Annotated in this window: 48 protein-coding genes (1 of these 48 cut by a window edge); 7 read left to right on the forward strand and 41 right to left on the reverse strand. The window is 75.2% G+C overall.

What is annotated here, in order from left to right; genetic code table 11:
• The 3 genes from ACI783_RS09240 to ACI783_RS09250 form a co-directional block, all read right to left on the reverse strand.
• Positions 1–102, reverse strand: partial view of an NUDIX domain-containing protein gene (locus ACI783_RS09240; RefSeq protein ID WP_457140172.1) — the 5' end (the start) only. It extends 552 nt beyond the left edge of the window; 102 of the gene's 654 nt are visible here — the first part of the coding sequence; the start codon lies at positions 100–102; its stop codon lies off the left edge, out of view.
• A gap of 152 nt (positions 103–254) precedes the next feature.
• A complete protein-coding gene (locus ACI783_RS09245; RefSeq protein ID WP_457140173.1) occupies positions 255–1,712 on the reverse strand; it encodes a uracil-xanthine permease family protein in 1,458 nt (485 codons plus the stop codon).
• Between the two features lie 189 nt (positions 1,713–1,901).
• Positions 1,902–3,842 carry a PucR family transcriptional regulator gene (locus ACI783_RS09250; protein ID WP_457140174.1) on the reverse strand — a complete coding sequence of 647 codons (1,941 nt, stop codon included), beginning with the start codon at positions 3,840–3,842 and terminating at the stop codon, positions 1,902–1,904.
• 440 nt (positions 3,843–4,282) lie between these two features.
• On the opposite strand from ACI783_RS09250, the gene ACI783_RS09255 reads away from it, so the two are divergent.
• A complete protein-coding gene (locus ACI783_RS09255) occupies positions 4,283–5,191 on the forward strand; it encodes a DUF2877 domain-containing protein (RefSeq protein ID WP_457140175.1) in 909 nt (302 codons plus the stop codon).
• A gap of 41 nt (positions 5,192–5,232) precedes the next feature.
• Here ACI783_RS09255 and ACI783_RS09260 read toward each other — a convergent pair whose 3' ends face one another.
• From ACI783_RS09260 to rpe, 8 genes are all read right to left on the reverse strand, one after another.
• Positions 5,233–5,694, reverse strand: coding sequence for an SSI family serine proteinase inhibitor (locus tag ACI783_RS09260; RefSeq protein WP_457140176.1), 462 nt, complete (start codon positions 5,692–5,694; stop codon positions 5,233–5,235).
• 19 nt (positions 5,695–5,713) lie between these two features.
• A complete protein-coding gene (gene hisG / locus ACI783_RS09265) occupies positions 5,714–6,580 on the reverse strand; it encodes an ATP phosphoribosyltransferase (RefSeq protein WP_457085221.1) in 867 nt (288 codons plus the stop codon).
• Positions 6,581–6,672: 92 nt separating this feature from the next.
• Entirely contained in the window at positions 6,673–6,936 is a 264-nt protein-coding gene (locus ACI783_RS09270; protein WP_457140177.1) for a phosphoribosyl-ATP diphosphatase, read from the reverse strand.
• Positions 6,933–7,457 carry a 6,7-dimethyl-8-ribityllumazine synthase gene (gene ribH, locus ACI783_RS09275; RefSeq protein WP_457085222.1) on the reverse strand — a complete coding sequence of 175 codons (525 nt, stop codon included), beginning with the start codon at positions 7,455–7,457 and terminating at the stop codon, positions 6,933–6,935. The genes ACI783_RS09270 and ribH overlap by 4 nt, the downstream gene beginning before the upstream one ends.
• 91 nt (positions 7,458–7,548) lie before the next feature.
• Positions 7,549–8,829 (reverse strand): bifunctional 3,4-dihydroxy-2-butanone-4-phosphate synthase/GTP cyclohydrolase II, encoded by a 1,281-nt coding sequence (locus ACI783_RS09280; RefSeq protein WP_457140178.1) that lies wholly within the window; start codon positions 8,827–8,829, stop codon positions 7,549–7,551.
• Positions 8,826–9,461, reverse strand: coding sequence for a riboflavin synthase (locus ACI783_RS09285; protein WP_457140179.1), 636 nt, complete (start codon positions 9,459–9,461; stop codon positions 8,826–8,828). The genes ACI783_RS09280 and ACI783_RS09285 overlap by 4 nt, the downstream gene beginning before the upstream one ends.
• Before the next feature lies 1 nt (position 9,462).
• Positions 9,463–10,527, reverse strand: coding sequence for a bifunctional diaminohydroxyphosphoribosylaminopyrimidine deaminase/5-amino-6-(5-phosphoribosylamino)uracil reductase RibD (ribD, locus tag ACI783_RS09290; RefSeq protein ID WP_457140180.1), 1,065 nt, complete (start codon positions 10,525–10,527; stop codon positions 9,463–9,465).
• Positions 10,524–11,189 carry a ribulose-phosphate 3-epimerase gene (rpe, locus tag ACI783_RS09295; RefSeq protein ID WP_457140181.1) on the reverse strand — a complete coding sequence of 222 codons (666 nt, stop codon included), beginning with the start codon at positions 11,187–11,189 and terminating at the stop codon, positions 10,524–10,526. The genes ribD and rpe overlap by 4 nt, the downstream gene beginning before the upstream one ends.
• A 133-nt stretch (positions 11,190–11,322) precedes the next feature.
• Here rpe and ACI783_RS09300 point away from each other — a divergent pair, with 133 nt between their 5' ends.
• The 3 genes from ACI783_RS09300 (at position 11,323) to ACI783_RS09310 (ending at position 13,877) form a co-directional block, all read left to right on the forward strand.
• On the forward strand, positions 11,323–11,619 hold the full coding sequence (locus tag ACI783_RS09300; protein WP_457140182.1) for a hypothetical protein: 297 nt from the start codon (positions 11,323–11,325) through the stop codon (positions 11,617–11,619).
• 141 nt (positions 11,620–11,760) lie between these two features.
• Positions 11,761–12,348: a GPP34 family phosphoprotein gene (locus ACI783_RS09305; RefSeq protein ID WP_457140183.1), complete on the forward strand. Its 588-nt coding sequence runs from the start codon at positions 11,761–11,763 to the stop codon at positions 12,346–12,348.
• Between the two features lie 50 nt (positions 12,349–12,398).
• A complete protein-coding gene (locus ACI783_RS09310) occupies positions 12,399–13,877 on the forward strand; it encodes an aldehyde dehydrogenase family protein (protein WP_457140184.1) in 1,479 nt (492 codons plus the stop codon).
• 20 nt (positions 13,878–13,897) lie between these two features.
• Here the strand turns inward: ACI783_RS09310 and ACI783_RS09315 are convergent, their stop codons facing one another.
• On the reverse strand, positions 13,898–14,371 hold the full coding sequence (locus ACI783_RS09315; RefSeq protein ID WP_457140185.1) for a hypothetical protein: 474 nt from the start codon (positions 14,369–14,371) through the stop codon (positions 13,898–13,900).
• A gap of 105 nt (positions 14,372–14,476) precedes the next feature.
• On the reverse strand, positions 14,477–15,001 hold the full coding sequence (locus ACI783_RS09320; protein WP_457140186.1) for a hypothetical protein: 525 nt from the start codon (positions 14,999–15,001) through the stop codon (positions 14,477–14,479).
• A gap of 69 nt (positions 15,002–15,070) precedes the next feature.
• Between ACI783_RS09320 and ACI783_RS09325 the strand changes: the two genes are divergently transcribed.
• Positions 15,071–15,613, forward strand: coding sequence for a hypothetical protein (locus ACI783_RS09325; protein WP_457140187.1), 543 nt, complete (start codon positions 15,071–15,073; stop codon positions 15,611–15,613).
• Positions 15,614–15,616: 3 nt separating this feature from the next.
• Here ACI783_RS09325 and ACI783_RS09330 read toward each other — a convergent pair whose 3' ends face one another.
• From ACI783_RS09330 to def, 3 genes are read right to left on the reverse strand one after another with little or no spacing between them, the layout of a single operon-like run.
• On the reverse strand, positions 15,617–17,032 hold the full coding sequence (locus ACI783_RS09330; protein ID WP_457140188.1) for an RsmB/NOP family class I SAM-dependent RNA methyltransferase: 1,416 nt from the start codon (positions 17,030–17,032) through the stop codon (positions 15,617–15,619).
• Entirely contained in the window at positions 17,029–17,970 is a 942-nt protein-coding gene (gene fmt, locus ACI783_RS09335) for a methionyl-tRNA formyltransferase (protein WP_457140212.1), read from the reverse strand. The genes ACI783_RS09330 and fmt overlap by 4 nt, the downstream gene beginning before the upstream one ends.
• On the reverse strand, positions 17,967–18,524 hold the full coding sequence (def, locus tag ACI783_RS09340) for a peptide deformylase (RefSeq protein WP_457140189.1): 558 nt from the start codon (positions 18,522–18,524) through the stop codon (positions 17,967–17,969). Before def ends, fmt begins: the two co-directional genes overlap by 4 nt.
• 61 nt (positions 18,525–18,585) lie before the next feature.
• Here def and ACI783_RS09345 point away from each other — a divergent pair, with 61 nt between their 5' ends.
• Complete coding sequence (locus ACI783_RS09345) at positions 18,586–19,080, forward strand: hypothetical protein (protein WP_457140190.1); 495 nt, start codon at positions 18,586–18,588, stop codon at positions 19,078–19,080.
• Positions 19,081–19,096: 16 nt separating this feature from the next.
• On the opposite strand, the gene ACI783_RS09350 is transcribed toward ACI783_RS09345, so the two are convergent.
• The 14 genes from ACI783_RS09350 to pyrR form a co-directional block, all read right to left on the reverse strand.
• Positions 19,097–21,049 (reverse strand): primosomal protein N', encoded by a 1,953-nt coding sequence (locus ACI783_RS09350; protein WP_457140191.1) that lies wholly within the window; start codon positions 21,047–21,049, stop codon positions 19,097–19,099.
• A 143-nt stretch (positions 21,050–21,192) separates the two neighbouring features.
• The gene (gene metK, locus ACI783_RS09355; RefSeq protein ID WP_457084319.1) at positions 21,193–22,413 is read right to left on the reverse strand and encodes a methionine adenosyltransferase; all 1,221 of its coding nucleotides are present in this window, start codon (positions 22,411–22,413) and stop codon (positions 21,193–21,195) included.
• Positions 22,414–22,561: 148 nt separating this feature from the next.
• On the reverse strand, positions 22,562–23,779 hold the full coding sequence (gene coaBC / locus ACI783_RS09360) for a bifunctional phosphopantothenoylcysteine decarboxylase/phosphopantothenate--cysteine ligase CoaBC (RefSeq protein ID WP_457140192.1): 1,218 nt from the start codon (positions 23,777–23,779) through the stop codon (positions 22,562–22,564).
• A 148-nt stretch (positions 23,780–23,927) separates the two neighbouring features.
• On the reverse strand, positions 23,928–24,191 hold the full coding sequence (rpoZ, locus tag ACI783_RS09365; protein ID WP_153360746.1) for a DNA-directed RNA polymerase subunit omega: 264 nt from the start codon (positions 24,189–24,191) through the stop codon (positions 23,928–23,930).
• Positions 24,192–24,274: 83 nt separating this feature from the next.
• Entirely contained in the window at positions 24,275–24,853 is a 579-nt protein-coding gene (gene gmk / locus ACI783_RS09370; RefSeq protein WP_457084323.1) for a guanylate kinase, read from the reverse strand.
• Positions 24,854–24,899: 46 nt separating this feature from the next.
• Positions 24,900–25,256 (reverse strand): integration host factor, actinobacterial type, encoded by a 357-nt coding sequence (gene mihF / locus ACI783_RS09375; RefSeq protein WP_457084325.1) that lies wholly within the window; start codon positions 25,254–25,256, stop codon positions 24,900–24,902.
• A gap of 350 nt (positions 25,257–25,606) precedes the next feature.
• The gene (gene pyrF / locus ACI783_RS09380) at positions 25,607–26,506 is read right to left on the reverse strand and encodes an orotidine-5'-phosphate decarboxylase (RefSeq protein ID WP_457140193.1); all 900 of its coding nucleotides are present in this window, start codon (positions 26,504–26,506) and stop codon (positions 25,607–25,609) included.
• Positions 26,503–27,459, reverse strand: coding sequence for a dihydroorotate dehydrogenase (locus ACI783_RS09385; RefSeq protein WP_457140194.1), 957 nt, complete (start codon positions 27,457–27,459; stop codon positions 26,503–26,505). The genes pyrF and ACI783_RS09385 overlap by 4 nt, the downstream gene beginning before the upstream one ends.
• On the reverse strand, positions 27,456–28,421 hold the full coding sequence (locus ACI783_RS09390; RefSeq protein ID WP_457140195.1) for an iron-sulfur cluster-binding protein: 966 nt from the start codon (positions 28,419–28,421) through the stop codon (positions 27,456–27,458). The genes ACI783_RS09385 and ACI783_RS09390 overlap by 4 nt, the downstream gene beginning before the upstream one ends.
• Positions 28,418–31,729 (reverse strand): carbamoyl-phosphate synthase large subunit, encoded by a 3,312-nt coding sequence (gene carB / locus ACI783_RS09395; RefSeq protein ID WP_457140196.1) that lies wholly within the window; start codon positions 31,727–31,729, stop codon positions 28,418–28,420. The genes ACI783_RS09390 and carB overlap by 4 nt, the downstream gene beginning before the upstream one ends.
• The gene (gene carA, locus ACI783_RS09400) at positions 31,729–32,892 is read right to left on the reverse strand and encodes a glutamine-hydrolyzing carbamoyl-phosphate synthase small subunit (RefSeq protein WP_457140197.1); all 1,164 of its coding nucleotides are present in this window, start codon (positions 32,890–32,892) and stop codon (positions 31,729–31,731) included. The genes carB and carA overlap by 1 nt, the downstream gene beginning before the upstream one ends.
• Positions 32,889–34,172: a dihydroorotase gene (locus ACI783_RS09405; RefSeq protein ID WP_457140198.1), complete on the reverse strand. Its 1,284-nt coding sequence runs from the start codon at positions 34,170–34,172 to the stop codon at positions 32,889–32,891. Before ACI783_RS09405 ends, carA begins: the two co-directional genes overlap by 4 nt.
• Positions 34,169–35,089, reverse strand: coding sequence for an aspartate carbamoyltransferase catalytic subunit (locus ACI783_RS09410; RefSeq protein WP_457140199.1), 921 nt, complete (start codon positions 35,087–35,089; stop codon positions 34,169–34,171). The genes ACI783_RS09405 and ACI783_RS09410 overlap by 4 nt, the downstream gene beginning before the upstream one ends.
• On the reverse strand, positions 35,086–35,661 hold the full coding sequence (gene pyrR, locus ACI783_RS09415) for a bifunctional pyr operon transcriptional regulator/uracil phosphoribosyltransferase PyrR (RefSeq protein WP_457140200.1): 576 nt from the start codon (positions 35,659–35,661) through the stop codon (positions 35,086–35,088). Before pyrR ends, ACI783_RS09410 begins: the two co-directional genes overlap by 4 nt.
• A 209-nt stretch (positions 35,662–35,870) precedes the next feature.
• Between pyrR and bldD the strand changes: the two genes are divergently transcribed.
• Positions 35,871–36,416 carry a transcriptional regulator BldD gene (gene bldD / locus ACI783_RS09420; RefSeq protein WP_457140201.1) on the forward strand — a complete coding sequence of 182 codons (546 nt, stop codon included), beginning with the start codon at positions 35,871–35,873 and terminating at the stop codon, positions 36,414–36,416.
• A gap of 146 nt (positions 36,417–36,562) precedes the next feature.
• Here bldD and nusB read toward each other — a convergent pair whose 3' ends face one another.
• The 11 genes from nusB to ruvX are packed head-to-tail and all read right to left on the reverse strand — an operon-like array spanning position 36,563 to position 45,846.
• On the reverse strand, positions 36,563–36,967 hold the full coding sequence (gene nusB, locus ACI783_RS09425; RefSeq protein ID WP_457140202.1) for a transcription antitermination factor NusB: 405 nt from the start codon (positions 36,965–36,967) through the stop codon (positions 36,563–36,565).
• 4 nt (positions 36,968–36,971) lie between these two features.
• Positions 36,972–37,532: an elongation factor P gene (efp, locus tag ACI783_RS09430; RefSeq protein ID WP_457084351.1), complete on the reverse strand. Its 561-nt coding sequence runs from the start codon at positions 37,530–37,532 to the stop codon at positions 36,972–36,974.
• Positions 37,533–38,627, reverse strand: coding sequence for a M24 family metallopeptidase (locus ACI783_RS09435; RefSeq protein ID WP_457140203.1), 1,095 nt, complete (start codon positions 38,625–38,627; stop codon positions 37,533–37,535).
• On the reverse strand, positions 38,624–39,070 hold the full coding sequence (aroQ, locus tag ACI783_RS09440) for a type II 3-dehydroquinate dehydratase (RefSeq protein ID WP_457140204.1): 447 nt from the start codon (positions 39,068–39,070) through the stop codon (positions 38,624–38,626). Before aroQ ends, ACI783_RS09435 begins: the two co-directional genes overlap by 4 nt.
• On the reverse strand, positions 39,067–40,131 hold the full coding sequence (gene aroB, locus ACI783_RS09445; RefSeq protein ID WP_457140205.1) for a 3-dehydroquinate synthase: 1,065 nt from the start codon (positions 40,129–40,131) through the stop codon (positions 39,067–39,069). Before aroB ends, aroQ begins: the two co-directional genes overlap by 4 nt.
• Positions 40,128–40,658, reverse strand: coding sequence for a shikimate kinase (locus tag ACI783_RS09450; RefSeq protein ID WP_457140206.1), 531 nt, complete (start codon positions 40,656–40,658; stop codon positions 40,128–40,130). Before ACI783_RS09450 ends, aroB begins: the two co-directional genes overlap by 4 nt.
• Positions 40,655–41,833, reverse strand: a complete 1,179-nt coding sequence (gene aroC, locus ACI783_RS09455) for a chorismate synthase (protein ID WP_457140207.1) — start codon at positions 41,831–41,833, stop codon at positions 40,655–40,657. Before aroC ends, ACI783_RS09450 begins: the two co-directional genes overlap by 4 nt.
• Positions 41,834–41,869: 36 nt before the next feature.
• Entirely contained in the window at positions 41,870–42,526 is a 657-nt protein-coding gene (locus tag ACI783_RS09460) for a prepilin peptidase (RefSeq protein WP_457140208.1), read from the reverse strand.
• 10 nt (positions 42,527–42,536) lie between these two features.
• Positions 42,537–43,376: a shikimate dehydrogenase gene (locus ACI783_RS09465; RefSeq protein WP_457140209.1), complete on the reverse strand. Its 840-nt coding sequence runs from the start codon at positions 43,374–43,376 to the stop codon at positions 42,537–42,539.
• Positions 43,349–45,412 carry an endolytic transglycosylase MltG gene (gene mltG, locus ACI783_RS09470; protein ID WP_457140210.1) on the reverse strand — a complete coding sequence of 688 codons (2,064 nt, stop codon included), beginning with the start codon at positions 45,410–45,412 and terminating at the stop codon, positions 43,349–43,351. Before mltG ends, ACI783_RS09465 begins: the two co-directional genes overlap by 28 nt.
• A complete protein-coding gene (ruvX, locus tag ACI783_RS09475) occupies positions 45,409–45,846 on the reverse strand; it encodes a Holliday junction resolvase RuvX (RefSeq protein ID WP_457140211.1) in 438 nt (145 codons plus the stop codon). Before ruvX ends, mltG begins: the two co-directional genes overlap by 4 nt.
• Between the last annotated feature and the right edge of the window lie 335 nt (positions 45,847–46,181).

A 46,181-nucleotide genomic window follows, 5' to 3' on the forward strand; every position in this document is an offset into this window, starting at 1 on the left:
CACCTCGCGCACGCGGATGCCGTCGTTGCCGGTCAGGTCGCGGCCGACCCGGTCCAGACCGGTCCGGCCGCGCCGGTCCGGGGTGTCGATCCCTGCGGTCATCGGTCTCCTCCCACAGCGGTCGGACGTGCCACCGGCGGCGCCTCCTGGCTCACCGTGCGTGCCCCTGGCTCACCGTGGGGGCTGAGCCAGGAGCACGCACGATCAGGTCACCTGATCCCGCGGCGGTACCGCGGGGCCGGTGGGCGACCGGGTCAGCGGGACCGGTTGGCCCGGTCGACGTCGGAGGGGTCGGCGCCGCCGGGGTCGGTGGTCCGGCCATCGGTGGAGTGGCTGCCGGTGGCGCCCAGCGCCGGGCCGGTGCCGGCGGCGAAGCCGCCCTCCTGGTAGAGCGCGTCCTTCATCTCCGCCGGTGCGAGCGCCCGCGCGACGTGCCAGCCGACCACCGCGACGATCGTGCCCAGGGCGATGCCGCCGATGGAGTACTCCTCGCTGAACCGCATCTGGACGTCGCCGATGCCGATGATGATCCCGGCGGCCAGCGGCACCAGGTTGATCGGGTTCGCGAAGTCGACCCGGTTCTCCTTCCAGATCTTGGCGCCGAGCAGGCCGATCATCCCGTAGAGGACGACGGTGATCCCGCCGAGCACCGCGGCCGGGGTCGCGTTGACGAGGGCCCCGAACTTGGGCACCAGGCCCAGCAGGATCGCGACCAGGGCCGCGACGTAGTAGGCCGCGGTCGAGTAGACCCGGGTGGCGGCCATGACGCCGATGTTCTCCGCATAGGTCGTCGTCGGCGAGCCGCCGACCGAGGTGGCCACCACGGTGGCGGCGCCGTCGGCGAAGACCGCCCGGCCGAGCACCGGGTCCAGGTCGCGCTTGGTCATCTCGCCGACCGCCTTGACGTGGCCGGCGTTCTCCGCGACGAGCGCGATCACCGCGGGGAGCACCAGCAGCGAGAAGTTGACCGAGAACGACGGCGCGGTGAGGTCGGGGAGACCGAACCAGGAGGCGTCGCCGATGCCGCTGAGGTCGACCCGGTCGTGCGCCGTGCCGACGCCCGCCTCGTCGTAGGTGACCGCCTGGGAGAAGGTGTCCAGCAGCAGCGAGAGCAGGTACCCGAAGACCAGGCCCAGCAGGATGGAGATCCGGGCCCAGAAGCCGCGCAGCGCCAGCGACACCACGATGACGAACGCCATCGTGGCCAGCGCCACCCACTGGTCCTGCGGCCAGTACAGGCCCGCCGCGACGGGCGCCAGGTTGAAGCCGATCAGCAGCACGACGGCGCCGGTGACCGCCGGGGGCAGCACCTTGTTCACCGTGGCGACGCCGGCGCGCTGGATGAGCAGGCCGACCAGCGCGAGCACGACGCCGGAGACCAGGATCGCGCCGACGACGTCGGAGCTGTCCCCGCCCTGGGCGCGGACCGCGGCGACCCCACCGACGAACGCGGCGCTGGTGCCCAGGTAGGAGGGCACCTTCCCCTGCACGATGAGCAGGAAGATGATCGTCGCGATCCCGCTCATCATGATCGCCAGGTTGGCGTCCAGCCCCATGATCAGCGGGAAGACGAAGGTGGCACCGAACATCGCCACCACGTGCTGTGCGCCGATCCCGACCGTGAGGGGCCAGGACAGCCGCTCCTCGGGCGCCACCGCCTCACCCAGTGCCGGGGCCTTGCCGTCCCCGTGCAGCTTCCAGCCCAACGCCATCGGTCCTCCTCGATCCACCCGCCGAGCGAAGTAGCTCAGCGCTGAGGGATCGCACAGTGGCAGACGCCGGGGGCGTTGCACCAGCCCCCGATGGTCACGTTCCCGTTGCGGCGTGCCGGATGGGACACGCCGCGACGAGACGTAACGCCGGCGACCCGGGGCCGCAACGTCGAGGACGGTCCGGCGACCTCAGGCGAGCAGGTCGAGCCCGTCGTCGAGCACCGCGGCCGCCAGGCCCTCCATCGGCGGCCGGTGCGGCTGGTCGAGGCCGCGGATGCGCGCGGCGTGCAGCGCCAGCAGCAGGTTCAGCCGCAGCGTCGGGTCGGTGGTGAAGGGCCCCAGCAGCCGCTCCAGCTTGCCGATCCGGTACCGCATTGTGTTGTAGTGGAAGTGCAGCCGGCGCGCGGACTCGGCGACGTTGAGGTTGGTCTCCAGCAGCACCCGCAGGGTCTCGCGCAGGTCGCTGGAGTCGACGTCGGCGGAGTCGGCCAGCGGGCCGAGCACCTCGTCGACGTAGGAGCGCAGCTCGCTGCTGTCCGGGATCAGCGACAGCAGCCGGAACACGCCGAGCTGGTCGAAGTGGGTGACGGCGTGCCCACCGTGGATCTCCTGGCCGACGACGAGCGCGCGCTGCGACTGCTGGTAGGCCTCGCCCAACGCCGACAGCGACTCCGCCGGCCGGCCGATCCCGGTGCCCAGCACCCGGCCGACCCGGCGCAGCCGGGCGTTCACCCGGGCGGTGACCGCGGTGACGAGCGCGGAGAGCTCCTCCGGCGTCCGGCCGTCCAGCGGCAGGACGGTGACGATCTCGGTGGCCAGCCCGGCGACGGCGGCTCCGGCCACCTCGCTGTCGATCGCGGCCCGCCAGCCGTCGGCGAGCCGGTCGAGCACGTCCAGCGCCCGGGTGGGGTCGGCACCGGCGTCGGCGACCGTCTCCGTCGCCGTCACCAGCACGATGACCGGGCCGTCGAGCCGCCAGCCGAAGGACCGGGTGTAGGCCAGCGCCCGCTCGGTGTGCCCGAACGAGCCGCCGACCAGCCGGCGCACCAGGTCGCCCTGGAAGCGCAGCTCCACCGAGTGCACGGCCTGGGAGCGGATCTCCGACAACGCGGCGATGACCGCCGCCTGCTCGAGGACCGCCCCGGCGCCGAGCAGCATCGGCCCGTGCCGGTTGACCGCGACCAGCCAGCCGTGCCGCTGCTCGCCGGCCATGATCGGGGCGACGGCGTACTCCCCCACCCCGCCGGGGAGCTCGTGGTGGCCGGGCACCAGCAGGATGCCGTCGGCCGGGGACATGTCGGCGTCGGCGAACACGTCGGCCGGGGTGACCGCGCCCTGGTCGGCACGGTTGCCCGACAGGCGGCGCGACGGCGTGAGGTCGGCGAAGGCGTCGTCGGCGGCGGCGTCGAGCAGCCACAGCCAGTCGCGGATCTCGGCGACCTCGGCCGGTGGGCCGGCGCTTGTGGCCACCTCGCGGTCCGGGCCGAGCCCGAGCACGGCCGCCCCGGCGAGGAAGGTGGAGACCTGGACGGTCACCTCGGCCAGCCCACCACCGGACAGCGCCACGTCGATGAACTGGTTGTGCATCCGGTTGGCCAGGCTCAGCGCCTGCGTCTGCTTGTCGATGATCGCCCCGAGCACCTCGGCGACGACCTCGTCACGCCGGGTGGACTCCGGCAGCGCCACGACCGGGAAGCCGCGCCGGTCGGCCTCGGCCAGCAGCTCGGCGGGCAGCTCACCCTGCGGGGACCCGGGCCCCCCTTCGGACCGGAAGGCGAGCGCGCCGCTGCCGCCGCGGTGCAGCCCCTCGATCAGGGCGCGGCACTGCGCGGCGTCGATCTGCGGGAGCCGGGCGGAGAGGACGACGAGCACGTCCGGGCCGGCCGCGGTCTCCAGGTCACCGGGGTCGCGCACCTCGACGTGCCGGACGATCCGTCGGGTGCCGGTGGCGCCACCCACGACGAGCGCCCCGGCCAGTCCCGGCAGCTGCAGCAGCTGGTCGACGGTGAGGCCCATGCTGTCCTGCAGGGCGGTGCGATCGGAGGGCGGCAGCTGCGAGAGCACCGGCTCGATGGACGCCGAAGCGGCACTGAAGGTAGCCGTCCGCTCGCTGTTCGCAGCGTAAGTCACGGACGCCTCACGTTCAGTCACTCTGTGTACCCCCAATGCGCCCCGTCTTTCTCGATCCGACGAGAATCTTGTCAGACGTCCCTGGACGCCAGAAGCCGAGCTTGGCGAGAATCGCCATACAGAGCCGGACGGCGCGCCCACCTGGGTTCGTGGCCCGGTCCTGTGTCCCGGGTCGGATGGTAGGCCGTCCCCGCATCCCAGCGGGGCCAGCGCTCCTCTCCGGCCCTCGATGAGCACACCGGGACGGGGCCGGCGATGCCAGCCACCTCCCGGCGACCGCACGGGTGGAGGGCCACATGCGCACCATCGACGAGAGCACCGGCGGGCAGGGCGACGCCGGGACTCCGGACACCAGGGGACCGGACGGCAGGACGGCACACGGCGCGACCGCGACCGCACCGTCCACCCGGTCGGGACGGGCGGCCCGCGCCGGGGTCCCCATGATCCACCTGCCATCCGGCTCCCGGACCACCGCGCTCCCCCTCCCCCGGTCCGGGGGCACCGCGGTGCCCGCGCAGGCCAGCACCGGGGTGGCCGACCTGCTGCGCGGCCCGGTCCGCTCCGCCCGGGTGCTGCTGTCGGTGCCCGCCGCCGTGTACCTGACGGTGCCCACGCCCTCGGGGCCGGACGTCGTCGGGGTGCTGACCGCCGATGCCGCCCGGCTGCCCCTGGGGTGCGTGCTCTTCCGGCCGGCCAACGGCCGCCCCCTGGTCTCCGTGCCGACCGGAGCGCCCGCGCGGGTCGGCGGCGGCCGGCTGGTGGTGGGCGACCTGACCGTCAGCGCGGCCGCCTGGTGGGATCCCCGCCCGAAGCTGCCCAGCGCACGTCCGGCGCTGCTGCCCGAAGGCGTCCGCCAGCTGCGCACCGCCCTCTACGGCGAGGGGGTGCCGCACAGCGCGTTCTCCCTGCCGGGCCTGCCGACCGGCCCCAGCGGCCCGCTCGCCGCGCTCCGCGGGGCGGTCCGCCGGGCCGACCTCGACGCCGCGCTGCGCACCGCGACCCGGCTGGTCGGGCTCGGCCCCGGGCTCACCCCGGCCGGCGACGACGTGCTGGCCGGGCTGACCGCCGGCCTGGTCCTGCTCGGGCACCCGGCGGCCGAGCGGTTCGGCGCCGGGGTCACCTCGCTGGCCGCGGGCCGGACCACCGAGCTGTCCCGGGCCCTGCTGCGGCACGCCGCAGCAGGTCAGGTCAGCGGCGAGTACGCCGCGGTGCTGCGGGGCCTGGTCGGCGACGGCGCCCTCGCCCCGGCGATCGCGGCGCTGCTGGCGACCGGCTCGACCAGTGGCCGGGCGATGTCCCTCGGGTTGTGCACCGCCATCGACCTGGTCGACCGCACCACCCGGCGCTGACCGCCGGCCGGCCGGGCCCATCTCGGCCCGGCCGGCGGGGTTCAGCCGACGGCGACGGGCAGCAGCGGCGCGAGCCGGTCCCACTGGGCGATCCGGCAGCCATCGGTGCGGGACAGCTCCAGGTCGACCGGGTCGCCGCCCCACAGGCCGGTGATCCGCGCGGTCTGCGGGCCGCCGTACTGCTGGGTGCACACGGCGTCCGCGGGCACCGGTGCGAACGGGTCCGCGAGGCCCTCCAGGTGTGCGCAGGCCGTCTCGGCGTCGGGGAGGTCCCCCTCCACGAAGCCGACGCAGGTCAAGGTGTAGCGGGTCGGCTCGGCGCCCTCACCGGGGTCCACCTCGATCACCAGGTCGTTGTCGGCCCGGCTGATCCCGCCCCCGGCGGCGGCGTCGTCCGTGGGCGCTGCCGAGGTCGGCGCCGGGGACCGGGTGGCCCCGCCGTCCGACCCGGTGGCGCAGGCGGCGAGCAGGAGCAACGGCAGCATGAGCAGGGCACGGCGCATGCCGCCCAGCATGCCGGTGCTAGATGCGGGAGGCGGCGATGCTGGTGACCAGGATCGCCCGCGCGCCGACCTCCCAGAGCTCGTCCATCACCCGGTTGGTCTCCTCGCGGCGGATCATCGCCCGCACGGCGGACCACCCCTCGGTCTGCAACGGGCTGACCGTCGGACCCTCGAGCCCGGGGGTGACCTCGGTGGCCCGGGCGAGCAGGTCGTTGGGGCAGTCGTAGTCGAGCATCACGTACTGCCGGGCGACCAGCACACCGCGCAGCCGGCGCATCAGCTGCGCCACCTGGGGGATCTCCTCCGCGCCCGCCCGGCGGACCAGCACCGCCTCGCTGGCCAGCACCGGCTCGCCGATGATCCGCAGCCCGGCGGCGCGCAGCGTCGTGCCGGTCTCGACCACGTCGCAGACGGCGTCGGCCACGCCCAGCCGGCAGGCGGTCTCCACCGCGCCGTCGAGCTTGACCACCCCGGCCTTCAGCCCGTTGTCGTCGAGGAACCGCTGCAGCAGGCCGGGGTAGGCGGTGGCGATCCGCTTCCCCTCCAGCTGGGCGACCTGCTCGATGTCGGACTCCGCCGGGCTGGCGAACCGGAAGGAGGACCGCCCGAACCCCAGCGGCATCACCTCGACGGCGGCCAGCCCCGCCCCCTCGGCCGGTGCGGTCTCCAGCAGCATGTCCCGCCCGGTGATCCCGACGTCGAGCGTGCCGGCGGCGACGTAGACGGCGATGTCCCGCGGGCGGAGGTAGAAGAACTCCGCGTCGTTCTCCGGGTCGTACACCGCGAGGTCCTTGGTGCTGCGCCGCTGCCGGTAGCCGCTCTCGACCAGCATCTCGGCCGCGGGTTCGCTGAGGACGCCCTTGTTGGGCACGGCGACGCGCAGCACTGGAGGACTCCTCGGTGACGTGATGGAACGGTCAGGCCCCGTCCCGAGGCTCGCCCCGAGCGTGCGAGGGGTGAGGAGGACGGGGTCCTTCTTCAGAGGTGAGCGTAGACGTCCTGCAGGGAGAGCCCGCGCGCCAGCATCAGCACCTGCACCCGGTACAGCAGCTGGCTGATCTCCTCCGCGGTCCGGTCGGCGCCCTCGTGCTCGGCCGCCATCCAGGACTCCGCGGCCTCCTCGACCACCTTCTTGCCCGCGGCGTGGATGCCGTCGCGGACGGCGGTGACCGTGCCGGAGGCCTCGTCGCCGGCCGCGACCTTGGCGCTCAGCTCGGCGAACAGCTCGTCGAAGGACTTCACGCGCCGGTCGCCCCCGCCGGGTCGATGCCGAAGCCGGTGCTGTGCTTGGGCGCGCGCAGGTCGCGGAGCACCAGCGCGGTCTGCAGGGCGGCGGCGGTGGCCTCCCAGCCCTTGTCCTCACCGGAGTCGTCCATGCCGGCCCGGTCGCGGGCCTGCTGCTCGCCCTCGGTGGTGAGCACGCCGTTGCCCACGGGCTTCCCGGCGTCCAGCGACACCCGGGTCAGCCCGGCGGTGAAGGAGTCGCAGACGTAGTCGAAGTGCGGCGTGCCGCCCCGGACGACGACGCCCAGGGCGACCACGGCGTCGTGGGTGGCGGCCAGCGCCTGGGCCACCACCGGCAGCTCGATGGCGCCGGGCACCCGCACCACGGTCGGCGCGGGGATGCCCGAGGCCTCCGCGCAGGCGACCGCCCGCTTCAGCAGGGAGTCGGCGATGTCGCCGTGCCAGGTGGCGGCGACGATGCCCAGGGTCAGGCCGCTGGCGTCGATGGGCTGCTGCTGGGGGGATCCGGACCCGCTCATGAGCTCTCCTCGGACGTGCTGGTGCGCGAGCGTGTGGCGCTGCTGCGCGGTGACGACGGTGCAGTGTGCCGGTCGACCGGGGGGCAGCCGGTCACATCGGCTGCTCGTCGGCGCGCCGCGCCGGTTGGGCCGGCACGTCGCCCTCCGGCTCCGGCTCGATGATGTCCAGCAGGTGGCCCATCCGGTCGCGCTTGGTGCGCAGGTAACCCAGGTTGTCCGCGGTGACGTGGCTGGGCAACCCCACCCGGCCGGTGATCTTCAGGCCGTACCCCTCCAGCCCGGCGCGCTTGGCCGGGTTGTTGGTCAGCAGGCGCATGGTGCGGATGCCCAGGTCGACCAGGATCTGCGCGCCGGTGCCGTAGTCCCGGGCGTCGGCGGGCAGGCCCAGGTCGAGGTTGGCGTCCACGGTGTCCACGCCCGAGTCCTGCAGCTGGTAGGCCTGCAGCTTGTGCAGCAGGCCGATGCCCCGGCCCTCGTGACCGCGGATGTAGAGGACGACGCCGCGGCCCTCCTGCGCCACGGCGGCCAGTGCCGCCTGCAGCTGCGGCCCGCAGTCGCAGCGCAGCGACCCGAAGACGTCGCCGGTGAGGCACTCGGAGTGCACCCGGACCAGCACGTCCTCGCCGTCGCCGATCTCGCCGTAGACGAAGGCGACGTGCTCGCGCTCGTCGTAGGAGCTGCGGTAGCCGACTGCGGTGAACTCCCCCGGCCCCAGGGGCACCCGGGCCTCGGCGACCCGCTCGACCAGCTTGTCGAAGCGCTTGCGGTAGGCGATGAGGTCGGCGATGGAGATCATCGCCAGGTCGTGCTCGTCGGCGAAGACGCGCAGCTCGTCGCCGCGGGCCATGCCCACCGGGTCCTTCTCGCTGACGACCTCGCACAGCGCGCCGGCCGGGCGCAGCCCGGCGAGCACGGCCAGGTCGACGGCGGCCTCGGTGTGCCCCGGCCGGCGCAGCACGCCGCCGTCCTTGGCGCGCAGCGGCACGATGTGCCCGGGTCGGGCGAGGTCGGCGGCGTTGGTCTCGGCCGCGGCCAGCAGCCGGATGGTGTGTGCCCGGTCGGCGGCGGAGATGCCGGTGGTCACGCCCTCACGGGCGTCGACGGTGACCGTGTACGCGGTGCCGCGGCGGTCCTGGTTGACCCGGAACATCGGCGGCAGGTCCAGCCGGTCGGCGTCGGTCTCGGTGACCGCCACGCAGATGTAGCCCGACGTGTAGCGGACCATGAACGCCACCAGCTCGGGGGTGGCGAGCTCGGCGGCGAAGATGAGGTCGCCCTCGTTCTCCCGGTCCTCGTCGTCGACGACGACGACCGGCCTGCCGCTCTTGACCGCCGTGATGGCGTCCTCGACGGAGTCCAGCTGCCAGCTCATGCGCGGGCCCCCAACAGTCGTTCGACGTACTTGGCGATGACGTCCACCTCCAGGTTGACCGGGTCACCGGGAGCGCGGGCGCCCAGGGTCGTCTCCCGCAGCGTCGTCGGGATGAGGCTGACCTCGAACCACGGCTCGGGCCGGTCGGCCTCCTCGTCGTCGGAGAGCGCGCTGACGGTCAGCGAGACGCCGTCGACGGTGATCGAGCCCTTCTCCACCACGTAGCGGGCCAGGTCGGCGGGCACGGAGACCCGCACGACCTCCCAGTGGTCGCCGGGGGTGCGGGACACCACGGTGCCGACGCCGTCGACGTGGCCCTGCACGATGTGCCCGCCCAGCCGGGTGGCCGCGGTGACCGCGCGCTCCAGGTTCACCGCGTCGCCGACACCGGTGGCGCCCAGGCTGCTGCGGCGCAGCGTCTCGGCCATCACGTCGGTGGTCCACACGCCGGTGCCGTCGGCCTCGTCGCGGGCCACGCCGGTGACGGTCAGGCAGACGCCGTTGACCGAGATCGAGTCGCCCAGCGCGACGTCCTCGAGCGCGCGCGCCGCCCGGATGTGCAGCACGGCGCTGTCCGGGCCCTCCTCGCGCGCGGTCAGGGTGCCGAGCTCCTCCACGATGCCGGTGAACACCTCAGCTCCCTCCTGCGTCCGGGCCGTCCGTCGGCGGCCCGTCAGTGTGCCGGGTGGGCCGCAGCCGGATCTGCACGTCCCCGCCCAGGCGGGTGACGTCGAGGACCTGCAGGTGCAGCGCTCCACTCATCGTGGGGATTCCCAGGTCCCCGACCATGCCGGCACCCGCACCGAGCAGCTGCGGAGCCAGGTGCACCACCGCCTCGTCGACCAGCCCGGCGGTGAGGAAGGCAGCGGCCAGCGTCGGCCCGCCCTCCAGCAGCACCCGGCGGACGTCCCGGTCGAACAGCTCGGCGAGCAGCTCGGCCGGGGTCGCTGCGGCGCTGACCAGGGTGGGCGCCGCACCGTCGAGCACCCGGGCGGTCGCCGGCAGCCGGCCGCGGCGGTCCAGGACCACCCGCAGGGGCTGCCGGTCGGCGTCCCGTCCGGTGGGGTCCCGCACGGTCAGCTGCGGGTCGTCGGCGAGCGCCGTCCCCGAGCCGACCACCACCGCGTCGCAGCCGGCGCGCAACCGGTGCACCTCGGCGCGGGCGTCCGGGCCGGTGATCCAGCGGCTGGTCCCGTCGGCGGCTGCCACCCGCCCGTCCAGCGTCGTCGCCACCTTCCACACCACGTGGGGTCGGTGCTCGCGCACGCCGGTCAGCCAGCCGACCAGGGCCCCCTCGGCGGCCGCGGCCTGCTCGGCGCCCAGCTCGACGTCCACCCCGCCGGCGCGCAGCCGCTCGGCGCCGCCACCGGCCAGCTCGGTGGGGTCGGGGACGGCGACGACCACCCGGGCGACACCGGCGGCGAGCAGCGCGTCGGCGCAGGGGCCGGTGCGCCCGGTGTGGGCGCACGGCTCGAGGGTGACGACGACGGTGCCGCCCCGGGCGCGCTCGCCGGCCTGGGCCAGGGCGTGCACCTCGGCGTGCGGGCCGCCGGGCGGGGAGGTCGCCCCCTCCCCCACCACATGGCCGTCGGCGTCGAGCACGACCGCGCCGACCGCCGGGTTGGGGCTCGTGGTGCCCAGCACCCGGAGCCCGAGCTCCCTGGCGCGGGCCATCGCCGCGGCCTCGGCGGCGTTCACCGGGCGCCGGCCGCCCGGGCGCGCAGGGCCGCGATCGCGCGCGCCGGGTCGTCGGCGCCGTAGACCGCGGAGCCGGCCACGAAGACGTCGGCGCCGGCCTCGGCGGCGGCCTCGATGGTGTCGGCGTTGATGCCGCCGTCGACCTCGACGAACAGCCGGAGGTGGCCGGCGTCGACCAGCCGGCGGGCCTCGCGCACCTTGGGCAGCACCTCGGGCATGAACGACTGCCCGCCGAACCCGGGCTCGACGGTCATCACCAGCAGGGTGTCGAAGTCCGGCAGCACGTCGAGGTAGGCCTCCAGCGGCGTCCCCGGCTTGATCGCCAGGCCGGCCAGGGCGCCGGCGGCCTTCAGGTCGCGGGCGACCGCACGGGGGTCGGTGCAGGCCTCCGCGTGCACGGTGACGTTGCGGGCGCCCATCTCGGCGTAGCCCGGCGCCCAGCGCTCGGGGTGCTCGATCATGAGGTGGCAGTCCAGCGGCACCGGGCTCACCGCCTGGATCGCCTGAGCCACCGGCAGGCCCAGGGTCAGGTTGGGCACGAAGTGGGCGTCCATCACGTCGACGTGCAGCCAGTCGGCGTCGGCGACGCGCCGGACCTCGTCGGCGAGCCGGGCGAAGTCCGCGGACAGCAGGCTGGGCGCGATCATCGGTTCCGGAGCCACCCGGTGATCGTAGGGGCAGCGCCACCGGTCACCCGATCGGGCGACAGTGGGCCGTCCGCCCGGCCGTTCCGGTCACCGAACGTCACGATCACGGGGCGGCCCGGTGGAGGTCCGCCGACGAAGAGGAGTCCTCGTGTCCCAGACCGGTCAGCACCGCGCCGACCCGGGCAGCCAGCAGGCGAACGGCCTGGCCGTCGCCGGGATGATCTGCGGCATCATCGCCGCGGCCACGTTCTGGGTGCCCTTCCTCTACCTCCTCTCCAGCCTGCTGCTCGGCATCGTCGCGGTCGTGCTCAGCCACAAGGGCCGGTCGCGGGCAGCAGCCGGCGCCGGCGGCGCCGGGTTCGCCCTCACCGGCCTCATCTGCGGGTACGCGGCGATCGCGCTGTCGATCGCCAACGGCGTGATCGGCGCCCTGGCCGCCAGTTGACCGACGCCGCGGCCGGGCCCGACCGGCCCGGCCGCGGCCCGGCTCCGGACTGCGCGGTGCAGGAGGACCAGACGCCGTGACGACTGCAGCGTCAGACGCCGCCCGGGCAGCGGTCCCGGTGTCGACCGGGCGGCGGCGGGGATGACGACGGACCTGACCGACGGGGTCGCGGCCCGACTCGCGGCGGTGTGCGTCGACGCACGCGGCCGGCTGCGGCGGTTCGACCTCTGGGACGCCGCTGCGCGCGGCGCACTGCTGGTCGACGCAGCACGCTGCGGCCGCCTCGTCGAGACGGCCGACAGCATCTCCCTGGATCCCGCACCCACCGGCTTCCCGCCGCTGGACCGCCTGCTCACCGCCATGGACGCCGAGCCCGGACACCCGCTGACCTGGTGGTTGGACCACGGGGACGCCGCGATGTCCGAGGTCGCCGGGGCCTGCGTGGCCGCTGGCGTCTGGAGCGTGCGCCGAGGCCTGCTGGGCACCCGCTACGGCACCCCGCCCTCACCCGCGGAGACGACGTCGGGGCACGTCGCGTCGGCGGTGGAGGTGCTGGCCACCGCCTGCGGCGCCCGGGGCCGGTGGCCCGAGGCGGTGCTCGAGCCGGAACTGGCACCGACCGGGCCGCTCGCCTGGATCTGCACGACGGTGACCGACCACCTGGAGCTCGTGCACCGGCGGAACCTGCGCGCGGCTGGCGCAGCGGACGGCGGTAGCAGCCCCTACTGATCCACCGACGGCGTGGTTCCGTTGTGCACCACCGGGTAAGCCCCCGTCCCATGACGACGGCGACTTCCGCACCCACCCGCTACGACGGCTTCGACCGCATGCCGATCGCCGGCACCTGGCGCGCCGGCCGGGCCGGCAAGACGGCCACCGACACCGACCCCTACACCGGTGAGACGCTCACCGAGATCCCGCTGGCCAACGCCGAGGACCTCGACGAGGCCTACGCCCGCGCGAAGGAGGCGCAGCGCGACTGGGCCGCCCGGCTGCCCAGCGAGCGCGCCGACGTGATGCGCCGCGCGGCCCGGATCATGGAGGCCCGCAAGGACGAGATCGTCGACTGGCACATCCGGGAGAGCGGCGCCGCCGCCCCCGCGGCGGAGTTCGAGTACGCGATCACCCTGCGCGACTTCCACGAGTCCTCCTCCTACCCGTACCGGGTGGAGGGCCGGATACTCCCCGCCGACGTCGAGGGCAAGGAGAGCCGGGTCTACCGCCGCCCGGTGGGGGTGGTCGCGGTGATCAGCCCGTGGAACGTGCCGATGCACCTGTCCAACCGGTCGGTCGCCCCCGCGCTGGCCACCGGCAACGCCGTCGTCCTAAAGCCGGCCGGCGACACCCCGGTGACCGGCGGCCTGCTGCTGGCGAAGATCTACGAGGAGGCCGGCCTCCCCGAGGGGGTGCTGTCGGTGCTCATCGGCGCCGGCCGCGACATCGGCGACGCGATCGTCGAGCACCCCGTCCCGCGGGTCGTGTCGTTCACCGGCTCCACCCCGGTCGGCAAGGGCATCGCGCAGAAGGCCGGGCTGAAGAAGCTCTCCCTGGAGCTGGGCGGCAACGGCCCGCTGGTGGTGCTCGACGACGCCGACCTGGAGTACGCGGTGAACGCCGCGGCGTGGGGCAAGTTCTTCCACCAGGGTCAGGTCTGCATGATCACCAACCGGATCGTGGTGGACGCCGCGGTCCACGACGAGTTCGTCGACCGGTACGTGGCCAAGGTGCGCGACCTCAAGGCCGGCGACCCGCGCGACGACGACACCGTGATCGGCCCGATCATCAACAGCAGCCAGCTGGAGGGCATCCAGGGCATGCTGGCCCAGGCCCGCGAGGACGGCGCCGACCAGGTGCTCGGCGGCGACCCGACCGGTCCGATCGGGTCGGTCCTGCCCCCGCACGTGCTGCTGGGGAGCAACGAGGTCGCCACCGCGCGGCAGGAGGTGTTCGGCCCGGTCGCCACCATCATCAAGGCCCGGGACGAGGCCGACGCCCTGCGGATCGCCAACGACACCGAGTACGGCCTGTCCAGCGCGGTCTTCACCGAGGACGTGCTGCGCGGCGTGAACTTCGCCCTGCAGGTCGAGGCCGGGATGACCCACGTCAACGACTCCCCGCTCAACGACGAGAACAACACCGCCTTCGGCGGGGAGAAGGAGTCCGGGCTCGGCCGCTTCGGCGGGGAGTGGGCGATCGAGGAGTTCACCACCGACCACTGGGTGAGCGTGCAGCACACCAAGCGCCGGTTCCCCTTCTGAGCCGACGGCCCGCGGGGGGCTCACCGCTCCCCGCGAGCCGGCCGCACCCGGGCGGCCGCCCGCTGCTCGGCGGCCGCCCACAGCAGCGGCACCAGCTGGTCCAGGTCGCTCCGCTGGTCGGCCGGCAGGTGGCGCCGGTGGTGCGACAGCGCGGCGGCGACGCCGACCCACGGTGTCTGCACCTCCGCCGGGTACCAGGCGACGCCGCGGCCGAAGACGCCGTGCATGTGCCGCCGCATCGCCGTCCGCGCCAGGACGACGGTGCGCGCACCGGGCGGCCGCTCCCGGATCAGCCACCGCAGGGCCGCCAGCCCCTCCCGGCGGTGCACGTACAGGTCGCAGACGTCGAGCACGGCCGGCTGGTCGTCCAGGGCGAGCAGCGCCACCCCGACCAGCCGGCGCAGCGACTCCGGGTCGCCGCGGACGTCACCGCGCGCCACCAGCACGACGACGTCGTCGCGCTGGTGCACCCGCACGTCGATCCCGTCGGCCACCCGTCCCCCAGTGCGCTCGCCACCCCTGGCCGCGGGGCGGTGGCTGCAGGTCATGACCGTCCGGGCGCGCGGGAAACCGGGCGACGCCGACGGACCGGGGCGCGATCACCCAGCGTCGCGGCTCTGCTCCGCAGCGTCCCGGTCGGGCAGCGCCATCCACGCGGCCCAGGTGAGGTCGCGGCCCACGAACCGTGGTGAGCGCAGCGGCCAGTGCGCGGCCAGCCAGGCGGGCACGAACTCGTCCAGGGCCCGCTCGGTGTCACTGCCCACCAACCGGTCGACGACCCACCAGGAGACCTCGGCGTCGGCGTCGCCGGCCTTCTCCGGCGGGTCGACGTAGACGCAGCCCAGCAGCTCGGACTCGTCGGGCGGGAAGACCCCGTAGAGGAAGCTCTCGTGCGCGGCTATCTCCCGCGCGTGCCGGGCCAGGTCCTCGCGGTCCTGCTCGACGGTCATCGTCGCCGGCGGCCAGCCCCAGGCGGGGCCGTAGATCGTCCACAGGCGGTCCCGTGACCCCATGACGGCCGGGTGGTCGATCTCGGTGTCGGCGTCGCTCATCGGCCGCAGGTGCTCGCCGGTCGGCAGCTCGGCGCGGGTCGGGTGGGCGAACTCCTCGGGCAGCCACGGCACGGCGCCGGAGGCTAGTGGCGCGGCGGCGTCCGGGCGAGGGGTTTGCCGCGCGGCCGATACCGTGCGCCGGTGATCAGGAACCGCGACGCCGGGGACGACGCCGCCATCCGGCGGGGCGAGGCCGAGCTGCGCAGTTGGGACCGCCGGCGCCGGCTCGCCATCGAAGCCGTCGTGCTCGGGGTCGCCGCGCTGTACGCCTTCCTGGTGCTGGGCGCGGGTGAGGGACCCGGGGCCGCCTCCTGGGGTCTGCTGCTGCTGGTCGTGCTGATCCGCGCGGCCGTCTGGCGCTGGGGCGACCGCGGGGCCCGGATCGACGGCGCCCGGGTGGACTTCGCGCTCCGGCACCGGCGGCTGGCCGGCTGGACCCGCCCGGACATGGTGCGGGCGCGAGCCCAGCAGCGCCTGAGCCGGGCCCGGCTGCAACGCGCCGCCCTGGTCGTCGTCGCCGTGCTCTTCGCGGTCGTCACGGTGGTGACGCTGGTGGCCGACCCGGCCATCCCCCGCCTCGCGGTGCTCTCCGGCGCCCTGCTGGTGCTCACCGGCGTCCAGCTGTGGCTGCACGAGCGGGGCCTGGCCGAGGCGCGGCGCTGGCTGGCCGACCCGCCGGCCTGACGGTCAGCGGGTGCGGCGGAGCAGCGCCAGGAACATCGCGTCGGTGCCGTGCCGGTGCGGCCACAGCTGGCCGTAGCGGCCCCGCTCGATGCCGGGCACCTCGCTGAACAGCGGGGCCACCGGCAGCACCTCCACGTCGTCGCGCGCCGCCGCGGCGTCGACGACGTCGACCGTCTCGGCCGCGTGCGGGGAGCAGGTCACGTAGGCGACCACACCTCCGGGCCGCACCGACGCCAGCGCACCGTCCAGCAGCTCCCGCTGCAGCTCCGCCAGCGGGGCGACGTCGTCGGCGGTCCGCCGCCAGCGCACCTCCGGCCGGCGGCGCAGCGCGCCGAGACCGGTGCACGGGGCGTCGAGCAGCACCCGGTCGAACGAGCCGGCCGGCCACGGCGGGGCGGTGCCGTCGGCGACCTGCACGTCGACGTCGTCGGCCCCGGCCAGCGCGCCGCGCACCAGCTCGGCCCGGTGCGGCGCCCGGTCGGCGGCGGTCAGGTGCACCCCGGCGGGCCGGGCGGCGGCCAGCAGGCCCGCCTTGCCGCCCGGGCCGGCGCACATGTCCAGCCAGCGCTCGTCGGGGCCCTCCAGCGGCGCGCGGACCAGCGCGAGGGCGGCCAGCTGGCTCCCCTCGTCCTGCACCGCGGCGGCGCCGGAGCGCACGGCGGCGATCCGCCCGGGGTCGCCGGAGCCCAGCCGGACGGCGTACGGCGACCAGGGCCCGGGTTCGCCGCCGGCCTCGGTGGCCAGCTGGTCGCGGTCGATCCGCCGCGCCACCAGGTGGACCTCGGGGGCGGCGTCGTCGGCCAGCAGCGCCGGCTCGACCTCCTCGGCGGCACCGAGCGCATCGCGCCAGGCCTCGACGATCCAGCGCGGGTGGTCGGTGGTCAGCGCGAGCCGGGCGTCGTCGTCGGCGGGCCGGAGTGCCTGCACCCAGGCGGCCCGGTCGCCGCCTGCGGCCACCTTGCGCAGCACCGCGTTGACCAGGCCGGAGGCGCCGGTGCCGACGATCGCCCGGGTCAGGGCGACGCTGGTGTCGACGGCGGCGTGCGCCGGCACCCGCAGGTCGATCAGCTGGTAGGCGCCCAGCCGCAGCAGGTCCAGGACCTTGGGGTCCAGCTCGGCCAGCGGCCGGGACACCAGCGTGGTCAGGACGGCGTCCAGGGTGCCGGTCGCGCGCAGCGTGCCGTAGGCCAGCTGGGTGGCGAACGCGGCGTCGCGGGGCTCGAGCTGCCGTTCGCGCAGCAGCTGGGGCAGCAGCAGGTTGGCGTAGGCGTCGCGGCTGGAGACGCCCTCGAGGACGTCGTAGGCGGTCAGCCGGGCGCCGTCCAGGGTGGGCCGGTGCCGCCGGGACTGCGGGCGCTGGTTCCCGGTGCCGGGGTCGTTCCGCCGCTTGGAGCCGGCCCGCTTCGCCGGGCCGGTCATGCGCCCACCTGCTCGCCGAGCCGCTCGCCGGGCTCCGGCCGGGCGCCCCGCGCCCAGTCCGCGGCGGGGAGCATCTTCTTGCCCGCGGGCTGCACCTCGCGCAGTCGCACGGCGCCGCGGCCGGTGCCCACCAGCACGCCGGTCGGGCCGACCGAGACCTCGCCGGGCTCCAGGCCCAGCGAGGTGGGCAGCGGCTCGACCGGGGCGAGGCGCAGCCGGTTGCCGCGCCAGGTGGTCCACGCACCCGGCACCGGGGTGACGCCGCGGACCCGGCGGTCGACGACGTGGGCCGGGAGGGTCCAGTCGACCCGGGCGTCGGCGGTCTCGATCCGCGGGGCGAGGCTGACCCCCTCGGCGGGCTGGGGCTCCGGGCGCAGCGACCCGTCGGCGATGCCGTCGAGGGTCGCGACGAGCAGGCCGGCGCCGCTGACCGCGAGCCGGTCGAGCAGGTCGCCGGCGGTGTCGGCCGGGCCGATCGGCTCGGTGACGACGCCGAAGACCGGGCCGGTGTCCAGGCCGGCCTCCAGCTGGAAGGTGGCCGCGCCGGTGACCTCGTCGCCGGCCATGACCGCGTGCTGCACGGGAGCCGCGCCGCGCCAGGCCGGCAGCAGCGAGAAGTGCAGGTTCACCCAGCCGTGCCGCGGGATCTCCAGCGCGGCCGGCGGCACCAGCGCGCCGTAGGCGACCACCGGCGCGCAGTCGACGTCGAGCGCGCGCAGCTGGTCGAGGAACTCCGGCTCGCGCGGCGAACGGGGTTGCAGGACCGGGATGCCGGCGGCGTCGGCGCGCTCGGCGACCGGGGAGCGGCTGGTGCGGCGTCCCCGGCCGGCGGGGGCGTCGGGCCGGGTCAGGACGGCGACGACCTCGTGCTGCGAACCCAGCAGCGCGTCCAGCGCGACGACCGCGGGCGCCGGGGTGCCGGCGAACAGGAGCTTCAGTGGGGGCTCACCTTCACGACCGGAGCCGGGACCGGCTCACCACTGGGCAGGTAGGCCTGCTCGCCCTGCCAGGCGGCGTCGGCGAGCACCGACAGCGCCGCCTCGCGGGCCTCGGCGTCGAGCCGGTCCACGAAGAGCACACCGTCGAGGTGGTCGGTCTCGTGCTGGATGGCGCGGGCCAGCTTGTGCGAGCCCTCCACCCGGATCGGGTCGCCGTGCATGTTCCAGCCCGTGGCGGCGACGTAGAGGTGGCGACGGCAGTCGAAGCGGAAGCCCGGGATGGACAGGCACCCCTCGGCGTCCTCCTCGGTCTCCTCGCCCACCGGCGTCACGTCGGGGTTGACCAGGTGGCCCACCTCGCCGTCGACGTACCAGGTGAAGACCCGCAGGCCCACGCCGATCTGCGGCGCGGCGATCCCGGCCCCGCCGGCGGCATGCATCGTGTCCGTCAGGTCGGCGACGAGCTGCTGGAGCTCCTTGTCGAAGTCGACGACGGGGGCGGCCGGGGTGCGCAGCACCGGGTCGCCCATGATCCGGATCGGGGTGACGCTCACCGGACGATGGTAGGTGCCCCGGGCCGCGACGCATGCAGGGGAACCTGGCTACGGTGCAGGAATGGCCTCCCTCGCCACCCACCGCGTGCACGCCGTCCTCAGCACCGTTGTCGACGGACTGGCGGTCGGCGGCGCCGAGGCAGCCCTGGACCACCCCGCCCGGTCGGCCGCGCGCCGCCGGCTGTACCTCGCGCTGATCGCGCTGGTGGCCGCCGAGACGGTCGCCCACGACCTGCCGGCGCTGCGGCGGACCTTCGGCGGCATGCCGATCCAGCCGACGGACCCGGCCGACCAGGCCGTGCTGCAGCACCAGGGGCTGGTCAGCACCGCGTGGGGCCTGGGCGTCACCGCCGTCCACCGCCCGCTCGCCCGGGCGCTGCGGCGCCGCGGCCACCGGCGTCCGCACCTCCTGCTGGGCGTCCTGGCCGGCGTCGGCACCGCCGCCTGCACGCTGCCGGTGCGCTGGCGGCGGGCGACCGAGCGGGCCGCCGAGGACCTCGCCGCCGCCCGGATGGACGCCGAGCTCGCCGAGCTGCTGGACCAGTCGGCCCACTGACCCCGCGCCCGGAGGGTCAGGCCAGCTCCAGCGGGTCGAGCTGCACGCGCACGTGCTCGGGCGCCTTCTTCGCGCTGCGCACGCCCTGCACCTCCCGCAGCGCCCGGGCCAGCCCGGTGCCCTCGGTGCGCGGCACCCGCACCAGGTAGCGCTCGCGCTCGCCCTCCTGCCCCGGGCGGGGCGGCTCGGGCACCGGGCCCAGCACGTCGGCGTGGTCGGGCAGCCGCAGCGCGTCCAGGAACTCCGCCAGCGCCGCCGGGGACGCCGACAGCGACGCCATCCGGGTGGCCGGCGGGAAGCCGAGCTCCCGGCGGTCGGCGAGCTCCCGGGCGGCGAGCCCGGCGGGGTCCCAGCGGACCAGTGCCTGCACCACCGGGTGACCAGCGTCGGCGGCCACCACCACCGGCTGCTCCGGGCGGACGAGCGCCGCGGCGTTCATCCACCGGCGCAGGGTCTCCTCCCCCGCCCGCAGGTCGGCCCGGCCCAGCAGCGCCCAGGCGTCCAGCAGCAGCGCCGCCCCGTACCCGCCCTCGGCCACCGGCTCGGCGCCCGGGGTGGCGACCACCAGCGCCGCCCCGCCCGGCACGGTGGCCAGCACGCCCGAGCCGCGGCCGGAGACCCGCACGGCGGCGCCGGGGAAGGCCCGCCCGAGCTCCTCGGCGGTGCGGGCCTCCCCGATCACCGCGGCGCGGAGCTTCGTCCCGTGGCAGTGCGGGCAGTCGAAGGTCGCCGCCGGCCGGGCGCACCACCGGCAGGCCGCGATCCGGGTGCCACCCGGCCCCGGGCGCGGCGAGACGCCGAGCGGACCACCGCAGTGCGCGCAGCGGGCCGGTGCCCGGCACCGGTCGCAGACCAGCGACGGCACGTAGCCGGAGCGGGGCACCTGCACCAGCACCGGGGTGCCGGCCTGCAGCGCCTTCCGGGCGACGTCGAAGGCGAGGGTGGGGAGCCGGGCGGTGCGGGCGGCGGCGTCCCGGGCCAGCTCGAAGTCGCTGCCCACCGCCTGCACGCGGGGAGCGGCGGTGCGCAGGGTGCCCCGGTCGGCGACCAGCTCGTGCGCCCAGCCGGACTCCACCAGCAGCTGCCCCTCGGCGGTGCGGGCGGTGCCGGCCACCACCGCGGCACAGCCGGCCAGGTGGGCGCGGTGCACCAGCACGTCGCGGGCGTGCGGGTAGGGCGCGCGCGGTTCGGCGTGCAGGTCGTCGCCGTCGTCCCAGACGACGACCAGCCCGAGGTCGCGCACCGGGGCGAGGACGGCGCCGCGGGTGCCGAGGACGACCTGCGCGCTGCCCCGGGCGGCGGTCAGGAACCTGCCGTACCGGACGTCGGGTGAGGCGTCGGCGCGCAGCACCGCCACCGAGCCGGTGGGCAGCAGCGCGTCGGCGGCGGCGGCCAGCCGGTCGAGGTCCTTGCCGTCGGGGACGACGACCAGGGCGCCCCGCCCCCCGGACAGCGCCGCCTGCGCCAGCTCGGCCAGCCGGGTGGGCCAGTCCTCGCCGGGCAGCGCGGTCCACACCGCCCGGGCCGGGGCCCCGTCGGCGACCGCGGACAGCAGCTGCGGGCCGGTCGGGTACCGGGCGAACCCGGCCGGGCCCGGAGCCGGCGGCGGGGGTGGCGGGTCGGCCACCGGGCGCTTCTCCGGCGCGGCCCGCCGCGGTGGCAGGGCCAGCCGCAGCACGTCGGTCAGCGTGCCGGCGTAGCGGTCGGCGACCGAGCGGGCCAGCTCGGCGACCTCCGGGGTGAGCACCGGCTCGGGCGAGACGACCTTGGCCAGCGGCGCCAGCTTGCCGGTGTGGTCGGTGGAGCCGGCGACCTCCAGCACGACCCCGTCGACCAGCTTGCCGGCGAAGCGCACCCGCACCCGGCAGCCGGCCACCACCTGCTCGGCCAGCTCGTCGGGGACGGCGTAGTCGAAGGGCCGGTCCAGGTGCGCCAGCGGCACGTCGACGACGACCCGGGCGACCCTCACCGCACCAGTCTCCGTGACGGCACCGACAGCGCGGCCCCGCTGCAGGGGCCCGCGCCGAGCTCGGTCGGCCCCGTCCCGGGGCTCCCCCCGAGCCTGCGAGGGGTGCGGAGGACGGGGTCCTGCTCGGGGGTCAGCGGGATCCTTCAGCCCACGGCGGCGCGGAGCGCGTCGACCCGGTCCAGCCGCTCCCACGGGAGCTGGACGTCGGTGCGGCCGAAGTGGCCGTAGGCGGCGGTCGGGGCGTAGATGGGGCGCAGCAGGTCCAGGTCGCGGACGATCGCGCCCGGGCGCAGGTCGAACACCGAGGTGATCGCCTTCTCCAGCGTCTCCTCCGGCACGGTGTTGGTGCCGAAGGTCTCCACGAACAGCCCGACCGGGTGCGCGGCGCCGATGGCGTAGGCGACCTGCACCTCGCAGCGGCGGGCCAGGCCCGCGGCGACGACGTTCTTCGCCACCCAGCGCATCGCGTAGGCCCCCGACCGGTCGACCTTCGACGGGTCCTTGCCGGAGAAGGCCCCACCGCCGTGGCGGGCCATGCCCCCGTAGGTGTCGACGATGATCTTCCGGCCGGTGAGCCCGGCGTCGCCCATCGGGCCGCCGATCACGAACTTGCCGGTGGGGTTGACCAGCAGCCGGTAGCCGCTGGTGGGCAGGCCGAGGGCGGCGAGCTCGGGCTCGACGACGAGCTCCTGGACGTCGGGGGCGAGCAGCGTCTCGATCGAGATGTCCTCGGCGTGCTGGCTGGAGACGACCACCGTGTCGACGGCTACCGGCCGGTCGTCCTCGTAGACCACGGTGACCTGCGTCTTGCCGTCGGGCCGCAGGTAGGGCACCGAGCCGTCCTTGCGCACCGCGGAGAGCCGGCGGGACAGCCGGTGCGCCAGCGCGATCGGCAGCGGCATGAGCTCGGGGGTCTCGTCGGTGGCGTAGCCGAACATCAGGCCCTGGTCGCCGGCGCCCTGGCGCTCGATGAGGTCGTCGGCGATGGCCGCGCGGTGCTCGGCGTCGCTGAGGCCGGCGAGGCGGGACTCGTAGGCGGTGTCGACGCCCTGGGCGATGTCCGGGGACTGCGCGCCGATGGAGACGCTGACCCCGCAGGAGGCGCCGTCGAAGCCCTTGCGCGAGGAGTCGTAGCCGATCCCGAGGATGGTGCGCCGCACGATGTCGGCGATGTCCACGTAGCCGGAGGTGGTCACCTCACCGGCGATGTGCACCTGGCCGGTGGTGATCATCGTCTCGACGGCGACCCGGCTGCGGGGGTCCTGCTCCAGCATCGCGTCCAGGATCGAGTCGCTGATCTGGTCGGCGATCTTGTCGGGGTGCCCCTCGGTGACCGACTCGGACGTGAAGAGGCGGCGTGCCACTCGGTTCTCCCTGCGATCGACGGCCGAGCGCGGGACCCGCGTCCGGTGATGAGCTCGACCGCCGAGCCTACCGGCGGGGCCGGCTGCCCGTCGGGTGGCGTCGGCGCGCGCCCGAGGGGATCAGGCGGTGGGGATCAGGCGGCGGGGGTCACGCGCCGGGGAGCCGGCGTGCCACCGCGTCCCAGATGCCGGCGGCCACGGCGTCCTTGCGGGCGGTCGGCAGCGGCGTGGCCGTCCCGTCGTCGGCCAGCACGGTGACCTCGTTCTCCTCCCGGCCGAACACCCGGCCGGCGGAGACGTCGTTCACCACCAGCAGGTCGACCCCCTTGCGGGCCAGCTTGGCCCGGGCGTGGGTGAGCACGTCGCCCTCGGCGTCCCCGGTCTCCGCGGCGAAGCCGACGACGACCTGCCCGGGTGCCCGGGCCGTCACCAGCTCGGCGAGCACGTCGGTGGTCCGGGCCAGCGGCACGGCGTCCGGCTCGGTGGCGCCGCCCTTCTTGAGCTTCGTGTCGGCGACCGAGACCGGCCGGAAGTCGGCCACGGCCGCGGCCATGACGACGACGTCGGCCCCGGCCGCCTCGGCCGCCATCGCCACGCGCAGCTCCTCGGCGGTCTCGACGGCGACGGTGCGGACGCCGAACGGGGCGGGCTCGGCGACGTTGGCCGCGACCAGCACGACCTCGGCGCCCCGCGCGGCGGCGACCCGGGCCAGCGCCTGTCCCTGCCGCCCGGACGAGCGGTTGCCCAGGTAGCGCACCGGGTCCAGCGGCTCGCGGGTGCCGCCGGCGCTGATCACCACGCGGCGGCCGGTGAGGTCCTGGCGGAGCGCCTCGGCGCCGAGCTCCAGGACGACGGCGGCCAGCGCGGCGACGTCGGCCGGGTCGGGGAGCCGGCCGGGGCCGGAGTCGGGCCCGGTGAGCCGGCCCACGGCGGGGGGCAGCACGACCGCGCCGCGGCGGCGCAGGGTGGCCACGTTGTCCTGGGTGGCCGGGTGCAGCCACATCTCGGTGTGCATGGCCGGTACGAAGACGACGGGTGCGTGCGCGGTGAGCAGCGTGGCGGTGAGCAGGTCGTCGGCGCGGCCGGCAGCGGCGCGGGCGAGCAGGTCGGCGGTGGCCGGGTTCACCAGCACCAGGTCGGCGGTCTGCCCGATCCGGACGTGCGCCACCTCGGGGACGTCGTCCCAGACGTCGGTGGTGACCGGGTTGCCCGACAGCGCCTCGAAGGTCGCCGCGCCCACGAACCGCAGCGCAGAGGCGGTCGGCACCACCCGGACGTCGTGCCCGGCCTCGGTGAGCGCGCGCAGCAGCAGCGCGGACTTGTAGACGGCGACGCCGCCGGCCACCCCCAGCACGATCCGGCTCATGCCGTCCATCCTCCCCCAGGCACGACGAAGCCCCCGGCACCAGCCGGGGGCTTCGTCATCACAACGAGGTGACGTGCTGGAACGGTCAGGCCCCCGTGCAGGGCCCCGCCGCGAGCTCGCGAGCGGTGGGGGGCACGGGGGTCCTTCCTCAGTTCTCGCCGGCGGTGTGGGTCAGCAGGCCCTCGTTGATCTCACGCAGCGCGATCGACAGGGGCTTCTCCTGCGGCGCGGTGTCGACCAGCGGGCCGACGTACTCCAGCAGGCCCTCGGAGAGCTGGCTGTAGTAGGCGTTGATCTGCCGCGCGCGCTTGGCGGCGTAGATGACCAGCCCGTACTTGCTGGTGGTGCGCTCCAGCAGCTCGTCGATCGGCGGGTTGGTGATGCCCTCAGGGGCGGGTGCGACTCCGGACACGGGCGGGCGTGCTCCTCAACTCGGTGTGCGGGCGGGCGGCGGACGGGTCCGCGCGGTCGCCTCGGGGGCGCCCTCGGCTGCGGTCAGGGACCAGCGGGCGGAGGCGCAGTCAGCAAGCTTACCAACTCGTCGGCTGCTCTGGCCACGTCGTCGTTGACGACCACGACGTCGAACTCGCCGGCGGCGTCCAGTTCGGCCTGCGCCAGCGCCAGCCGGCGGGACTGGACCTCCGGCGCCTCGGTGCCCCGGCCGGCCAGCCGGCTGACCAGCTCGGCCCAGGACGGTGGGGCCAGGAAGACCAGCTGGGCCTCCGGCGCGCGCTCCCGCACCTGCCGGGCGCCCTGCAGCTCGATCTCCAGCAGGGCCGGTGACCCGGCGGCGAGCTGCTCGTCGACCGGCGCCTTCGGGGTGCCGTATCGGTTGCCCGCGTAGGAGGCCCACTCCAGCAGCCCGTCGTTGGCGGCCAGCCAGTCGAAGGTCTCGTCGTCGATGAACCAGTAGTGCTCGCCGTCGACCTCACCGGGACGCGGCTTGCGGGTGGTGACCGACACCGACACCCAGACCTCGGGGTGCCGGCGCCGGACCTCGGCGACGACCGTCCCCTTGCCGACGCCCGAGGGCCCGGAGAGCACGGTCAGCCGCGCGCGGTTTCGTCGTCCCACTCGTTGATCTTCGCACCGGGGTGGTCGGGGACCACCGCGGAGTCGGTCAGAGGGCACCCTCGGTGGGGACCTGGTCGGCCTCGACGTGCTCGCCGCCGAACTCCGCCTCCAGTGCCCGCCGCTGGTTGGCGCCCAGCCCGCGCACCCGCCGGGTCGGCGAGATCTCGAGTCGCTCCATGATCTTCGCCGCACGCGCCTTGCCGACGCCGGGCAGCGACTCGAGCACCGCGGAGACCCGCATCTTGCCGATCACCTCGTCGGTCTCGCCCTGCTTGAGGACGTCGCCGACCGTGGCGCCCTTGCTCTTCAGCCGCTCACGCAGCTCGGCACGGGCCTTGCGGGCCGCGGCGGCCTTCTCCAGGGCGGCGGCGCGCTGTTCGGGGGACAACTCGGGAAGGGGCACGGAGCAACCCAATCGTGTTCAGTCCGGCGCGTGCCGGCGCAGTTCTTCGGTGATCCAGCTCGTTCGCGACGGCCCGCGGTGTGAGCCTCGGCCGTCAACCTAGTCATCCGAGACCGACTGGTCACGCGTGCCCCGGTGCCAGCACCGCCAGGCCGGTGTGCTGTCCGGCCGGGCGCCCCGGCGGACACGCCGCGCACCCTTCCCGTCACTGCTGGTCAACGCGCGTGTCGCGGCTCAGGCCGCCCGCGCACCCCGGCCGAGCACCCAGCCTCCCAGTCCGACCAGCACGAGCAGGCCCGCCGCGAGCGACCCGGCGCCGAGCACCAGCAACAGCCAGGGCCCCGACCGCCTCATGCCGCGAGCGCCGCCGTCCACCGGTCGGCGGCGGCGCGCAGCGCCGCCGCATCCGGGCCGGCGGACAGCACGTCCCGGGAGACGGTGGGGACGACGGCCTGGCCGGCGCCGAACAGGCGGCGCAGATCGGCCACCGTGCCGCCCTGCGCGCCCAGCCCCGGGGCCAGCACCGGGCCGCGCAGCCCCGCCAGGTCGACGTCGAGCTCGGGCAGGGTGGCGCCGACGACGACTCCGAAGGACCCGGTGAACGCCCCGAAGCGCCGCTGCTGGTCGGCGTGGGACGCGGGATCGGGCGCGGGATCGCCCACCAGCCACTCAGGGGCGTTCCAGCGCCCGACGGTGTCCACCACCGTCTGCGCGACCGACCGCTCCCCGACCACCGCGTGCTGGAACGTGGCGGCGTCGGGGTTGGAGGTGCGGGCCAGCACGAACAGCCCGCCGCCGAACCGGCGCGCCGTGCCGACCGCCGGCTGCAGCGACTCCGGACCGAGGTAGGGGCTCACCGTCAGCGCGTCGACCTGCATCGGGTGGTCGCTGCGCAGGTAGTCGGCGTAGGCGTCCATCGTCGAGCCGATGTCGCCGCGCTTGGCGTCCAGCAGCACCAGGGACCCGGCCGCCCGGGCCCGGGCGACCGCCTCCTCCAGCACCGCCACCCCGCGGGCGCCGTGCCGCTCGTAGAAGGCCATCTGCGGCTTGAGCACCGCCACGTGCCCGGCGAGCGCGTCGACGACCAGGTCGGTGAACCGGCGCAGCCCGTCCACGTCGTCACCGACGCCCCAGTCCAGCAGCAGCGGACGGTGCGGGTCGATGCCCACGCACAACGGTCCGCGCGCGGCCACCGCGGCAGCCAGCCGGACGCCGAACGGATCGACCTCCGCGTGCTCCGGCCGGCTCACGAGCCGACCGGCCGGTGCGCGTGGCCGACGGCGTCGGCCAGCGAGCCGAACCCGCGCGCGGCCAGCGCCGCGGCGAGCTCCGCGTGGATGCGCGCCGGGGCCGAGGGGTCGTTGAAGACCGCCGTGCCGACGCTGACCGCGCTCGCGCCGGCGAGCACGAACTGCAGCGCGTCCAGGCCGCTGCGGATGCCGCCCATGCCCAGGATCGGCACGTGCGGCAAGGCCTGGTGCACCTGCCAGACGCAGCGCAGCGCCACCGGGCGGATCGCCGGGCCGGAGAGCCCGCCGGTGACGCCGCCGAGCACCGGGCGCATGGTGTCGGGGTCGATGACCAGCCCCAGCAGGGTGTTGATCATCGACAGCCCGTCGGCGCCGGCGCCGGCCACCGAGCGGGCGATCGTCACGATGTCGGTGACGTCGGGGCTGAGCTTGGCGTAGACCGGCTGCGCGGGGTCGGCGGCCTCGCGCACCGCGGCGACGACGTCCCGGGCGGCCACCGGGTCGCAGGCGAACACCTCACCGCGGCTCTCCACGTTCGGGCAGGAGATGTTGACCTCGATGCCCAGCACCCCGGGCACACCGCGCAGCCGGGTGGCCAGCTCCGCGAAGTCCTCCACCCGGGTGCCGGCGATGGAGACGAACGCCCGGGCACCGCGCTGGGCCAGCCACGGCAGGTCCTCGGCGAGCAGCCCGTCGATGCCCGGCCCCTGCAGGCCGATGGAGTTGAGCATCCCGCTGGGCGTCTCGGCCATCCGCGGCGTCGGCCGGCCGGAGCGGGGCCGCAGCTGCACCGACTTGGTGACCACCGCGCCGATCGCCGTCAGGTCGACGAAGGGCTCCAGCTCCCGGCCGAAGCCGGAGCAGCCCGACGCGGTGAGCACCGGGCTGGGCACCGCCACCCGGCCGAGGGCGGTGCGCATGTCCACCGCGGGCGCGGCCTGTCCGACGGTCACGAGGACGCTCCCGGGGCGCCGGGGCCGGCCTCGGGCGGGGCGACCGGGGTGGGGGGTGCGCCCGCCGGGGTGGGCACCGCCGGCGGGGTGAGGCCCATGGCGTCCGCGCCGACGACATCGGTCGGCAGCGTGCCGACGTCGGCGAACCGGACCCGGTCACCGCCGAACACCGGGCCCTCCACGCAGGATCGGGCGAACCGGGTGCGCCCGTCGGCGCCGACCACCGGCAGCACGCAGGTCATGCAGACGCCGACGCCGCAGGCCATCGACTCCTCGACGGCGACGTAGCTGGGCACCCCGGCGGCGGTGGCCACGTCGGCGACCGCGCGCAGCATGCCCATCGGTCCGCAGGCGTAGACCACCCCGGCGCCGGTGACCAGCTCGGTGACCGCCTCGGTGACCCAGCCGCGGCGCCCGGCGCTGCCGTCGTCGGTCATCACCACGAACGGCGCGGCCAGCGACCCGAGCTCCTGGACCGAGCACAGCCGCCCGGCCGACGCCGCGCCGGTGACCGCGGCGACCTCCGAGCCGGTGGCGCGCAGCCGCCCGGCCAGCCCGACCAGCGCGGCGGCGCCGTACCCGCCGCCGACCAGCAGCGCCGGGGTGCCCGGCGGCGGCATCGGGAACGGACGGCCCAGCGGCCCGACGACGTCGACCACGTCGCCGGCCTGCAGCCCGGCCAGCCAGCTGGAGCCGGGTCCGTGCGGGGAGACGACCACCTGCACCTGGCCGCTGCCCACCCCGGCGATCGCGATGGACCGCCGCAGCAGGTTCGCCGACGTCGGGCCGCCGACCGCGAAGGCGACGAACTGGCCGGGCACCGCCCGCCCGGCCACCTCCGGGGCGGCCAGGCTCAGCTCCACGTACGCGCCGACGGGCCGCCGGCCGGCCACCGCGACCACCCGCTGCACGGGTGGGCGCGGCGCCGCCGGCGCCGGCTCGGTCAGCAGCCCGCCGGTCATGCCGGGGCGCCGGGACGCGGCGCGGCGGCCAGCGCGCGGTGCAGGTCCTGCAGGCTGCGCACGCCCAGGTGCCCGCGGCGCAGCGCCTCGATGCCCTGAACCGCGGCCGCCAGCCCCTGAGTGGTGGTGATGCTCGGGATGCCGGCGCTCACCGCCGCCGCCCGGATCTCGTACCCGTCCAGCCGGGGCCCGCTGTTGCCGGGCGTGCCGAACGGGGTGTTGACCACGATGTCGACGTCGCCGGCCTGGATCCGCTCGACGATGTTGCCCGGGCCCTCGCTGAACTTCCCGACCACCTCGCACTGCACCCCGTTGCGGCGCAGCACCTGGGCGGTGCCGGCGGTGGCCAGCACGCGGAAGCCGAGGTCGGCCAGCCGCTTGACCGGGAAGACCGCCGAGCGCTTGTCCCGGTTGGCCAGCGAGACGAAGACGGTGCCCTCGGTGGGCAGGTCGCCGTAGACCGCGGCCTGGGACTTGGCGAAGGCGGTGCCGAACTCCGCGTCCAGCCCCATCACCTCACCGGTGGACTTCATCTCCGGCCCGAGGACGGTGTCGACGCCGTGACCCTCGACGGTGCGGAACCGGTGGAAGGGCAGCACCGCCTCCTTGACCGCGATCGGCGCATCGGCCGGCAGGTCGGCGCCGTCACCGCTGGCCGCCAGCACCCCGGCCGCCCGCAGCTCGGCGATCGACTCCCCGACCGCGATCCGCGCCGCGGCCTTCGCCAGCTGCACCGCCGTCGCCTTGGAGACGAACGGCACGGTGCGGCTGGCCCGCGGGTTGGCCTCCAGGACGTACAGGATGTCGTCCTTGAGCGCGTACTGGACGTTCATCAGCCCGCGCACGCCGATCCTGGCCGCCAGGGCCTCGGTGGCCCGCCGGAGGCCGGCGATCTCCCCGCCGCCCAGGGTGATCGGGGGCAGCGCGCACGCGGAGTCACCGGAGTGCACCCCGGCCTCCTCGATGTGCTCCATGACCCCGCCCAGGTAGAGCTCGGTGCCGTCGTAGAGCGCGTCGACGTCGATCTCGACCGCGTCCTCGAGGAACCGGTCGACCAGCACCGGGTGGTCGGTGCTCACGTCGGTGGCCTTGGTGATGTAGGACTCCAGCGTGGCGTCGTCGTAGACGATCTCCATGCCGCGCCCGCCCAGCACGTACGAGGGGCGCACCAGCACCGGGTAGCCGATCGACGCCGCGACCGCCTTCGCCTCGGCCGACGTCGTCGCCATGCCGTGCTTGGGCGCGAGCAGCCCGGTGTCGGACAGCACCCGGGAGAACTCCCCGCGGTCCTCGGCGGCGTCGATCGCCTCGGGCGAGGTGCCCAGCACCGGCACGCCGGCGTCCTTGAGCCGCTGCGCCAGGCCCAGCGGTGTCTGCCCGCCCAGTGTGCAGATGACCCCGGCGACCGGGCCGGCGGCGCGCTCGGCCTCCACGACCTCCAGCACGTCCTCGAACGTCAGCGGCTCGAAGTACAGGCGGTCGGCGACGTCGTAGTCGGTGGAGACGGTCTCCGGGTTGCAGTTGACCATCACCGCCTCGTAGCCGGCGTCCTGCAGCGCCATCACCGCGTGCACGCAGGAGTAGTCGAACTCGACGCCCTGCCCGATCCGGTTGGGGCCCGAACCGAGGATCAGCACCGCCGGCTTCTCCCGCGGCTCGACCTCGGTCTCCTCGTCGTAGGAGGAGTAGTGGTACGGGGTGCGGGCGGCGAACTCGGCCGCGCAGGTGTCCACGGTCTTGTAGACCGGCCGGATGCCCAGCCGCCAGCGCAGGATGCGCACGCCGTCCTCGCCGGCGAGCTCGGGGCGCAGCGCGGCGACCTGCCGGTCGGACAGGCCGTGCCGCTTGGCCCGGCGCAGCAGCTCCGGGGTGAGCGCCGGGGCCTGCCGGATCTCCTCGCCCACCTCGTGCACCAGCGCGATCTGGTCGACGAACCACTCGTCGAAGCCGGACGCCTGCGACACCTGCTGCACGGTGGCGCCGGCGGCCAGCGCCTGCTCGGCCACGTACAGCCGGCCGTCGACCGGGGTGCGCAGCTGCTCCAGCAGCTCCTCGGCGGTGGCCCGGGTCGCGGGCGCGGTCCAGAAGCCGGCGGCCGTGGTCTCGGTCGACCGCATGGCCTTGCCCAGCGCCTCGGTGAAGTTGCGGCCCATGGCCATCACCTCGCCGACGCTCTTCATCGTGGTGGTCAGCCGCGGGTCGGCGCCGGGGAACTTCTCGAAGGCGAAGCGCGGGATCTTCACCACGACGTAGTCCAGCGACGGCTCGAACGACGCCGGGGTGACCCCGGTGATGTCGTTGGTGATCTCGTCGAGGGTGTAGCCGATCGCGAGCTTGGCGGCGATCTTGGCGATCGGGAAGCCGGTGGCCTTCGACGCCAGCGCCGAGGACCGGGAGACGCGGGGGTTCATCTCGATGACGACGAGCCGGCCGTTGTCGGGGTTGACGGCGAACTGGATGTTGCAGCCACCGGTCTCCACGCCGACCTCGCGCAGCACGTCGATGCCGACGTCGCGCATCCGCTGGTACTCACGGTCGGTGAGGGTCATCGCCGGGGCGACGGTCACCGAGTCGCCGGTGTGCACGCCCATCGCGTCGATGTTCTCGATCGAGCAGATGACGACCACGTTGTCGCTGCGGTCGCGCATCAGCTCCAGCTCGTACTCCTTCCAGCCGAGCACCGACTCCTCGATGAGCACGGTGTGCACCGGTGAGTCGGCCAGGCCGTGGCCGGCCATCCGGCGCAGCATCTCCTCGTCGGTGGCGAACCCCGAGCCCAGCCCGCCCATGGTGAAGCTGGGCCGGATGACGACCGGGTAGCCGACCTCCTCGGCGGTGGCCAGCGCCTCCTCGACGGTGGCACAGACCTTCGAGCGCGGGGCGTCGGCGCCGACCGAGCGCACGATCTCCTTGAACAGCTGCCGGTCCTCGCCGCGGTTGATCGCGTCGACGTCGGCGCCGATGAGCTGGACGCCGTACTTCTCCAGCACGCCGTTCTCGAACAGGCCGATGGCGATGTTCAGCGCCGTCTGCCCGCCCAGGGTCGCCAGCAGCGCGTCCGGGCGCTCGGCGGCGATGACCCGCTCGACGAACTCCGGGGTCAGCGGCTCCACGTAGGTGGCGTCGGCGACCTCGGGGTCGGTCATGATCGTGGCCGGGTTGCTGTTGACCAGGCTGACGCGCAGCCCCTCGGCCTTGAGCACCCGGCAGGCCTGGGTGCCGGAGTAGTCGAACTCGCTGGCCTGGCCGATGACGATCGGCCCGGAGCCGATCACCATCACGTGCTGGATGTCGGTGCGCTTGGGCATCAGGCCTTCTCCCCCGTGCTCGACTCGACGATGGGCGGGGGTGTCACGGCACTGCCTTCCTTCGTAGCGGCCATCAGGTCGACGAACCGGCCGAACAGCGGGTTGGCGTCGTGGGGACCCGCGGCCGCCTCCGGGTGGAACTGCACGCTGAACGCCGGGGCCTCGGTCAGCCGCAGCCCCTCGACCACGTCGTCGTTGAGGCCGACGTGGCTGACCTCGACCGGGCCGAACGGGGTGTCGGTGGTCCGGTCCAGCGGGGCGTCGACGGCGAAGCCGTGGTTGTGGCTGGTGACCCGCACCGTGCCGCTGACCCGGTCGAGCACCGGCTGGTTGAGACCGCGGTGGCCGAAGCGCAGCTTGTAGGTGCCCAGGCCGAGCGCGCGGCCGAGGATCTGGTTGCCGAAGCAGATGCCGAACAGCGGCCGGCCGGCCTCCAGGACCCCGCGCACCGCCGCGACGGCGTAGTCGGCGGCGGCCGGGTCACCGGGGCCGTTGGAGATGAACACGCCGTCGACCCCGTGCGCGAGCAGGTCCTCGGCGGTGGCGGTGGCCGGGAGCACGTGGGTCTCCACGCCGAGCTCGGCGAGCGCCCGCGGGGTGGCGGTCTTGATGCCCAGGTCCAGCGCGGCGATGGTGAACCGCTTCTCCCCCACCGCCGGGACGACGTAGGGGTCCACGGCGCTGACCAGCGGCGCGAGGTCGGCCCCGGTCATCGCCTCGCTGGCGGTGACCCTCGCCAGCAGCTCGTCGCGGTCGAGCCCGTCGCTGCTGATCCCGGCGCGCATGGCGCCGCGGTCGCGCAGGTGCCGGGTGAGCGCCCGGGTGTCGATGCCGCTGATGCCGACGACGCCCTGCGCGGTCAGCTCGTCGTCCAGGCTGCCGGTGGCCCGCCAGTTCGCCGGGCGGCGCGCGGGGTCGCGGACGACGAAGCCGGCCACCCACATCCGGCGGCTCTCGTCGTCCTCCGCGTTGACGCCGGTGTTGCCGACGTGCGGGGCGGTCATCACCACGATCTGCCGGGCGTAGCTGGGATCGGTCAGCGTCTCCTGGTAGCCGGTCATGCCGGTGGAGAAGACCGCCTCCCCGACCGTCGTCCCGACCTTGCCGTACGCCTCGCCACGGAACGTGCGCCCGTCTTCCAGGATGAGCAGTGCCTCTGTCACTTCTGTGCCTTCCCGTCGAGCACGGTCGCGGCGCCCCGGAGGAACGTGGCGACCACCCGGCCGGGGAGCTCCCGGCCGGCATAAGGGCTGTTGCGGCTGCGACTGGCCAGCGCGGCCGGGTCGACGACGACCCGGTGCGCGGGGTCCAGCAGCAGCAGGTTGGCGGGCTCGCCCGCGGCCAGCGGCCGCCCGTGCGAGCGCAGGCGGCCGATGGCCGCCGGGCGGACCGACATCCGGTCGGCGACGCCGCGCCAGTCGAGCCGGCCGGGTTCGACCATCGTCTGCACGACGACGGAGAGCGCCTGCTCCAGCCCGAGCATCCCCGGGCGGGCGGCGGCCCACTCGCTCTCCTTGTCCTCCACCGCGTGCGGGGCGTGGTCGGTACCGACGGCGTCGATCGTGCCGTCGGCGAGCCCGGCCCGGAGCGCCTCGACGTCCTCGGCGGTGCGCAGCGGCGGGTTCACCTTGAACACCGGGTCGTAGCCCTCGGCGCACTCGTCGGTGAGCAGCAGGTGGTGCGGGGTGACCTCGGCGGTCACCTGCACGCCGCGGGACTTCGCCCAGCGCAGGATCTCCACCGAGCCCGCCGTCGACACGTGGCAGACGTGCAGCCGCGCACCGACGTGCCCGGCCAGCAGGACGTCGCGGGCGATCACCGCCTCCTCGGCGGCGGCCGGCCACCCGGCCAGGCCCAGCCGGGCGGAGCGGTCGCCCTCGTTCATCTGCGCGCCGACGGTGAGCCGCGGCTCCTCGGCGTGCTGGGCGACGACTCCGTCGAAGGCCTTCACGTACTCCAGCGCCCGGCGCATCAGCGCCGGGTCGGCCACGCAGTGCCCGTCGTCGGAGAAGACCCGGACCCGGGCGGCGGAGTCGGCCATCGCGCCGAGCTCGGCCAGCCGCTCGCCGCGCAGGCCCACGGTGACCGCTCCGACCGGCACGACGTCGACCAGCCCGGCCTGCTGGCCCAGCCGCCAGACCTGCTCGACGACGCCGGCGGTGTCGGCGACCGGGTCGGTGTTGGCCATCGCGTGCACCGCGGTGAACCCGCCCAGCGCCGCGGCCCGGCTGCCGGTCTCGACGGTCTCGGCGTCCTCCCGGCCCGGCTCGCGCAGGTGGGTGTGCAGGTCGACCAGCCCGGGCAGCGCGACCAGGCCGGTGGCGTCGACCACGTCGGCGCCCCCGGCATCCAGGCCGGTGCCGATCTCGGCGATCACGCCGTCGGAGATGCGGATGTCGACGGCGTCCTCGCCGTAGGGGCGGGCGCCCTTGATGAGCGTCATTCGGGAGCTCCTCCCAGCAGCAGGTACAGGACGGCCATGCGCACGCTGACGCCGTTGCCGACCTGGTCGACGATCGTGGAGCGGGCCGAGTCGGCCACCTCGGCGGCGATCTCCATGCCCCGGTTCATCGGCCCGGGGTGCATGACGATCGCGTCGTCGGGCAGCGCCGCCATCCGGTGGGCGTCCAGCCCGTACCGGCGGCTGTACTCGCGGGCGCTGGGGAAGAACGAGGCGTTCATCCGCTCGCCCTGCACCCGCAGCATCATCACCACGTCGGCCTTGGGCAGCGCGGCGTCCAGGTCGTAGTCGACCCGCACCGGCCAGCTGCCGACCCCGACCGGCAGCAGCGTCGGCGGGGCGACCAGGGTGACCTCGGCGCCGAGGGTGGCCAGCAGCCAGACGTTGGAGCGGGCCACCCGGCTGTGCAGCACGTCGCCGACGATCACCACCCGGACGCCGTCGAGCCGGCCCACGCGCTGGCGGATGGTGTAGGCGTCCAGCAGCGCCTGGGTGGGGTGCTCGTGCGTGCCGTCACCGGCGTTCACCACGCTGCCGCGGACCCAGTGCGCCAGCCGGTGCGGCGCCCCGGAGGCACCGTGCCGGACGACGATGCCGTCGGCGCCCATCGCCTCCAGGGTCAGCGCGGTGTCCTTGAGGCTCTCGCCCTTGGAGACGCTGCTGCCCTTGGCGGAGAAGTTGATGACGTCGGCGGAGAGCCGCTTGGCGGCCAGCTCGAAGGAGATCCGGGTGCGGGTGGAGTCCTCGTAGAAGAGGTTGACCACGGTGCGCCCGCGCAGGGTGGGCAGCTTCTTCACCTCGCGCCCGGCCAGCGCCTGCTCGATCTGGGCCGCGGTGTCCAGCACCAGGGTCGCGTCGTCCCGGTCGAGGTCGCCGGCCTCCAGCAGGTGCCGCTTCACTGGTCACCACCCCGCTCCGGGCCGCCGGTGACCAGGACCTCGTCGAGCCCGTCGATCTCGACGAGGTGGACCTCCACCTTCTGGCTGCGGGAGGTGGGCACGTTCTTGCCCACGTAGTCCGCCCGGATCGGCAGCTCGCGGTGCCCGCGGTCGACCAGCACCGCCAACTGGACGGCGCGGGGGCGGCCGAGGTCGCGCAGCGCGTCCAGGGCGGCGCGCACCGAGCGGCCGGAGAAGAGCACGTCGTCGACGAGCACCACCAGCCGGTCGTCGATCCCGGTGCCGGGCAGCCGGGTGTCCTCCAGGGCGCGCACGCCGCGCCGCCGCAGGTCGTCCCGGTAGAGGGTGATGTCGACGGTGCCGACGTCGACGGGCTGCTGGGAGAACGCCTCGACCCGGGCGGCGAGCCGGCGGGCCAGCGGGGCGCCGCGGGTGGGGATGCCGACGAGCACGAGGTCGGGCAGGGAGTTGCCTGCCTTCTCGATCAGCTGGTGGGCGATCCGGTCGACCACGCGAGCGACGTCGTCGGCGCCGAGCAGCGGCGGTGCGGGCAGGTCGGATGAGTCGGCCATCAGGCCTCCTTCCCCGCCTCACTGGACGGGTCGTTAAAGGAGTGGGACCGGCGACGACGGTACTGCACCGGCCGATGTGACCGCCGACCGTGCCCGGATCGACCGATCTACCTCGCACGGGGGCCGCCCGACTGTCGCTCCGGACGCAGGCTCGGTACTCTGCGTCACCAGTACGGCTCCCATCCGACGACAGTCAGTGAGCAGAGACGATGAGCACCGACTACTCGCGAGCGCTTGGCGCCCGCCTGCGAGCGATCCGCAACCAGCAGGGCCTGTCGCTGCAGGGCGTGGAGGACAAGTCGCACGGACGCTGGAAGGCCGTCGTCGTGGGCTCGTACGAACGGGGCGACCGGGCGGTCACCGTCCAGCGGCTGTCCGAGCTCGCCGTGTTCTACGGCGTCCCGGTGTCCGAGCTGCTGCCCGACCCGCGGCCGAGCAGCGCCGTCACCAAGAGCACCAAGATCGTGCTGAACCTGGAGTCGCTCGGGTCGCTGCCGGCCGACGAGGCCGGGCCGCTGGCCCGCTACGCCTCGACCATCCAGGCGCAGCGCCACGACTACAACGGCAAGGTGCTGTCCATCCGCGCCGAGGACCTCAAGTCGCTGGCGATCATCTACGACATGAGCCCCGACGAGCTGACCACCCGGCTCATCGAGTGGGGCGTCCTCTCCCCCGGCCCGGACGGCGTCGGCTACGCCACCGAGGACGACGACGAGCCCAGCTGGGGCGGCGACCGGCGGCGCGCCCCCCGCTGAGGCACTGCTGGACGTGAACGGCCCACTCTGCGCTGCAGAGTGGGCCGTTCACGTTCGAGCGCTGCGCTGACGTCAGGGCTTGCTCCCGGAGCAGCCACTCCGGCCAGCCGTCCGGCCGAGCTGGGAGCAGAACCGCCGGTTCGACGTCAGGTGGGGATCTCGGCCTTGACGATGCCGCCGAGGACGCCGTTGACGTAGGCCGGGGAGTCGTCGGTGGACAGCGCCTTGGCCAGCGTCACCGCCTCGTCGATCACCACGGCGTCCGGGACGTCGTCGACCCACAGCAGCTCGTAGGTGGCCATCCGCAGGATGGCACGGTCGACGTCGGGCAGCCGGTCCAGCGACCAGCCCTGGGCGTGCCGCTCGATCAGCTCGTCGATCCGCGCCTGCTGCTCGACCACGCCCTCGACGAGCCGGACGGCGTGGTCGGGCACCGGCGGGGAGTCGTCGCCGACCCGGTCGCGGAGCACCGCGAGCGGGTCGCTGCTGCGCAGGTCGGCCTCGTAGAGGACGTCGACCGCGCGCTTGCGCGCCTTGGAACGGGCGGCCACGAGGTCAGCTGACCCGGCCGAGGTAGCGGCCGTCGCGGGTGTCGACCTTCAGCTTCTCGCCGGTGCTGATGAACAGCGGCACCTGGATCTCGGCACCGGTCTCCAGCGTCGCCGGCTTCGTGCCACCGGTCGAGCGGTCGCCCTGCAGGCCCGGGTCGGTGTGCTGCACCACGAGCTCCATGGTCACCGGGAGCTCGACGTACAGCGGGGTGTCGTCGTGCACGGCCACGGTGACCTCGGTGTTGTCCAGCAGGTAGTCCGCGCCGCTGCCGACCGTGGCCTCGGGGACGTAGATCTGCTCGAAGGTGTCACCGTCCATGAAGACGAAGTCGGTGCCCTCCTTGTAGAGGTAGGTCATCGAGCGCTTGTCGACGGTCGCCGTCTCGACCTTGGTGCCGGCGTTGAAGGTCTTGTCGACGACCTTGCCCGACAGCACGTTCTTCAGGGTCGTGCGCACGAAGGCGCCACCCTTGCCCGGCTTGACGTGCTGGAAGTCGGTGACGGTCCAGAGCTGGCCGTCCAGGTTGAGGACGATGCCGTTCTTGAGGTCGTTGGTGGTAGCCATTCAGAGAACCAGCAGTTCCTTGCTCGTGAGGGTCAACAACTCGGGCTCGTCGTCCGTGACGATGAGGGTGTCCTCGATCCGGACACCGCCGTGCCCGGGCAGGTACACGCCCGGCTCCACGGTGACGGCCATGCCAGCGGCCAGGGTACCTGCGCCCAGCGCCGAGATCCCCGGTGCCTCGTGGATCTCCAGGCCCACCCCGTGCCCCAGGCCGTGGGTGAAGTGGTCGCCGTGCCCGGCGGCGACGATGACGTCGCGGGACGCGGCGTCGACCGCGACGACCTCCGCACCGACCGCCAGGGCCGCCCGGCCGGCCGCCTGCGACGCGGTGACCAGCTCGTACACCTCACGCTGCCAGTCGGCGGCGTACCCCAGCACGAACGTGCGGGTCATGTCCGAGTGGTACCCGTCGACCGTGGCGCCGAAGTCGAGCTTCAGGAAGTCGCCGTCACGCAGCACGGTGGCGTCGGGCCGGTGGTGCGGGATGGCCGAGTTGGCGCCGGTGGCCACGATCGTCTCGAAGCTGGGCGACTCCGCGCCGAGCGCGAGCATCCGCGCGTCCAGCTCGCGGCCGACCTCCAGCTCGGTGCGGCCCGGCCGCAGCGCTCCCTCGGTGGCCAGCTCGGCCAGTGCCCGGTCGGCGACGGCGCAGGCCCGGCGCAGCGACTCGATCTCGCCGTCGTCCTTGACCGCGCGCAGCGCCTCGACGGCGCGGCGGATGCTGATCAGCTCCGCGTCGCCGACCACCCGCTCGAGCGAGCGCAGCCCGTCGACGGTCATCACGTGCGACTCGAACCCGATCCGGCCCGCCGCCCGGGCGGCCAGCGCCGTCACGGTGCCCCGGTCGACCAGGAGCTCGACGTCGGGCACCTGGGTCTGCGCCTGGGTGGTGTACCGGCCGTCGGTGCCGAGCAGGTCGGGCTCGGCGGGCGACGGATCGGTGCGCAGCAGCAGCGCACCGTTGGAGCCGGTGAAGCCGGTCAGGTAGCGCACGTTGAGCAGGTTGGTCACCAGAACGGCGTCCAGGCCCTGCTCGGCGGCGACGGCGCGCAACCGCTCCCGCCGCCCGGCCTCACGGGCGGTGTCCCGGCTCATCGCGCGCCCTTGCCCGCGCCCTGGGCTGCGAGGTACCGCAGCGCCAGCTCGTAGCCCTGCACGCCGAGCCCGGCGATCACGCCGTCGGCGACGCGGGAGACGTAGGAGTGGTGCCGGAACTCCTCGCGTCGGTGGATGTTGCTGATGTGCACCTCGACCACGGGGGCGGTGACCGCGGCCAGGGCGTCGTGCAGCACCACGGAGGTGTGCGACCAGCCGCCGGGGTTGACCACGATCGGGTCGCCGGCGTCGGTGGCCGCGTGCACCCAGCCGAGCAGCTCGGCCTCGGAGTCGGTCTGGCGCACGACGACGTCGAGCCCCAGCTCGGCGGCCGCCGCCTCGATCAGCTGCACCAGCTCGGCGTACGTCGTCGTCCCGTAGACCTCGGGCTCGCGGGTGCCGAGCCGGCCGAGGTTCGCCCCGTTGAGCACCTGGATCGTCATGCTGACTCCTCGTTCACGGCGGCCCAGGCGGCGTCCAGCCAGGCCGGGTCGGGGTCGGTCAGGATGCGCGGCTTGCCGAGGCCGTCGAGGACGACGAAGCGCAGCGAGGCACCCCGGGCCTTCTTGTCCACCCGCATCACCGCCTGCAGCTGCTGCCAGTCGCCGCGGTAGGTGGTGGGCAGGCCCATGGCGGCGATCAGGTCGCGGTGCCGGGCGACGTCGCCGGCCGACAGCAGCCCGGCCTGGCCGGCGAGCTCCGCGGCGAACACCAGGCCGACGGCGACCGCCTCGCCGTGCCGCCAGCCGAAGTCCTCCACCCGCTCGATGGCGTGGGCCAGGGTGTGCCCGTAGTTGAGGAACTCACGGCGGCCGGTGTCGTACAGGTCCTCCCCCACTGCATCGGCCTTCACCTGCACGGCCCGGGCGATCAGCTCCACCGTGTCGGCCCGGCCGGTGGGATCGGCCTCGAGCAGCTCCAGCACCCGCCCGTCGGCGATGAAGCCGCACTTGACCACCTCGGCCAGGCCGGCGCGGAACTCCGCCTCGGGCAGGCCGGCGAGGGCGTCGGTGTCGGCGAGCACGCCGGCCGGCGGGTGGAACGCGCCGACCAGGTTCTTGCCGGCCCGGGTGTTGATGCCGGTCTTGCCACCGACCGCGGCGTCGACCATGCCCAGCAGGCTGGTCGGCACCTGGACCACCCGGACCCCGCGCAGCCAGGTGGCGGCGAGGAACCCCGCCAGGTCGGTGACCGCGCCGCCGCCCACGCCGACGACGGCGTCGGACCGGGTGAGCCCGAGCTGACCGAACTCCTCCCACGCGCCGGCGGCGACCTCGGCGGTCTTGGCCGCCTCGCCGTCGGGGACCGCGACCGCCTCGGCGGCGACCCCGGCCTCCTGCAGCGTCTCGACCGCGGCGCCGGCCGCGGCGGCCAGCGCCCGGCTGTGCACCACGACCGCGCGGGGCGTGCCGGCCAGCAGCAGCCCGAGCTCGGCCTGCACGCCGGGGCCGATGACGACGTCGTAGGGGCGGTCGCCGGCCACGGTGATCCGGTGCGCGGTCACGGGTGGACCTCCTGGGTGCTGGCCAGCACGTCGGCAACGACGGCGTCGACATCCCGGTCGCTGGTGGACACGGTCGCGGTGGCGACCTCGGCGTAGAGCGGAGCGCGGGCCTCGAGCATGGTGCGCAGCATGGCGCGTGGGTTGACCGCCAGCAGCGGTCGGTCCCGGGACAACCCCACCCGGCGGGCTGCGGTGGGGACGTCGACGTCGAGCCAGACGACCGCGCCGCCGGCCCGGCCGTGGGCGACGAGCAGGGCCCGGCTGGCGGCGCTGGTCACCGCGCCCCCGCCGAGCGCCAGCACGCCGCGGTGCTCGGCCAGCGCCCGGGCCACCGCCTGCTCCTCCAGCGCCCGGAAGGAGGCCTCGCCCTGCTGCACGAACAGGTCGGCGATGGTGCTGCCGGTCAGCGCCTCGACGTCGGCGTCGGTGTCCCGGAAGGACAGGCCGAGCGCGTCGGCCACCGCGGTGCCCACCGTGGTCTTGCCCGACGCCGGCGGGCCGACGAGCACCAGCCGCGGGCCGGTCACCGGATCGGCAGCGCGTCGAGGTAGCCCTGGACGTTGCGGCGGGTCTCGGGCACCGAGTCGCCGCCGAACTTCTCCAGCACCGCGTCGGCCAGCACCAGGGCGACCATCGCCTCCATCACCACGCTGCCGCGCGGGACGGCGCAGGCGTCGGAGCGCTGGTTGATCGCGACCGCCGCCTCCTTGGTGGTGACGTCGACGGTGTCCAGCGCGCGGGGCACCGTGCTGATCGGCTTCATGGCCGCGCGCACGCGCAGCACCTCGCCGTTGGTCATCCCGCCCTCGATGCCGCCGGCGCGGTCGGTGCGCCGCTGCAGCGCGCCGTCCACCAGTTCGATCTCGTCGTGGGCGACCGAGCCGCGGCGGCGGGCGGTCTCCAGCCCGTCGCCGACCTCCACGGCCTTCACCGACTGCACGCCCATCAGGGCGCCGGCCAGCCGGGAGTCCAGCCGGCGGTCCCAGTGCACGTGGCTGCCCAGGCCGGGCGGCAGGCCGTGCACGACCACCTCGACGACGCCGCCGAGCGTGTCGCCGGACTTCCGGGCGTCGTCGACCTCGGCGACCATCAGGCCGCTGGTGTCCGGGTCGGCGCAGCGCACCGGGTCCTGGTCGATCCGCGGGTTGTCCTCCGGGCCGGGCAGGACGCCGTCGGGGACGGTGACCGGGCCGATGCCGACGACGTGGCTGACCACCTGCACCCCGAGCACCTGCTGCAGGAACTGCCGGGCCACCGTGCCGAGCGCCACCCGGGCCGCGGTCTCGCGGGCGCTGGCCCGCTCCAGCACGGGGCGCACGTCGTCGAAGCCGTACTTCTGCAGCCCCGCCAGGTCGGCGTGGCCCGGCCGGGGCCGGGTGAGCGGGGCGTTGCGCGCCTGGCCCTCGAGGACCTCGGGGTCGACCGGGTCGGCGGACATCACGGTGGACCACTTGGGCCACTCGGTGTTGCCGATCTGGACGGCGATCGGCCCGCCCTGGGTGACGCCGTGCCGGACGCCACCGGTGAGGGTGACGACGTCCTCCTCGAAGCTCATCCGCGCGCTGCGCCCGTGGCCCAGGCGGCGGCGGGCGAGCTGGGTGTCGAGGTCGGTGGTCTGCACCCGCACGCCGGCGGGGAGCCCTTCGAGGATGGCGGTGAGCTGCTGGCCGTGCGACTCACCGGCGGTCAGCCAGCGCAACATGTCCGGGATTCTGCCAGCACGTCCCGACGGGATCGTTCACGGACCGGGCAGCGGCCCGGCAAGGGCGAGCGCGACGTACCCGCCGAGCAGCAGCGGCGGGCCGAACGGGACCGCCGTGCGCCAGCGCGCACGGCCGGTGGCGATCAGCAGCAGCGACCCGAGCGCCCCGATCAGCAGCCCGGCGAACAGCCCGGTCAGCAGCACGCCCCACCCGGCCCAGCCCAGCAGCAGGCCGATCAGCCCGAGCAGCTTGACGTCCCCGCCGCCGAACGAGCGGGGGTCGACCAGCCGGACCCCGGTGAGCACCGCCCAGGCCACCGCGGCGGCGAGCACCGCCCGGCCCACCGCCGGCCAGGTGCCGGTGACCGCGCCGTCCACCGCCAGGGCGGCGGTGACGACCAGCGCCGCCGGGAAGGTGACCCGGTCCGGCAACCGGTGGCTGGCCAGGTCGACCCCGGCCAGGACGACGGCGGCGCCCCCGAACCACGCCAGCGCGACTGCGGCCGGCCGCACCGCGGCCAGTGCGGGCGCCGCCGCCAGCGCGGCCGCGGCGGCCGTGCAGGTCCACAGCACACGGCGGGGGGTCGGCCGGGCGGTGGCGTCGCGGCGGGCCAGCCGCACGGTCACCGTCGCCAGCCACGGCCCCAGCAGCGCACCCAGCACGGCGCCGGCACCGGTCAGCGCGACGGTCACCGGCGCCGGGTCAGGCGTCCAGCGCGGCGCGCATCGCCGCGATCGGCGCCGGGAGCCCGGTCATCAGCTCGACCTGCGCGGTGGCCTGCCAGAACAGCACCTCCAGGCCGCTGATGGTGGCGCCCCCGGCCTCCTGCACGCGCCGGGCCAGCGGGGTGGGCCAGCCGGCGTAGAGCACGTCGAGCACGGTCTGCCCGCGCCACCAGGCCAGGTCGGCCACCGCCGGCTGCCCGGCGACGGGCACGGTGCTCACCACGACCGGCGCGGTGAGCGCGCCGGTGCGGTCCAGGCGCTGGACGTCGGAGGTGAGCCCCAGCTCGTCGATCACGCGCAGCAGGTCGCCGGCGCGGGCCGGCTCGCGGACGACGACGTCGATCCGCCGGGCGCCGAGCGACGCCAGCGCGGTGACCGCGGCAGCCGCGGTCCCGCCGGCGCCCAGCACCGCGGCGTGCTCGACCTGCTCGACCCCGCCCAGCTGCAGCGCCATCCCGACGCCCTGGACGTCGGTGTTCTCCGCTCGCCAGCCGCGGTCGGTGCGCACCAGCGTGTTGGCCGCGTTGAGCAACCGGGGCAGCCGGTCGACCTCGTCGGCGACCTCGACCGCCGCCTGCTTGCACGGCATGGTCACCGAGAAGCCGCGCCACTCGGGGCCCAGCCCGGCCAGCAGCACCGGCAGGTCCTCCGCGCCCACGTCGAGGGCGTCGTAGGTCCAGCCCTGCAGCCCCAGTGCGGCATAGGCCGCCCGGTGCAGCAGCGGGGAGAGGGAGTGGCTGACCGGCCGGCCGAGGACGGCGGCACGCCCGCCCGCCCCCGGCCCGCCGCTCAGTTGCCCGGGTTGTCCTGCAGCCACTGCTGGAACAGGACGACGTTCTGCTGGTGCTCCTGGCCGGTCACCGCGAAGCGGGTCTCGCCGGTGTCCGGGTCGACCACCACGAAGTAGCGCCACTCCCCCGGCGTCGGGTCGAGCACGGCCTTGATCGCGTCCTCGCCCGGGTTGCCGATCGCCCCCGGCGGCAGCCCGGGGTGCAGGTAGGTGTTGTACGGCGAGGGGTTGGCCCGGTCCTCCGGAGTCGTGGTGATCCCGCCCTTGCCGTTGGCGTAGTTCACCGTGGAGTCCATCTGCAGCGCCATGCCGTCGCGCAGCCGGTTCTCCACGACCTGCGCCACCATGCCCATGTCGGTGACGTTGCCCGCCTCGGCCTGCACGATGCTGGCCTTGGTGACGACCTCCAGCCGCTGCTCGACCGGCACGCCGAGCTGGGTGAGCACCTGGTCGGCGCGGGCGATCATGGCCGACAGCACCGAGACCGGGGTGTCGTCGGGGGTCACGTCGTAGGTGGCCGGGAACAGGAAGCCCTCGAGCATGCCGCCGGCGTAGGCGGGCAGTCCGAGCGCTGCCGGGTCGGCCGCCGCCGCCTCCCACTCCGCCAGCGGGATGCCGGTGGCCTCGGCCAGCCGGCTGAGCGTCTGGCTGACGGTCAGGCCCTCCCGCAGGGTCACCTTGGTGACCATCCGGGTCTCGGGGTGCAGCATCAGGTCCAGCGCGGACGCGCCGGACATCTGCTGGCGCATCTCGTAGACGCCGGGCTGGATGCCGGTGGCCGAGTCGTTCGCCTCGGCTGCCTCCAGGAACGGTCCGGTGGAGGCGATGACGTCGGCGGACACCAGCGAACGGGCGATGGCCCGCAGCGAGTCGCCCTCGTTGACGCGGACCTCGACCGAGCCGGTGCCCTGACCGGTGTAGTCCTCCGACACCGGGTTGAGCGTGCGCCACAGCGCCTGCCCGCCGAACACGATGCCCGCGACGAGGCCGGCCAGCACCAGCAGGGACAGCACGATCGTGACCGGCCGGCGCCGGCTGCTCCGGGACGCCCCGCCACCGTGGCCGCCACTGGACCCGCCGCGCCGACCGCGACCCCCGCCACCGGACCCGCCGCCGGCACCGAGGACGTCCAGACCACCGGTCCGGTCGTGCGGGACGTCGTCGTGGTGGTGGCCGGGGTCCGCACCGAGGTGGTCGTCGAAGCGGTGGTGGTCGGGGTGCTGGTGACCGGCGCCCTGCTGCTCGGCTCCGTGGAACTCGCCGTCGGGCTGGGCGTCCGGAACGTCCGGCTCATCGCCGTGGTGGCGGTCCTCGGCCCAGGAGCGCTCCGCCCAGACGACGTCGTCCCGGGTCCATGCGGTGTCGTCGTCGGCGTCGACCTCGTCCGCGCCGCGGTCGTCGGCCCAGACCACCGGGTGCACCTCGGTGGCGATCTCACCGGTGCTCAGGGCCGGCGCCACGCCCGCACCGGTGGTCCGGCTGCCCACCAGGACGCCGAGGCCGCCCGCCGGCGGCGGCACGTCCGGCACCAGGCGGCGCCCGGCGCGCCAGCTCGGGTCGGTGTCGCCCACGTCGAACCGGTCGTCGTGGTCGTCGGCGGGCGCGGCCGGGCCGTACGTCGACGTCCGCGGCCGGAGGTCGTCGGCGGGCCTGCGCCCGGCGGGCACCCCCCGGCCGGGGAGGACCTGCCCCGGGGCCAACGGCGGGACGGCGAGCTCGGTGGTGCGCGGGGCGACGTCGGCCGCGACCCGCGCCGCGGGCACCGGACCTGGGCCGCGGGCCCAGCCGGCCGGGGCCGCGGCCGCTGCCGCGCCACCGCGCAGCACCCGCGAGCCGGGCAGGGCACCGGTGTCGGACTCGGCCACGTGGCGGCGCCCGGGGCGGCCGGCGCCGGGCAGGTCACCCCGGGCCCCGTCACCTCGGGCCTCGCCGGCGTCCTCGGAGAGCTGCGTCGTGGTGGCGCCCCAGGCGGCGAGCAGTTCGGCTGCGGGGCGCCCGGCGCCCTCGACCGCGTCGAGCTCGGAGTGTCTGCCGCGCGGACGCGGCGGGGTCGGGTCGGTCACGAGGTGGGCCTCCCGGAGTCGGGGCCAGAGCGAGGTCTACCGTCGAGGTGGCTCTGCAGGATCACGACCGCGGCAGCCTGGTCGATCACCGACCGCTGCCGGCGGCTGTCGATGCCCCCGGTGCGCAGGTGGGTGGCGGCGGTCACGGTGGAGAGCCTTTCGTCGACGAGGTGCACCGGGACGTCCCCGATGCGGCTGGCCAGATCCCGAGCGTAGGCGCTGGCATCTCTTGCCGAGGAGCCCGACGCACCCGACAGGTGTTTGGGCAATCCCACAACCACCTCGACCACCTCGTGTGTCACAACTAGCCCGGCCAGGTGGTCCAGATCCCGTCGGTCCTTGGTCCGCCGCACGGTCTCCAGCGGGCTGGCGAGGGTGCCGGTGGCGTCGGAGAGGGCGACGCCGACGCGGACGGTCCCGACGTCGATGCCCATCCGCCGCCCGGGTGTCCACGCCGGGCCGGACCGGTCCGGCCCGCTCACGACCGGCTCCGCGGGTCGCCGTCCTCGTCCGGCCCGTCGGTGCGGCGGTCGCCCGGGGCCACGTCGGGACGGCGGATCGCGCCCGGCACCCGGGGCGGGTAGCCGCCCAGCTGCAGCCGGCCGGTCTCCGGGGCCTGCTCCGGCGGGTGCTGGTGGAGTCCCGGGGGGGGGGGGGGGGGGGGGGGGGGGGGGGGGGGGGGGGGGGGGGGGGGGGGGGGGGGGGGGGGGGGGGGGGGGGGGGGGGGGGGGGGGGGGGGGGGGGGGGGGGGGGGGGGGGGGGGGGGGGG

This window comes from Modestobacter sp. SYSU DS0511, assembly GCF_054050755.1.

What these genes read in the sequence shown, in the direction of transcription:
- ACI783_RS09245 (WP_457140173.1), bottom strand. Translation starts at nt 1,712, where the DNA reads ATGGCGTTGGGCTGGAAGCTGCACGGGGACGGCAAGGCCCCGGCACTG.
- ACI783_RS09255 (WP_457140175.1), top strand. Translation starts at nt 4,283, where the DNA reads ATGATCCACCTGCCATCCGGCTCCCGGACCACCGCGCTCCCCCTCCCC.
- ACI783_RS09260 (WP_457140176.1), bottom strand. Translation starts at nt 5,694, where the DNA reads ATGCGCCGTGCCCTGCTCATGCTGCCGTTGCTCCTGCTCGCCGCCTGC.
- ribH (WP_457085222.1), bottom strand. Translation starts at nt 7,457, where the DNA reads ATGAGCGGGTCCGGATCCCCCCAGCAGCAGCCCATCGACGCCAGCGGC.
- ACI783_RS09280 (WP_457140178.1), bottom strand. Translation starts at nt 8,829, where the DNA reads ATGAGCTGGCAGCTGGACTCCGTCGAGGACGCCATCACGGCGGTCAAG.
- ACI783_RS09305 (WP_457140183.1), top strand. Translation starts at nt 11,761, where the DNA reads ATGACGACGGACCTGACCGACGGGGTCGCGGCCCGACTCGCGGCGGTG.
- ACI783_RS09310 (WP_457140184.1), top strand. Translation starts at nt 12,399, where the DNA reads ATGACGACGGCGACTTCCGCACCCACCCGCTACGACGGCTTCGACCGC.
- ACI783_RS09330 (WP_457140188.1), bottom strand. Translation starts at nt 17,032, where the DNA reads ATGACCGGCCCGGCGAAGCGGGCCGGCTCCAAGCGGCGGAACGACCCC.
- ACI783_RS09345 (WP_457140190.1), top strand. Translation starts at nt 18,586, where the DNA reads ATGGCCTCCCTCGCCACCCACCGCGTGCACGCCGTCCTCAGCACCGTT.
- coaBC (WP_457140192.1), bottom strand. Translation starts at nt 23,779, where the DNA reads ATGAGCCGGATCGTGCTGGGGGTGGCCGGCGGCGTCGCCGTCTACAAG.
- ACI783_RS09390 (WP_457140195.1), bottom strand. Translation starts at nt 28,421, where the DNA reads ATGACCGGCGGGCTGCTGACCGAGCCGGCGCCGGCGGCGCCGCGCCCA.
- carB (WP_457140196.1), bottom strand. Translation starts at nt 31,729, where the DNA reads ATGCCCAAGCGCACCGACATCCAGCACGTGATGGTGATCGGCTCCGGG.
- ACI783_RS09405 (WP_457140198.1), bottom strand. Translation starts at nt 34,172, where the DNA reads ATGACGCTCATCAAGGGCGCCCGCCCCTACGGCGAGGACGCCGTCGAC.
- pyrR (WP_457140200.1), bottom strand. Translation starts at nt 35,661, where the DNA reads ATGGCCGACTCATCCGACCTGCCCGCACCGCCGCTGCTCGGCGCCGAC.
- bldD (WP_457140201.1), top strand. Translation starts at nt 35,871, where the DNA reads ATGAGCACCGACTACTCGCGAGCGCTTGGCGCCCGCCTGCGAGCGATC.
- efp (WP_457084351.1), bottom strand. Translation starts at nt 37,532, where the DNA reads ATGGCTACCACCAACGACCTCAAGAACGGCATCGTCCTCAACCTGGAC.
- ACI783_RS09435 (WP_457140203.1), bottom strand. Translation starts at nt 38,627, where the DNA reads ATGAGCCGGGACACCGCCCGTGAGGCCGGGCGGCGGGAGCGGTTGCGC.
- aroQ (WP_457140204.1), bottom strand. Translation starts at nt 39,070, where the DNA reads ATGACGATCCAGGTGCTCAACGGGGCGAACCTCGGCCGGCTCGGCACC.
- aroC (WP_457140207.1), bottom strand. Translation starts at nt 41,833, where the DNA reads ATGTTGCGCTGGCTGACCGCCGGTGAGTCGCACGGCCAGCAGCTCACC.
- ruvX (WP_457140211.1), bottom strand. Translation starts at nt 45,846, where the DNA reads ATGGGCATCGACGTCGGGACCGTCCGCGTCGGCGTCGCCCTCTCCGAC.